This is a genomic window from Thermomonas sp. (assembly GCF_029945965.1).
GTDB lineage: Bacteria > Pseudomonadota > Gammaproteobacteria > Xanthomonadales > Xanthomonadaceae > Thermomonas.
In genome coordinates, this window is record NZ_JAQSDO010000019.1 from 57,672 (window position 1) to 113,790 (window position 56,119).

Below are 56,119 nucleotides of genomic sequence, written 5' to 3' on the forward strand. Positions count from 1 at the left end.
ACTGAAGAGGATGTCGCCCGCCCAGATGAAGATCGCATGCAGCGCGCCGAACACCGCCAGCGCCAGCGTGCGGCGCACATACGGGCCAACGAACGCGCGCCCGGCCTGCTCGGCACGTCCCAGCATGACCGCGAAACCCATCCCGAAGAGTAACGAGAACATCGTCCAGAACTTGCCGCGTACGAACACGTACACGAACCAGCCGGCCCAATGGTCGATACCAGCGCCGCCCGTCGGCAAGCCAAGGTCAATCTCCCCCAATGGTCGATTGAAGAACTCCACGTTCATCATGAAGATGCCGAGCAGCGCGAACCCGCGGATGACATCCAGCGCCTGGATGCGATCGCTGGCCGCGATCGGCTTGAATTCGGTGCTCATGCTTTGGGATTGATTCATGCGCAGCATTGAATCAATGCGCGTAGCCACCATCGCCGTGCACATGGCCATGCTCGAGTTCCTCCGCACTGGCTTCGCGCACTTCGACGATCTCGATGTCGAAGTCCAGGTCCTTGCCGGCCATCGGGTGATTGAGGTCGACATCGACCACGCTCATCCCGATTTTCTCGATGGTCACCGCGCGCGGACCAAAGTTGGTCTGCAGCACCACCTGCATGCCGGTTTCGAGCTTCTGGTCTCCGAAATGCTTCTTCGGGATGCGCTGGGTCAGGCCCTCGCGCTTCTCGCCATAGGCTTCGAGCGCCGGCACGTTGGCCTTGAAGCTGTCGCCGGCCTCACGGCCGTCCATCGCCTTTTCCAGCCCGGGGATGACCTGGCCGCGGCCGAACAGGATCGCCAGCGGCTTGCCACCCTCCTTTGAACTCTCCACCGATTCGGCGCCGGATTCGGCAACGGCATAGTGGAAACGGACGACGCGGTCTTTCTCAATCTTCATGGGAATCCTTTGACTATCTGAGACGCTTGATGTGGGTTGGCGCTTGCCGATGCGATGCGATGCGGCAACACTGCGCGATATATGGAACCAGCCACCTGCATGCAGCGGCCGAGCCCGCATTATCGGTGCTATGCCGCGCTGGCGCTATCTACTGCGCTGCTGTTGGCCGGTTGCGGCGGTGGCAGCAACGTCCGCGAGATCCCACCGTTGATGGCCGGAAACCGCGCATGGCCGCAGGTTGTGCCGGCCGATCCAGTGCGCGCCAACGCCGTGCTGATGCGCGCGATCAGCCTGGTCGGCACGCCGTATCACTGGGGCGGAAACACCCCGGAAAGCGGCTTCGACTGCAGTGGGCTGGTCAACTACGTCTACCGCGACATGCTCGACCTGCGCCTGCCGCGCACCTCACGCGAACTGGCGGCGATCCAGGGTCCGCGGATTCCAACTGCGCAGCTGGCTAGCGGCGATCTGGTGTTCTTCGGCGATGGCGGCCAGGTCAGTCACGTCGGCATCTATGTCGGCGAAGGTCGCTTCGTGCATGCGCCCAATTCCGGCGGCACGGTGCGCCTGGATCGGCTCGATGGCAGCTGGTGGCGGAACCATTACAGCGGCGCCCGACGGTTGTTGAATTGATTCAAATACTTGTGTGAGCCTGAACAATCACAAATATGAATTGGGGATCGCTCAAGTTATATGACCGCTCCGCGTATTCATTCACGTGGGGATAACGAAATTTGAACCCTTCACATCCTTTGCACAGGCATAGTCGCCACTGATCCGTTTTTGTGATGACCGCGTGACGACAGCAAACCTGCCCCACGATCATTCCACCGTCCGCCCCGCGCGTCGGGGTTATCGCCTTTTCCTCTCCGTAGTTCTCGCGGCCGGATCGCTTCCGGCCATGGCGATGAACCCGGCAGTGCAACCTGTTTCCACCGAAGCTCCTGCCATCCAGGCGGCGGCCATCCAGGCTGCAGCCAAGGCGCCAGCCAAGGCACCTGCTGCGCCAGTGTCGACCGATACGCTCAAAGTGGCCGCTCCAGTCAGCCTGGCCAGCCCAGACAACGCGCCGCTGGTCGCCCAGCTGGCCGCCCTGCAGCAAGCACAGGACGCGCCTACCACCTCCGCGCGGATCAAGACCGTGCTGCAGCGCGCCTTCGCCCTGCTTGGCACCCCGTATCGCTGGGGTGGCACCAGCCCGGACAACGGTTTCGACTGCAGCGGCTTGGTGGGTTACGTGTTCCGCACGATCGGCATCGACCTGCCGCGCGTGTCGCGCGCGATGGCCAATGAAGGTACGCCGATCACCGACCGCAATGCATTGACCGAGGGCGACCTGGTGTTCTTCGGCCGCCGTGGCCGCGTGGACCATGTCGGCATCTACATCGGCGATGGCAAGTTCCTGCACGCGCCACGTACCGGCCGCGACGTCACCGTCTCCACGCTCAGCGACGGTTACTGGAGCCAGAAGTACATGGAAGCACGCCGGATCGCGACCGGCAGCTGAAACCGGATACTGATGCGCATGACGCCGCCAACAGGCGGCGTTTTCGTTTATGAGGTTTGCGGAATCAAGACGCGTGCGCGTCGGTCGCGCGATATCGCGCCACGGTTTTCTCGATGTCTTTGCTCAATGCCATCACCTTGGTCGCGTATTCGGACAAGCGGGTGTCCTCTTCGCTGATCGGTACCCAGCTCGGCACCTGCACCGGCTTGCCGGCATCGTCCAGAGCTACGTACACGATCACGCAATGCGTGCACAGGCGGCCTGCGTCGTCCGACATCGGATTGCGCGCACGTACGTCCACCGCGAAATGCATCGAGCTGGTGCCGGTATAGACCAGGGTCGTCTGGATGGTCACCAGGTCACTGATCCTGATCGGCGCGACGAAGCGGATCCCGCCCACCGCCACGGTCACGCTGTAGCGCCCACTCCAGCCGACGGCAGCGGCATAACCGGCCTGGTCGATCCACTTCATCACGATCCCGCCGTGCACCTTGCCGCCGTAGTTGACGTCGGACGGTTCGGCCAGGAAACGCATCGTCAGTTCACGTTGATGCCCGCTCATGCAGTGACTCCCATGTGGATGGTGGATGGTGGAATGCGGCTTGCCAGTTGCGCGACATGCAGCGCGACCTGATCAAGCGGCGTCGCCCGCTTCCATGCCGACATTGGTGGATGCCGCATCGTAAATCTGCTGATCCAGCATCCCGGTTTCCCTGGCCACCAGCACCGGCACCAGGATCTGCCCGGTCACGTTGGTCATGGTCCGCATCATGTCCAGCACGCGATCGATCGCATACAGATACCCGATCACGTGCAGCGGCAGGCCGGCGGCGCTGAGCACCACGGTCGCCATGATCACCGCGGTACCCGGCACCCCTGCGGTGCCGAAGCTGCCCAGCACCGAGGCCAACGCGATGATCACGTACTGGGTCACCGACAATTCGATGCCGGTGTACTGCGCGATGAACACGGCAGCCAGCGCCGGGTAAATCGCGCCGCAGCCATCCATCTTGATCGACGCACCCAGTGGCACCGCGAACCCGGCGTAATCCTTGTTCACCCCCAGGTTGTGGATGGCGCAACGCAACCCGACGGGCATCGCTGCGAAACTCGAGGACGCCACAAACCCGACCTGCATGCCCGGGAACGCGCCGCGGAAAAATTTCAGCGGATTCAAGCCATGCGCGAGCAGCAAGCCGCTATAGACCACCAGGATGTGGAAGGCGCACGCCGCATACATCGCCAGCACGAACTGAAACAGCGGCTTGAGCTGTTCGAAACCATAGCCGCCGACCAGCGCTGCGATCAGGCCGAAGGTGCCGATCGGGGTGAATTCCAACACGAAGCGCGTCACCTGGATCATCGCCTCGCTGGCCTCGCCGGCCAGCTTGCGCAGGCCTGCGGTCTTCTCGCCGAGCTTGACCAGCGCGAACCCGACCAGACCGGCAAAAAACAGCACCTGCAGCACGGTGCCGTTGTTCGGTACCAGCACCTTCATGCCATCGGCATTCTTGCCAGTCGCCGCGCCAGACAGCGCCGCGAACGGATTGGGCGGCACGATGTGGAACAGCATGTCCAGCACGCCCGGCACGTCCTTGGGCTGGTAATCGGAGGCGACCTGCAGCGTGCCCACGCCGAGGCCTGGCTTGAACACATAACCAGCCACTAGCCCCACGCCCACCGCCAGCACTGCAGTCAGTGCGAACCAGGCGAAGGTGCGACCCGCCAACGCGGCGATGGATTTCTGCCCGGCCAGCGCGGCCACCGCATTGATCACCGCGAAGAACACCAACGGCACCGCGATCATCATTATCAGGTTGACGTAGACATCGCCCAGCGGCCCGAACCATTTTTCGGCATCCGGCCCGAATGCCCAACCGGCCAATGCGCCCAGCACGAAGCCGGCGACCACGCGCTTCCAGAACTTGATGCCGAACCACCACTTGAACATGCGCGCGAGCCTTCGGGACAAGGCGCGACGATAACCCGCGCAATACGCATTCGTCAGTGCCGTCGGCGCAACACTGTCGCGCCATTGCCGCATCCAGCAGCGATAATCCGGCAAGCCTTCGGGAATACCGCATGCACCCTTCCAATTCCGCCCTTGCCTTTGCGATCTGGTTCGCCGTTTCCCTTGCCGTTGCCGGATGCGCAAGCACGCCAAGCCACACGCCGCCGATGCCGACACCACAGCAACGCGACGGTATCGAGGTTGAGGTTCCGGACATCGCGCGGCCCGACGGCGAGTCCGCGCAGTGGTGGTTCCGCAATGGCGCTGCGCAGGCCGCGGCGCGTGGCGCGATGACGGGCCGGGCCAAGAACGTCATCCTGTTCGTAGGCGATGGCATGAGCCTGATCACGGTCGCCGCCGCGCGCATCCTGGAAGGCCAGCGCAAGGGCGGCCCCGGCGAGGAAAACCGACTGTCGTGGGAGGACTTCCCGGACACCGCGTTGAGCCGGACCTACAACACCAACTCACAGACGCCGGATTCCGCCGGAACCGCAAGCGCGATGGCCACCGGTGTCAAGACCCGGCTCGGCGTACTCGGCATCGGTCAACAGGCAGTGCGCGGGGACTGCGTGCAGGCGAAGGCCGCGCGCTTGTTGACCCTGTGGGAACTGGCCGCCGCCAGCGGACTTGCCACTGGCGTGGTGACCACCACCCCGGTCACCGACGCCACGCCGGCATCGACCTACAGCCATAGTGCCGAACGCAATTGGGAAAACGACAGCGACATGCCTGATGCCACGAAGGCTGCCGGCTGCGCCGACTCCGCACGCCAGCTGATCGAAACCCAGCCAGCACACGGTTTGGATGTGGTGATGGGTGGCGGCCGCAAGAACTTCATGCCGACCAGTGCGCCTGACCCCGAGTATCCCGACCAAGCAGGCGAACGCCGTGACGGCCGCAATCTGATCGTAGAGTGGCAACAGCGCCATCCGGGTGGCAGCTATGTATGGAATGCCGCGCAGCTCGCCGCAGCGCCTGTCGAAACGCCACTGCTCGCATTATTCGAACCCGATGTCATGCATTACGCGCACGACCGCACAGACGATGGCGCGGGCGAACCTTCGCTGGCGGAGATGACCCGTGCCGCCATCGCCCGCCTCTCACTCAACACGAACGGCTTCGTGCTGATGGTCGAAGGCGGACGCATCGACCATGCCCACCATGCCGGCAATGCCTTCCGCGCGCTGGACGAGACGATCGCGCTCAGCGATGCGGTGCGGGTGGCCACCGAGATGACCTCTGCAGAAGACACCCTGATCCTGGTCACCGCCGATCACTCGCATACGCTGACGTTCGCCGGCTATCCACGGCGCGGCAACCCGATCCTGGGCAAGGTGCATGGCGGTTCGCGCGAAAGCACCGCCACCATCGACCCGACCGCACTCGCGCACGATGCCACTGGCCTGCCCTACACCACGCTTGGCTATTACAGCGGCCCCGGTTATGCCGGCGCCACCGACCAGCAGCCGGAAGGCCCGAAGTTCCTGCGCAAGCGTCCCGCCACAATCCAGGCGTCCACTGGTGGGCGCCACGACCTCACCAACGTCGACACGGAAAACCCGGACTACCTGCAGGAAGCCCTGATACCCATGCGCAGTGAAATCCATGGCGGCGACGATGTCGGCATCTGGGCGCGCGGTCCGGGCAGCAGCGCGGTGCGCGGCAGCGTGGAGCAGAACACGATCTTCCACTTCCTGCTGCAGGCCACGCCACGGCTTCGCGATGCGCTATGTACGAAGGGCGATTGCGATGCGAACGGCGTGCCGGTGTTGTTGCCGAAGCCAGCCTCGTTCTGAAAAGGGGTCAGAGAACATTTCCACATAAATTGCACTGACTGCGGAAAGTCTCAGAGGAAATGTTCTCTGACCCCTTTTCTTAATAAGCCAAACCGCTAGAACGGCTTCGCCAGCGCCAGGTAGACGACCACGAATAGCAGCAGCACCGGCAACTCGTTGAACCAGCGCAGCGCCTTGCCGCTGGGCAACGGACGACCAGCATCGACACCCTTCAACCAGCGCCCTGCCACGATGAAGTGGGCAAGCATCAAGGCGATGAGCAGCAACTTGACATGCAGCCAACCACCGCTGATCCGGAAATGCATCCAGAGGGCCAACCCGAACACGAGTGCGATGCCGAACATCACATGGCCGAAGCGGTACAGGCGCCGGCCCATCAGCACCAAGCGCGCGCGCACTGCAGGCTCGTTACCGGCTTCGGCGATATTGACCAGGATCCGCGGCAGGTAGAACACCGTGGCCATCCACGCGATCACGAACACCAAGTGAGCTGTCTTGGTCAGCATGTAGGCCATCGATGCAAATCCTCTGGTGGAAGCCACTGATTCAAGCCACTAGGATGCCACGATGACCAAGACCTATGACCGCGACTACTTTGACCGCTGGTACCGCCGTGGCGGCATTGGCGATACTGCGCGCCTCACGCGCAAGGTCGCGCTGGCAGTGGCGACCGCCGAATACCACCTGGAACGCCCGCTGCGCAGCGTGCTCGACATCGGCTGTGGCGAAGGTGCGTGGCGCGCGCCGCTGCGCAAGCTGCGGCCAAAAGTCGAATACATCGGCTTCGACGCCAGCGAGTACGCAGTATCGCGCTATGGCCGCAGTCGCGGCCTGCACTTGGCGCGTTTTGGCGATTTCGAATTCCTGCGCCCGTGCGGCCCGGTTGACCTGCTGGTCTGCAGCGACGTGCTGCATTACCTGCCGACCCGCGAGCTGGAACGCGGCCTGCCGGCGCTGGCGGACCTGTGTGGCGGCGTTGCTTTCATCGAAACCTTCACCCGCGAAGACCAGGCCGTGGGCGATGAGGACGAGTTCAAGTCGCGCCCGGTGCGCTTCTATCGCGAGCGCCTGCGCGCCACCGGCCTGCGCCCGCTGGGCTCGCAATGCTGGCTGTCACCCGGACTGGTGGAGCGCGCCACGGCGCTTGAGTTGCCGGAGTAACGAAAATCGTGACATCCGTCACGAGCGGCCATGATTCATACGTTATGCTGCACCGCCGCAAAACATAAGTTGCCCGACACGATGCTGCTCTACCAATGGCACGAATTCTGGCGCGCGGGGATGGCGCCGTACACCTACTTCGCCGATGCCGGCGCCAAGATGTACGCCGCCAACGACAGCTGGCTGTCGTCACTCCCCGGCGCGCCGCGTACGGCTGCCGCGTGCGAGCTGATGTACCGGCTGGGCAAGGAATACGAGAAGCCGGAATTCGGCATTCACCAGATCGAGGTGGAAGGCCTGTCGATTCCGGTGGTTGAGCGGGTCGCCATGGAGAAGCCGTTCTGCCGGCTGCTGCGCTTCAAGCGCTACCACGACCAGGCCGACGGACTGGCGCGAATGAAGGACGACCCGACCGTACTGGTGGTCGCGCCGCTGTCGGGCCACCATGCCACGCTGCTCCGCAACACCGTGAGCACATTGCTTGCCGACCACAAGGTGTTCGTCACCGACTGGACTGATGCACGCATGGTGCCGGCCGAGGACGGTGAGTTCCGCTTGGACGACTATGTCGCCTACATCGAAGAATTCATCCGCCACATCGGCACCGACAACCTGCACGTGATCAGCGTGTGCCAGCCGACCGTGCCGGTGCTCGCCGCGATTTCGCTGATGGCCGGGCGCGGCGAGCCGTTGCCGAAATCGATGGTGATGATGGGCGGGCCGATCGATCCCCGCGAATCACCCACTTCGGTCAACAACCTCGCCACCCGCCAGCCTCTGTCCTGGTTCGAGAACAACGTGATCCACACGGTTCCGACCAACTATCCGGGCCACGGACGCCAGGTGTATCCCGGCTTCCTGCAGCATCTTGGTTTCGTGGCGATGAACCCCGAACGCCACGGCACCTCGCACTGGGATTTCTACCAGGACCTGCTGAAGGGCGACCTTAGCTCCGCTGAATCGCATCGCAAGTTCTACGACGAATACAACGCCGTGCTGGACATGCCTGCGCAGTACTACCTCGACACCATTCGCGTGGTGTTCCAGGAATTCCTGTTGCCGCGCGGTTTGTGGGATGTTGCAGGCGAGCGCGTGGATCCATCGAAGATCCGCGACTGCGCGCTGTTCACGATCGAAGGCGAGCTGGACGACATCTCCGGCGAAGGCCAGACCCGAGCCGCGCACAAACTGTGCACCGGCATCCCGAAGGCCGACCAGCAACACCTGACCGTCCAAGGCGCCGGCCATTTCGGCATCTTCAGCGGCCGACGCTGGCGCACCCAGGTTTATCCGCAGGTCAAGGCATTCATTGCCGACCACTCGACCGCCAAGCCTTCGCCTGTTGCTGAACCGCTGGCGGCAACACCCGCACCGACACGCAAGGCGCCTGAGAACAGCGCAGTGCCGAGTAAGACAGCTTCGAAGAAATCGGCTTCGAAGAAATCGGCTTCAAAAAAGCCCACTCTCCAGAAGACAGCGCCGGAAAAATCCACCTTGAAACCTGCAGACACAAGGAAGGCGAGCCCAACGCCGACTGTTGCAAAGAAGGCAGCGGTTGCCAAGACAGTCTCGAAACCGGCAGGAAAGAAAAAACCTGCGTCTAAGTAGTCCATCGTAGCGACAATGCAGACACAAAAAACGCCCGCTAACGCGGGTGTTTTCTTTTCAGGGACGAGCTGCCTACGACCCCGGCCGGCACGAGCAAGCCGGGGATACGCTGCCTCAGCTGTCCCGTGACGCGTGAACCAGCAGGTGCTTGGCCAGGCGCCCGTGGAGCAGGCCGACGCCGCGGGCAAGGTGCAACGTGCCGAACAGGATCGCCACGCCGGCGGCGAACAGCAGTGGCAGCTGCCACCACAGGTTCATGCTGTTTTGGCCCCACCAGTCGCCGACGAACCAGTTGTTGTCGACGTAACCGATCCACACCAGCAGCGGTGCGGCGATGAAGGCCAGCGACACGCTGAGCAGGGTCACAGCGACGGTGAAATACGCGGTGCCCAGCGGCAGCATCAGCAGGAAATACAGTTGCGTGCTCCAGGTTCGCGGATCTGTAAACATGTCCGCGATCCGCTGCAGCCACGGCTTGCCACGGGCCTCGTACAGGGGACGCCGTGGCATCCGCTCGCCAAGCATCACCTCGACGATCCGGCCCTCCACCAGCGACAGCACCCGTACCGATCCGAAATACAGGATCACGAACGGGATGCCGATGATCAGGATCGCCAGGCCAAACGACATCGATATGCCGGTGACGACCCAGGTGAAATAGAAGATGCCGGTGGCCAGCGACAGCAGCATGTAGAACAGCGATGCGTAGGTGCGCGTATCGGCGATCACCCCGAAGAAGCGACCGAGGATCGACGTGCGCGGCGGCGGCGGCGGCGCGCGCAGGGCGGTCTGTACCCTGACCTCGGTATCGCGGTAGATGTCGGCAACCTCATTCGGCGCGCCATAGCTGCCGGCCACGGTGGCAATCACTTCGGCCTCTGACTTGCCTGGATTGGCGGCCAGCTCCGAACGCAGGTAATCCTCGGCGTCGTAGAGCGCGTCCTGTGCCAGCGCGCGGTCGCAACCGTCCAGGGCACGACGCAGGCGCTCCAGGTACGCGGGAATGGTGGTGGGCAGGTCGGACTGGAAGGCATTCATGCGGACGGGTCCTTGAGCACGGAATCTAGGGAATCGCGGGTGGCGCGCCAGGCGGCGCTCCAGTCGACCAGGGCCTCGCGGCCAGCGCTGGTCACGCGGTAGTAGCGGCGCGGCGGTCCGCTAACGGATGGCTCGACGAAACTGTCCAGCAAGCCGGCCGCTTCGAGATTGCGCAACACCGGGTAGAGCGCGCTCTGCTTGCCGGCCAGCACGCCATCACCGGTCTGTTCCAGTCGCTTGGCGATCTGGTAGCCGTACATCGGCTCGGCATCCGCAGCGACCACCGCCAGCAAGGCCAGCGACACGGTGCCGGCGCTGAGTTCCTTGTGGAATTTGCGTAGCAGGACTTCGTCCATTGGGGCCACTCCACTAATCGTGAGTCGATACTACTATTAATTTCGATATAGCAAATATGCCAGTAGTCATGTAGATCGGGCTTTCGACATGGCGTCGACACCGCATCGACATTCGCTGCGCTAGTTTCGGACCACACTAAAGATGCGAAGGAGGTTCGCCATGCCCCGCGGAGATAAATCGGCTTATACCGACAAGCAGAAACGCCAGGCCGAACACATCGAAGAAAGCGAACGCGAGCAAGGGCGCTCCAAGGAAGCAGCTGAGCGGATTGCCTGGGCCACAGTCAACAAGCAGGATGGCGGCGGCAAGAAGTCAGGTAGCGGGCGCAAGAAGGCCGGTTAGTTCGGCGGGCTTCGGTCTTGCGGCCGCACGCTATGCTTCCCGCTTCCCGGATCGGAGTTCAATCCATGCGTGTCGCACTGTTGGCCATCGCCTTGTCACTCGCCGTGGTTGTACCTGCAAGCGCGCAGGATGCTTCGAAGACGAAGCCCCGCAGTGCAAAGGACATCATCGATGCCGCGCCGGCCTCGGCATGGCGCACGCTGGATCCGGCCAACACGCTGTACATGGAACTGGATACTGGCCGAGTCATTATCGAACTGGCGCCGGGCTTCGCGCCCCAGCACGTCGCCAATATCAAGACGATGGCCAAGGGCGGATTCTGGGACGGACTGTCGATCTACCGATCGCAGGACAATTTCGTGGTCCAGTTCGGCGATGCCGATGCGGATGACAAGGCGAAGGCCAAACCGTTCCCTGACGGAACCAGGCAGCACCTGCCCGCTGAGTTCACCCGGTCAGACAAAAGCACGCACTTTGATCGCCTGCCCGATGTCGATGGCTGGGCGCCGCAGGTCGGCTTTATCGACGGCTTCCCCACTGCGCGCGACCCGAAGTCTGGCAAGGCCTGGCTGACCCATTGCTACGGCATGCTGGGCGCCGGCCGCAGCAACGAACCGGACAGCAGCATCGGCGCGGAACTTTATGTGGTGATCGGCCAGGCGCCGCGAGCGCTGGATCGCCAGCTGAGTGCAGTTGGCCGCGTGGTCAAGGGCATGGACCTGCTCAGCACCATTACCCGTGGCCCGGAACCGATGGGCTTCTATGACAAAGCCGAGCAGCGCACCACGATCAAGGCGATCCACGTGGCCAGTGAAGTGCCGGAAAGCGAGCGCACGCCGTTGCAACTGCTGCGCACCGACAGCCAGGCCTTCATCGATGCCACCGAAGCGCGCCGCAACCGCGTGGATGATTTCTACAAGATCCCGGCCGGCCACATCGACCTGTGCAACGTGCCGTTGCCGGTACGTGCGCTGCTGGCCAGGTAAGTAGGCTGCATTCATGAAAAAGGCGGCCATTGGCCGCCTTTTTCGTTTCACTGAGTCGTCAGCTGTTGCTCAGAATTCCTTGCTGAAGCGCACGCCCAAGGTACGGGGCTGGGAAAACACGGTGTAGGACTCCGCACCGCAGGTCAGCGCCGCGCATTCGGAGAAACGTGCAAGCTCGGCACGCTTGTCGAACGCGTTCTTCAGGAACACATCGACCGACCAGCTGTTCTTGCGCCAGCCGACCGAGACGTCCGTGAGCGTATAGGCATCCAGGGTGCCGAACACCGCGCTTTGCGCCGCGCGCAGGTCATTGGTGCGATTGCCTTGGTGCGCCAGCGAGACCTGCCAGAAGGCTTCGCCGCCCTGCCAGTCGAAGGTGTAGCGCGCGTTGATGTTGCCCTTGAACTTGGCAGTGACCGGCAGGCGGGTACCAGCGGCTGCCTGCGGGCCAGTCACCACATTGCCGTTGGGGTCGACTGTGCCGGCCGGGCACACCGTCTCCGACGAGCCATCCGCGCGGATCCATCCGCAATAATTCTTGGTCAGCTTGGCGTCGTACCAGGCGGCCCCGGCGCTGATCTGCAGGTTGTAGGTCGCGGCCCAGGCCAGGTCCATTTCCAGGCCCTGGATCCGGGCCTGCGCGGCATTGCGGATTTCGGTCAAGCCATTCTGTCCGAGGTATCCGAACTGGAAATCGCTCCAGTCCTCGCGGAACAGAGCGCCGTTGAAGATCAACTTGTTGTCTGCCCAGCTCGTCTTCCAGCCAAACTCATAATTGGTCAGGAAGTCCGACGTATAAGGCGGCAGCGTACCGCGGCGGTTGATGCCACCAGGCCGGTAGCCTTGCGACCAGGTGGCATATACCAGTTTCTTGTCATCGATCTTCCAGGTCAGATTGACGCGGCCGATGCTGCCGCTCTCATGCGTACCCTTGTCCAGGTTCGTGCACGGTGCGCCGTGGAACTGTTCGTTGGAGAAGCACTGCGAAACGCCGGTGCTGCTGCTGAATCCAGCGCCGTAACCAAAGAAACCCTTGAGGTTGTTCTTGTTGCGGAAATAACGCATGCCGCCAGTCACGGTGAACTTGTCGGTGAGATCGAAGGCCAGTTCACCGAACACCGCCTCGTCGCTGTCGCGGCGCTGCTGCGCAGTCAACCACAGGGTGTCGCTGTAGCCGGGCACCTCGATGGCGCTGGCCATCCCATCGACCTTGTAGTTCTGGAAGATGTCGTGGCCCTGCTGCTGCCAGAACAGGCCGGCAACCACACGCACGCGGCGGTCCTGGGGCGAGGCGAGGCGCAGTTCATGGCTAGTGCGCGTGTAGCCGTCCGTGGCTTTGATGTATTGCGCCGGATTGATGAGGTTGCCGTTGTCGTCATAGAAGTACGCGCCGTAGCCGGCCACGGTGTCGTACCAGAACCCGTAGTCAGCGTAATCCGCTTCGGAATCCACATCGCGCTTGAGATGTGAGAATACATAAGTCAGATCGAAGTTGCCGATCTTGCCCTCCACCGTCAGCGCAGCCTGGTACCAGCGGTCGTCCGAGGATTCCGGGTAGAAATGCTTGACCGCCAGGTCCGCGGTCGCGCTGTCGTAACCGAAGCTCGTATTGCCGACATTTGGATCGACCCCGGTGCTGCCATGCGCCTTCATCTTCTGCGCGATCAATTGCGGGGTGATCGTCCAGTTTTCGTTGATGTCGAAGCGCACCGCGCCGCGAATACCCGCAGTATCCGCAGTATTGAAATTCTTCTCGACCAGATTGGCGTTATCAATCGTGATGCCGGAGGTCGGGAAGGTTCGGGTGCCGTGGATGTTGTCGACATAGCCGGCGTCATGCTTCTGCCAACCCACCAGGCGAACCGCCGCGCTGCTGCTGAGCGGGATGTTGACGAACCCTTCCAGCACATGACCCAGGCCACCGCCGTCGATCTGGCTGCCCTCGACGGCAAAGCCGGCCGAGTAACCAGACGGATCCGGTTTCTTGGTAATGATGCGCACCGTGCCGGACTGTGAGTTGGCGCCGTACAGCGTGCCCTGCGGTCCTGCCAACGCCTCGACCCGCTCGATGTCGTACATGTGGATGTCGAGCGCGCCGGTAATCGTGGTGATCGGCTGCTCGTCCAGGTACATCGATGCGCTGGGCTGCGAACCGGAGTGATTGGCATCGTTGCCGCTGGCCACGCCACGCATGTACAACTGCACGAAGCCGGGGCCGGAAAATACGCCGCCGCCTGACGTGCCGAAGGACAGGCTGGGGACCAACTTCGCGTAGTCGTTGAAACTCGCCACATCCTGCTGCTCAAGCTGCTGGTTGCCCAGCACCTGCAGGCTGATCGGCACCTTCTGCAGGTTTTCCTCGCGCTTCTGCGCGGTCACCGTCACCGCATCCAGGGTGCGGGCCTCTTTGTCCTTGGTCTGCGTTGCATCTGCGGACTGGGCCCACGCCATGGGCGCGAACGTCATCGAAGAACTGGCGATGGCCACGGCAACGGCCAGCGGCAGGCGCCGCAAACCATGTCGCGGACCGGAACTACGGGTAGTACCTGGGCTTGCGTGCATCTGATTCCCCTCCATTGGTGTCGAATGTGAAACGCGAAAAACATGCATGACCAGCCACATCATCAAACCAGGTCGTCAGGGACCCCGGGATAGCTCTCCAGCACCGGCCCCAACGCGAGCTTCAGCGGATATAGCCAGGATTCGTAATGACGCCACTGGTCCATGCCGTCCCGGTTGATCGGCCGGCGTACCTGTTCGGAGCTGGCCGTGCGCACCGGGCGCTCGTTCTCGAAAAAGCGCAGGCAACGCTCGTCGAATTCCAGTCCGCAATAGGCCAGCAGCGCACGCACCTGGGTTTCGGTATCGTCGACCAGTTCCTCGTAGACCACCCGGTGTATCCGTCCCGGCAGCGCTTCGTCGAAGTGCGCCATCAGGCCCATGTAGTCCCGGTAGTAATGACCCATGTCAGCCAGGTCGTAACTGAAGGCCTGGCCGCGGGCGAAATGCTGCTTGAAATTGGAGAAGCAACAGGCCAGTGGATGCCTGCGCACATCGACAATTTTTGCATTCGGCAGCATCAGCTGGATCAGTCCGACATGCGCGAAGTTGTTCGGCATCTTGTCGATGAAAAACGGCCGGCCAAGCTTGCGCTGCACGCGCGTGGTCTGCAGGTAGCAATCACCCATCGCCTGCAATTCGGCAGGCGACAAGCCGCCCACGAGCGTGTGATAGGACGTGTTTTCCGGATCCGGCAGGTGGGCACGCAATTCGCGCACGATCGCGATGACGTCCGGCAGTTCCATGGTGGCCTCCACCTGCGGATGGCTGGACAGGATCTGCTCGACCAGGGTTGAACCCGCACGCGGCATGCCGAGGATGAACACCGGCGACGTATCTTGCGTGCCGGAGCCCGTGCGTTCGGTAAAGAATTCTCGCGTGTAGACGGCCTGCGCATGCCGGCGACGTTGATGATTCAGGTCGGCGCTGTACGGCAATTGGGTGCGCCGGATCGCATTGGCCTGTGCATAGCAATCGAACGATGCCGCATATTCACCCGCATCCTCCAGCGCCTTGCCCAGTGCGAACTGGAAATGCAGGCGCTGGTCGTCGTCCAGGTCCGGACGCTTTAGCTGCGTGCGCATCGCCGCGATGTCGGCCGCATCGAAACGCATGGTCTTGAGATTAGCGAGGCTCCACCACGCGCCGCCGAAGCCGGGATTGAGCTCCAGCGCACGCCGGTAGGCAATGATCGCGCGGTCGGCCTGACCTTCGGTCTTGAGCGCATGGCCCAGGCTCATCCAGACCCGTGGATCCTTGGGACGCGAGGCCAGGATCGATTCGTACAGGGCGATTGCATCACCGTATTGCCCCAACTTGCCCAGCACGACTGCCTTGAGGTTGAGCAACTGGTCATCATCGGACTCGCCATCGAGCAGGCTCTCGATCTCGACCATGGCATCTTCGTGCCGGCTGCAACGATCAAGCAGCAATGCATAGTGATGGCGCGCCATGCTGAAACCAGGTGCCAGTTGCAGGCAACGCTCAAGCAACACCAGGGATTGTTCGTTGCGTCCCACCCGCGCGCCAAGCTCTGCCAGCATGCGCATCGCCAGGACATCATTTGGCAGTTCACGCAATCGTTCACGCAGCAGGGTTTCTGCATCAGGCAAGCGACCCGCCGCCAGCGCTTCGCCAGCCGCCATCAATTGCGGATCACGGCTGCCTGCCTGCACATGCTTCAGGTAGGCATCGGCCGAACGTGCATCACCCGCAGCGTGCCTGAGATCGGCGATGTGCAGCCAGACCCGCGGCAGTGCCGGCTGCAGGGCAGCAGCCTTTTCGAATGCTGCAAGCGCCTGCGCGTTGCGTTGCGATGCAGCCAATGCGATGCCCAGCGCCATCTGCACCACCGGCGCAGCGGACTGCTCCGTGGCCAGCGATTCCAGTTCGGCAATGGCCTGCGGGAAGTCTTTCAATGCGTTGTGCGCCATGCCCAACACCAGCCGCGCCGCAGGCTGACCCGGAACTGCGTCCAGGACCTGGCGTGCCTGTTCGATTGCCAGCGCAGGATCCTGCGCGAGCAGGCCCATGGCGTGGGCGATCGCAGTGTCGACGCTGGCCTGTGGCGTGGTTGCGCTCATCGTTTTCCCGTGAACGGAGCTTGGCCGCGCCTCCCCGGCCCGGTGCTGCAATCTAACCGCCACGCCTTGGAGCGTCCAGCACCCGGCGTTCGCTTGCCACGGTCAATCCCGTGATTGGATCGCCTGTCCGGCACGGGATGTCGAAACAAGCCACCACCCGTGACCTTTCGCACCTTGCCAGCGGCGGCCTGCTCTCGCACTCTAGAGGTTCTGTGCCGCCATCCTGCTGGAACTTGCCCATGCATCTGTCGCGTGTTGTCGCCGTCCTGATTGCCGCTTCTGCCCTGTATAGCCCGCTGTCGCATGCGGCCACGCCGCAGGCAATGGCCGCGCCCTCCTGTCCCACGATCGCGTTGGCCGGGGCCGATGCCGCAGCGGTCAAGGCCTCCAGTAGCGCCGATGCCTGGGGCGGCGCCCGCACCGGCAAAGAGGCCACCCTGTCCGACCGGGTCGTCGACTATTCCATCGACGCCAACCTGGATCCGGTCAAGCACACCCTCACCGGCAAGCAGACCCTGCGCTGGCGCAACCGCAGCGCGCAGCCGGTGTGCAGCATTTACCTGCACATGTACCTCAACGGGTTTGAAGGCCCGGGCAGCACCTTCATGACTGAGCAGCGTGCCAGCGCGGGTGGTTTCCGCAGCAACGTGGCGACCAAGGATGGCGAATACGGTTACATCCGCCTGGACAAGGTGCAGCAAGCGGGCGCCACCGCCAAGTGGAGTTTCGTGCAGCCCGATGGTGGCCCATCGACCGACCGCAGCGTGGTTCGCATCGACCTGCCGCAGCCAGTCGCGCCCGGTGCCACCACGGCGCTGGACATCGATTTCTTCGACCAGTTGCCACGCGTAGTCGCGCGTACCGGCTACTACGGCAGCTTCCACCTGATCGGCCAGTGGTTCCCGAAGATCGCCGTACTCGAGCTTCCCGGCGAACGTGGCGCCACCGCGCCACGCTGGAACGCGCACGAATTCCACCTGCACAGCGAGTTCTACGCCGACTACGGCAACTACGACGTGCGCCTGACCGTGCCCAAGGGCTACACCGTCGGCGCCACCGGCGAGCTGACCGGCAAGCCGGTCGAGCACGACGGCAAGATGACCTCGCGCTATGTGCAGGGCGACGTGCACGACTTCGCCTGGACCGCCGACAACCGCTACGCGAAGCCGATGACGAAAGTGTGGAAAGGTCCGAACGGCCCGGTGCTGGTCAGCGTGCTGTACACGACGGAATACGAGTCCAACGCCGAGCCTGTCCTGCAGGCGACCATCGATTCGCTCAAGTATTTCTCCGACAGCCTTGGCGGCTACCCATACAAGACGGCCACCGCAGTGATTCCGCCCTATGGCGCCACGGAAGCCGGCGGCATGGAATACCCGACATTCTTCACCGCCGACAACACCAAGCAGGTCGAGACCGGCACTGCCGGGCGTTATATGCTGGATTTCGTGACCGTGCACGAATTCGGCCACGGCTATTTCTACGGGATCCTGGGCTCCAACGAGTTCGAAGAGCCCATGCTCGACGAGGGCATCAACGAATACTGGGACCAGCGCATGATGCGGTCCCGCAAGCAAGGCATCAATCCGACGCCGTCGTGGGTGAAACGCCTGGGGATCAATGTCGCGCTGGATGATGTCTTCGACATGGAACGTCTCGGCGCCAGCCTCACCGATCCAGCCGATCCGCTGGGCGACAATTCGTGGGCGCGCCTGTCCAGCAGCAGCTACGGCACCGTTTACACCCGTACCGCCACCGTCATGCACCAGATCGAGAACATGGTCGGCACGCCGGCGATGGAACGTGCAATGAAGCTGTACTACGAGCGCTGGAAGTTCCGCCATCCCTCGGTTGCCGACCTGCGCGATGAACTGGCCGAAGGCACCGGCAAGCCAGACATCGTCAACGCCAACTTCGACAGTTTCATCTATGGGACCGGCCGCTTCGACGACCGCGTGTCCAGCATCGTTAGCCACGAGATCCTGCCCCTGGCCGGCTACCACCTGGACCAGGGCAAGCAGATGTTGCTTGGCAGCAAGCAGGTTGACAAGCAGATCAGCGATAGCCGCAAGGCCTGGAAGACCAAGCATCCGAAGGCGAAGGATTGGGAGAACGTCTTTCCGTACCAGACCGTCGTGGTGGTTCGTCGCGACAGTGCAGTCATGCCGCAAACCCTGCGGGTGAACTTCGCTGATGGCACGCACCGTGACATGCCGGTCACCAGCACCGGCAGCTGGCAGCGCTTCACTTTTATCGGACCGGCCAAGGCGGTTTCCGCTCAGCTCGATCCGGACAACGTCCTGCACATGGACCAGTCCAAGCTCAACGACAGCCGCACGGTCGAGGCTGACACCCGCGCCTCGCGGCGCTGGTTCGGCGATTTCGCCAGCTTGCTGCAATCCTTCTTTGCCCTGTTGGCTTCCGTCTGAGGCGCGCCCTGATGAATTCTGCAAATACTCCACTGCGCACTCGCACCGCTCTCTCCCATGGTTTGCGCGGCGCTCTGCAATGGCGGCTTTGGCTGCTGTGGATCGTTGTCACCGGCATATGCGCCCTGGTCGGCGCGCTGCCATTCTGGAACTGGCTTGGCGGCGTACTGGATAATTCCCTGCTGGCCGGCGTCGTCGGCAGTGGCAAGGCACCCGCACTGATGCTCGAAGCCCTGATGTCACGCGACGCACCGCTTGGCCTGCTGGCCGGCGGCATCCAGTTTGCGACGATCCTGATGCTGCTGCTGACGCCGCTGCTGACCGGTTCCACCGTGGCGGCTGCGCGCAGCCAAGTGACACTCGGCTTCGGCGACCTGCTGCGTGGCGGCATCGGCGAATACGGGCCGATGCTGCGCATGCTGATCTGGTCGGTTATCCCGCTCGGGATCGCGGTCGCGGCGATGATGGGAATCATGGCTGCCAATGCATCCGCCCATGAGCACGCAGTGCTGGCATCAGAACTGGATACCGGCCGTAATATCGCCTTGATCGTCGGCGGCATCCTGTGGGTGCTGGCGCATGCCAGCCTGGAGGCCGGCCGCGGCTGGCTGGCCGCCGATGCGCGGCTACGATCGGCCCTCAAAGCTTGGTGGCGTGGCCTGAAGCTGCTGCTGCGTCGGCCGTTCGCGGTGTTGTCGGTGTACCTGATCACAACGCTCGGCGGCCTGCTGCTAGCCGTGCTGATGATCGGCGTGCGCCAGCACATCGATGCAACTACCGGGATGGGTTTCGTATTGGCAATACTGGCCGGTTTCGGCATCACAACAGCGCTCGCCTTGAGCCGGATCGCCCGCCTGTTCGGCATGCAGTCGCTGGCCCAGGACATGCACGCGCGTCGCTGATCCGGGCAAAAATTCCGCGGGAAGACTAGAATCCCCCTTCGTTCACGCCGAGCGAAAGGGGAAACGACGTGGCTTTCTTTGATTTTCTGAAGCGCAAGAAAGCACCTGTGCTTGCGACGCCCAAACCGGTAGCGTCAAGACCGGCAACAGCAAGCGCCCGAGCGCCTGTTGCAACGCCAGTTACAGCACCGACTGCAGCACCCATAGCCACGCCGGTTGTACACGAGCCGACTCCCGGCCTGGCTGCCGAAGAGGTAGTCACGTCGGCACTCGCCCCGCACGCACTAGCCACGCCGGACACGTTGGTCGAGGCGACTGCGGCCGAGGTGGTGGCGGAGGAACCCGATCATGACGGCCCCGAGCGCCGTGATCGTATTCGCCGCAAACCCCGCCTGGGGACGCGGGTACTGGTGATCGACGATTCCCCGACGATTGTCGCCCTGCTCAAGCGCATGCTGCAGCAGAACCAACTCGAAGTGATTGAAGCCTTCGACGCGGAATCCGGCATCGAGATCGCCCGCCGCGAAGTGCCCGACATGATCTTCCTCGACATCGTGTTGCCGGGCATGGACGGCTTCAGGGCGCTGCGTACCCTGCGCCGCGACCCGATCACCAAACATCTGCCGATCATCATGATCAGCGGCAACGCACAGGCGACCGAGCAGTTCTACGTGCAGCGCATCGGCGCCGACGATTTCATGAAGAAGCCCTTCTCGCGCGCCGAGGTCTTCAACCGGGTCGAAGCCCTGCTGGACGAAGATGGCATCCCGCGCCACACCGTCAAGCCGGGTACACGCGCCGAGGCCGCAGCAGCAAGCACGTAAGCGAAGGCTACGAAAAAGCGGGGTCAGAGTGGGGTTTCGCGGCGCGAAATCCCACTCTGCCCCCGCTTTTTTGTTGCGAATCAGGACTTGGCTGGCGCCTTCACCGGCACCAGTCGCAAGTCCTGGAAGTCGAAGCTGAAATCGGTCAGCGGCGACACCGGCTCGATCCGCATTTCGCTGATCGCACCGTCGGCATCCAGCGTGAAGTTCACGAACGCATCCGCGTTCAGGCCACGGTCGCGCCAGCGCACGATGAAAGTGTCGTGCTGCCAGTGGCTGATGTCGCCCAGCAGTTCGGCGGTCTTGCTGAACTGCATCTCCAACCCCTTTGCGCCCTGTCGGATCACCACATCGCCATACCAAGGATCGCGATAGGTTCCGGCATAACTCGCCAATGCCAGCGATGGCTTGCTGTCGGCGTCGCGCTTGGCTAGGTGCTTTTGCCAGGAATCGTCCGCATCTGCCTGCGACTTGGCGTATGACTTGCCGTATGCCGCCAGCCAGTCAGTGCCGCTGCGTCCCAGCATCATGTCCAGCGCGCGGTAGGTCACCGCATTGAATGCGACGCCGAGCTCGGCACTGGTCAGCACAATCACGCCGATTCTCTTGTCCGGCAACAAGGTCAGTCGCGAAACCTGGCCCGGCCAGCCACCGGTATGCCAAACCATGCGGTTACCGGCGTAGTCGGACAGATCCCAACCTTGGCCGTAACCGAAGAAATTCGGTACCGCCGGCGCAAGCTCCGGCACCGACGGCTTGCCAACCGGGATAGGCGTGAGCATCGTCCACATCTCGCGCTGGCGCGCGGCGGTGAACAGCCGCTTCGCTGAATCACCTTCGCCAGAAATGACTCCTCCGGCCAGTTGCAGGTTCATCCACTTGGTCAGGTCGTGCACGCTGGAATAGATTCCGCCAGCGCCGGACACATTGCGCCAACTGGTCACCCCAACCGGCCGCAGGTCCTTGAAATCGTAGCGTGCATGGCCGGTGGCCACGTTGTCGCCGGGCTTGAGGTCGTCGCTGTTGAAGCGGGTCTCGTCCATGCCCAACGGCTGCCAGATGCGCGTTTGCAGAAACTGTTTGTACGGCATGCCCGAGGCCTGCTCGATCACCAGCTGGGCCACGCCGAACAGGATGTTGTCGTAGGCGTATTGCTCGCGAAAACCGCCGGTCAGCGGCACGTCCTTCAGGTGTTCGGCGACTTCCCGGGTCGAATAGGTGGTGGTCGGCCAATACAGCAAGTCGCCCGCGCCGAGGCTCAAGCCACTGCGGTGCGCCAGCAGATCGCGGATGCGCATCTCGTGGGTGATGTACGGATCGGACATGCGGAACCACGGCAGGTGGTCGATGACGCGATCGGTCAGCTTCAACTTGCCGTCGTCCTGCAGCATGTTCAGCGATGCCGAGGTGAACGCCTTGGTGTTGGAGGCAATCGCGAACATGGTGTGCGCATCGACCTGCGTCGGCTTGCCCATCTCGCGCGGGCCGTAACCACGCTCCATCACGATCTTGCCGTCCTGCACGATGGCCACCGCGATGCCGGGCACGTCGAACTGCTTGCGCACCGCATCGACGTAGGCGTCGAATTCGCGCAGCTGCGCGGCATCGGGCGTTGGGCGCGGCAGCGGCGCCATGGTGTCGTCGATGCGAACCGGCGGCGCCGTGACGGCTTGTTGTGCCTGCAGCGGCATCGCAGCCGCAAGAGTGAGTCCAACTGCCAATGCAAGTGTGGTGATGCGCATGCTCGCCTCCTTGATGAAGCGCTGAGTATGCCGCAGCCCGGCGTGGCGGCGATGCGGCATAGGTCATGGACCGCAGCCTCCGTGGCCGCGAACCCGCGATAATGCGCGCATGGCAAACACCAATACCAGCAAGGCGCTCTGGCAGATCCATCTGTGCGTCGTGCTGTGGGGATTCACCGCGATCATCGGCAAGCTTATTTCGCTGCCGGCACTGCCGCTGGTGTGGTGGCGCATGCTGATCGTGGTGGTGGTGCTGGCCTTCTTGCCGCGCGTCTGGCGCGGGATTGCCGCGATGCCGGTCCGGGTGCGTTGGGCGTATGCCGGCATCGGCGCGCTGGTGGCACTGCATTGGCTGACGTTTTATGGCGCGATCAAGTTGTCCAATGCGTCGGTTGCGGCGACCTGCATTGCCTTTGCCACACCGATGACGGCGCTGGTCGAACCGCTGCTGACCCGCCAGCGCTTCCAGCCGCGCGACTTCGCCCTCGGCCTGTTCTCGCTGCCCGGCATCTGGCTTATCGTCGGCGGCGTGCCAGACGGCATGCATGCGGGGATTGTCGCCGGGGTTGCATCGGCATTTTTCGTGGCGCTGTTCGGCACGCTCAACAAGCGCATGGTCGAGGCCGGCGACCCGCTGACGGTCACCGCGTTGGAACTCGGCGCTGGCACGCTGACTTTGACCCTGCTGGCACCGGTGATGCCGCTGCTGGTGCCCGCATTCGCAGGGCCACTACTCGTCCTGCCCTCGGCGACCGACAGCGCCTGGCTGTTGCTGCTTGCGCTGGTCTGCACCTTGTTCCCGTTTGCCCTGTGCCTGGTCGCGCTGCGCCATTTGAGCGCATTCACCGCACAGCTATCAGTGAACCTGGAGCCGATCTACGCCATCGTGCTGGCTGCGCTCCTGTTCGGCGAACAGCATGACCTCAGCACGCGCTTCTATGCCGGCGTGGCAATCATCCTGGGCGTGGTGTTCGCACAGGGCCTGCTGGCGCGTGGGCGCACCCAGGAGCACGTGATCGAACATCCGGAAGTGCTGGGCGTCAGCGAAGCCAAGCAATTCACCGATTGAGCCGGGCAGCTCACTGCGCGCAAATCCATGCGTCGGGTCGCGCCGCTGCGGTGGACATGGCAGGCTAGCGTCTCCCCAGCCTGTTGCCCGCGCATGTACCTCGGCTACTACGGCCTGCACGAAGCCCCGTTCTCGATCACGCCGGACCCGCGTTTCGTGCATCTCAGCGAACGCCACCGCGACGCGTTGGCACACCTGCTGTTCGGCGTCGACAAGGGCGGCAGTGGCGGCTTCGTGCAGCTCACCGGTGAAGTCGGCACCGGCAAGACCACGCTGAGCCGGCTGTTGCTGGAACAACTACCGGAAGACACCCGCATCGCGCTGGTGCTCAATCCACGCCAGGACGCGGTGGAGCTGCTGGAGACGATCTGCGAAGAACTGCACCTCGACATCGAAGGCAAGCGCGGCAGCAGCAAGTCGCTGATCGATGCGCTCAATGTGTATCTGCTCGATGCCTACGCGCAGGGACTACGGGTGGTGGTGTTGATCGACGAGGCGCAGAACCTGCCGGCTGACGCGCTGGAGCAAGTACGCCTGTTGACCAATCTTGAAACCCATACCCAGAAGCTGCTGCAGATCCTGTTGCTGGGGCAACCCGAATTGCGCGACATGCTGGCGCGCCCGGAGCTGCGTCAACTGTCCCAGCGCATCACCGCGCGCTACCACCTGACCCCGCTGGATGCGCGCGGGACCGAGGCCTATCTGCGCCATCGCTGGCGGGTTGCCGGCGGTACCCGCTTTCCGTTCACTGCCAAAGGTGTGCAACGCCTGCATGCGCGCGCCGGCGGCGTACCGCGCCTGCTTAATGTGATCGCCGAACGTGCCCTACTCGCCGGCTATGCGCGCGATGCCACCGTGATTGATGCACGCCTGGTCGATGCCGCCGCCAATGAAGTGCTGCCACCCACGGCGAAGCGCATCTGGTGGCCTTGGCTGGCAGCGGCGGGCGTAGTGGCTGTCGCCGTGATTGCCGCGACCCAGTTTCGTGGCACGTCGGCATCGGCACAAACACCGAACACGACTCAAGCCGTGTCTGCATCCAACACTCCTGCGACCAGCGCGACACCGGATCACATCATCACGACCACCATCCCGCTCGATGCAACTGGCCTGACCCAGTTGATCGGCGCCACCGGCGATACCCCACTGCCGGGTTGGCAGGCGCTGCTCGAACTGTGGCAATTACCCGCGGACAGCATCACCGTTGATCCGGCCGGCCCCTGTAGGCCAGCGACAAACCCCGAGATCCATTGCGTGCAGGGCGACGCAAACCTGGACACCTTGCTGGCCGTGGATCGCCCTGTACTGCTGCGCTTGCGCGATGCCGGTTCCGATGCCTGGGCGCTGCTGCTGGGCGCGGACGTCCGGCGCGTACGCATCCGCATCGGCGAGCACACCCATGACATCGACCGTGTGCTCTTGCTGGCCCGCTGGAATGGCCGTTACGCCAGCCTCTGGCAAGGCCCTGCGATGCTGGGGTCGGCGCCCCGGCCAGGCACGAGCGGGCCAGCGGTCGACTGGCTTCGACTGCAGCTGACGCCTTTGCACGACGTTGTCCCAGGCCTTGCCTACGACGGCACCGTACGTGCCGGGGTCACCATCCTGCAACAGGCGCGCGGAATACCGGTCGATGGCATCGCCGGGCCACTGACGTTGATGGCGTTGGCCAGCGAACTGCCCGGCCCCCGCCTGCTGCGCGTACTGGACTGACCCGATGTCACTGATCCTTGAAGCCCTGCGCAAATCCGAAGCCGAACGCCGACGCGGGCTGGCCCCGGACGTAGCGATCGAACTGCCGCCAATGCCAGCATCGCGTCCGCGCCCGCTGGCCGCATGGCTGCTGCCGGCGCTGGTGGTGACCGCATTGCTGGTACTGGCCGGCTGGTGGGCCAGGCGCGAGCCATCGAAGGCTGCATCGCCACAAGCTGCCATCGAAATCACGGATACAACGCCAGCCTCGAACAATCCGGCCCCGGCACTGACGCCTCGCATCGAACCGAAGCCAGTCGCACCTGCGCTGGCAAGCGTACCGGCACCCGAGATCCAGGCGCCGGTAGTGCAAGCGCCCGCACCAACTGCAATGCCGCCATCCAAGCCAACCCCGGCATCGGCAGCGACATCAGCGGCAAGTGCCGCAGCTGTACGACCAGCGCTGATCCAACCGATGCCGACCAAACCTGCCCCGGCACGACCGGCACCGGCAAGCGACATCAGCAACGACACCTCGATGCTGCCGCCGATCAAACTGAGCATGCATATGTGGGACGACGTGCCGTCCAAGCGCTTCGTCATCCTCAATGGCCAGCGCATGGCCGAAGGCGACCGCTACGGCGGGATCACCGTGATTGCGATCGAGCGCAATGGGGTGGTGGTCGAGGGCAACGGAACCAAGGCGCGGGTACCGCTGCCCTGATGGACTGGCACCTGGTTGCCGGTGCCACTCACTTCAGCTTGTTCGCTCCGGATCATTCCCCTAGTCTCATTCCCCCATGTAACAGCAGTTGAGCTTGTTGCCATCAAGGTCGCGGAAATACGCCGCATAGAAGCCGGGTGAGCGCTGGCCGGGCGCGCCCTCGTCACTGCCGCCCAAGGCCATCGCCTTGTTGTAGACCGTGTCCACCTGCTCGCGGTTGCTGGCGCCCAGCGCAACCATGGTGCCGTTGCCGACAGTAGCCGCCTGCTTGTCGAATGGATAAGTGATGCCGAGGCCGGCACCGTCCTGCGAATTGCCCCAGGCGATGAAGTAGCCGGGCTCTTCCATGAAGCGCTTGGCATTAAGCACGCCCAGCACTTCGTCGTAGAAGGCGGCGGCCTTGTCCATGTCGCGGGTTCCCAGGGTGGCGTAGGCAAGCATGGTGGACTCCAGATCAAGGGGAAGGGGAAGGGGAAGGGGAAGCGAGCATACGCCCGCAACGGCGTCGACCCGTGCGTGCAACGCCATGCAACCCGTCCCGCCGATGAATGGTCAGGCATCTGATCGGCTCACGACGCATCCACGTCGGCACCCGCAACGTAACCATTGCATGCCCCCAGACGAATCAATTGACATGGACATCTTCAAATCAGCCGTTGATACCGCCAACACCGCGTTTTCACGCCGCTCGTTCCTCTCCACTTGTTCTCTGGCGGCCGCCGGCCTGGCGCTGGGCTGCAGCCGCAGCAGCGAAGCCGCAGGCATACCCATCAAGACCACCCCGGGCAAGGTCACCGTCGTCGAGTTTTCCAATGCCGGCAAGCGCCTGCGCACGCTGAGCGTTGATCGCCTGATCAAGACTGATGCCGCCTGGAAGCAGCAGTTGCCGCCCCTTTCCTACCAGGTCGCCCGGCATGCCGCGACCGAACGCCCATTCACCGGTCCGCTGCTGAATGAACATGCCAAGGGCGTATTCCGTTGCCTGTGCTGCAATACCGCCCTCTTCGATTCAGCAACCAAGTTCGAATCCGGCACCGGCTGGCCCAGTTACTGGCAACCGATCGCCAAGGAAAACGTGATCGAGGACAGCGACCGCACGCTTGGCATGGTCCGCACCGAGATCCGTTGCACCCGCTGTGAGGCGCACCTGGGCCATGTGTTCAACGACGGCCCACGCCCGACCGGCCTGCGCTACTGCATGAATTCGGCCTCACTGCGCTTCACCGCTGCCTGAGCAGACGCCGAGATACACAAGCGTGTCACCAAGCACTCCATCAGATATCCCATAAAAACAGCTCATCGAGGAATCCACATGAACATCGTCCGTCGTTCCACGCTCGCCGTTGCATTGGTCGCCCTTGTGGGCGCCTGCAGCCTGGCCGGCGCACGCAGCAATCCGGTCGCCCTGCCCAACGCGAAGCTGGATGCGCCGCTGGCAGCAGGCAAGGACCAGGTCGCCGTATTCGCTGGCGGCTGCTTCTGGGGCCTTGAGGCTGTGTTCGAGCACGTCAAGGGCGTGAAGGATGTCGTCTCCGGCTACTCCGGTGGAAGCGCGATGACGGCGCATTACCAGGTTGTCGGAACGGGCCAGACCGGCCATGCCGAATCGGTGCGGGTTGTCTACGACCCGAAGCTGATCAGCTACGGGCAATTGCTGAAGGTGTATTTCTCGGTCGCGCACGATCCGACCCAGCTTAACCGGCAAGCGCCGGATGTCGGCACCCAATATCGCTCGGAAGTGTTCGCCGCCAGTGCCGAGCAGCAAAAGCTCGCCAATGCCTACATCGCCCAGCTGACCGCGTCGAAAGCGTTCGACGCGCCCATCGTGACCAAGGTCGAGCCACTCAAGGCGTTCTATCCGGCCGAGGCTTACCACCAGGATTACCTGAGCCTGCATCCGAACGAGCCTTACATCGTCTACAACGATGCGCCGAAACTCGTGCACCTGAAGCAGCTGTACCCGCAGATGTACAAAGGTAGCTGAGTTTTCGAGCGGATCGGCGTGGGTGGTTTGGCGCCATGATTTTTTCACGAGAGACTGCAATGGCGTGGCATCGGGTACATTCGCTGCCACGCCATCGTCATATCGAAGCCGACATGCAACATATCGAGTTCCCGCTTGAACATGAGTTCGTCGAACTCAACCAGCTGCTGAAACTGGTAGGCCTGTGCGACAGCGGCGGTGCCGGCAAGATGCTGGTGGCCAGCGGCGATGTCAGCGTCGATGGCATGCAGGAATTGCGCAAGACCGCCAAGATCCGCGCCGGTCAGCGCGTGCGCATCGGTGATATCGAGATCGAAGTCGTCGCTCCAGTTTAAGCAAGCCTGCCGGGCCGTCCTGATGGCCGGCCTGCGCACAGCGGTTCCAGCGTTTACCATCGATGCATGCCGTTTACGGAGACTGCCCGATGCTGATGTTGGTACTGATTGCAATTAGCGCATTGCTGGCCTGGGGCGTGTTTGCCTACAACCGACTGATCCGCCTGCGCAACCAATCGCGCACCGCCTGGGCCGACATCGACGTGCAACTGCAGCGTCGGCACGATTTGGTGCCGCAACTGGTGAAGGTCGTGCAGGCCTATGCCGGGCATGAAGCAGCCACCCTGCAAGCGGTCACTGAACTGCGCAGCCAGGCGATGGGGCTCAAGCAACCCGGTCAGATCGGCGAAGTGGAAGCCTCGCTGGAACATGCGCTTGGTCGCCTGATCGCGCTGAAAGAATCGTATCCGGACCTGAAAGCCAACCAGAATTTCGCCCAGTTGCAAGGCGAACTGGTCAAGGTCGAGGAACAACTGCAGTACGCGCGGCGTTTCTACAACGGCGCGGTGCGTGACTACAACGACGGCATGCAGCGCTTTCCCGACCTGCTGGTCGCGAAGATGGGCGGCTTCGCTGATGTCGCGTTCTTCCAGGCCGAGGCCGACAGCCGTGCCGCGGTCAAACTGGACCTGCAGCCATGAACAGATTATTTGCGTACGCCTTCGCGTTCTTCTTCACTGCAGCACTGCTGCTGCCTGCCATGCCTGCCCTCGCGCAGGAACGCATCCTGAGTTACGACAGCCAGTTGCAGGTTAATAGCGACGGCAGCCTGAGCGTGCACGAACAGATCAAGGTGCACGCCGAGGGCACCAATATCCGTCGCGGCATCTACCGTGATTTTCCGACCCGTTACAAGGATCGCTACGGCAATAACGTAGTGGTCGACTTGCAGGTGCTCGACGTCCTGCGTGACGGCAAGACCGAACCGTGGTTCACCGAACAGCAGTCCAATGGCGTGCGCATCAATACCGGCAACGACGACTTGCTGCCGGTGCCGGCCGAATACATCTACACCCTGCACTACCGCACCACGCGTCAGCTCGGGTTCTTCGCCGACCATGACGAGCTCTACTGGAACGCGATCGGACTGGGCTGGGACTTCGCAATCGAAGCCGGCAGTGTCGACCTGCGCCTGCCGCAACCGGTGCAGGTCGATCAATTGAAGGCCGAAGGCTATACCGGCCCGGAAGGCAACAAGGGCCAGGACTACACCGCCAGCGTGCCGGCGCCCGGACAGGCGCACTGGCAACTGACCCGGCCGCTGGCGCCACATGAAGGGCTGACCATCGTCCTGAGTTTCCCGAAGGGGCTGGTGCCCGAACCCAGCCGCACGCAACGCGGCATGTGGTTGCTCAAGGACAACCGCGGCCTGCTGGTCGCGCTGGCTGGTCTCTTGCTGATGCTGGCGTTCTGCCTGCGCCGCTGGAACGCGATCGGTCGCGACCCGAACCCCGGCATCGTGATTGCACGCTACGACCCGCCGCAGGGCTATTCGCCAGCGGCACTGCGCTTCATCAAACGCATGGGGCATGACAACCGCTGTTTCTCCGCCGACGTGCTGGCGCTGGCGGTTGCCGGGTTCCTGCGCATCGAGCGCGAAAAGGCTTTCCTCAAGGACGAATGGACGCTGGTCCGCGAGCCCGGGCCCGACGTTGAAAGCCTGCTGCAACCAGAGCGCGTGCTGCTCGAAAAGATCTTCGCGAAGGGCAGCCCGTTGGTGCTGACGAACACCAATGCCAGCACCATGCAGGCGGCGCAATCCGGGCACAGCAAGGCACTGGCAGCGCTGTACGACGGCAAGATGTTCAAGCTCAACGGCGGCAGCGTGGGTTTGGCGTCACTCATCTTTGTGTTGACGGCCATCGCGTCGTTTGTGGTGGCCGCCGGCAGCGGCTTGCCTGCAATCATTGCAGTACTGGTGGTGATGGTGCTGGGGTTGATCATGTTCGGAAAGCTTGTACGCGCACCCACGCCCGAAGGGCGCAAGATGCTCGATGAGATCGAGGGCCTCAAGCGCTACCTGGTCGTGGCCGAGCGCGATGAACTGGCCAGCATGCCCGGCCCCGAAGACGCAGGCGCAGATGTCGCGGGCGCCAGCGCGCGCCCGCCGATGCTGGATGCCAAGCGCTATGAATTACTGTTGCCCTATGCGGTCGCGCTGGAAGTCGAAGATGCCTGGACCGCCAAGTTCACCCTTGCCGTGGGCGCTGCTGCTGCGGCCGCAGCAACCGCAGGCATCGCCTGGTATCGAGGCGGCGGCATCGACAGCCTGGGCAGCCTGAGCAAGGCGGTCGGCAACAGCCTGAGTTCGCAGATCGCGTCCTCGTCCTCACCGCCCGGCAGTTCCTCGGGCTCCGGCGGCGGCGGTTCCTCGGGCGGTGGTGGCGGTGGCGGTGGCGGTGGTGGTCGCTGAGCCAGGAAATGATTTTCCTTCGATGCGTGTGAGATTCCCGGCCCTGCCGCGAATCATGTGGTTGAGGGGCGACAAGAACACGCCCGCAACCATGGCCACACGCACCAAATGGACTATTCCACCAACATCGCCGCGACCGCTGGCATGAACGCAAGCGAGTCCCATCGCACGTTCAGCGAGCTGCTGCAGCGCCATGCAGGAATCGTGTTCAAGGTCGCCAATACCTATGCACGCGGCAATGACGACCGCGCCGACCTGGCGCAGGAAATCGCCGCGCAGCTGTGGCGCGCATGGCCCAAGTACGATTCCACACGCAACGTCACGACCTGGATGTACCGCATCGCGCTGAACGTGGCGATTTCCCACGTGCGCAGTAACAGCGTGCGCCTGCGGCACGACGCGATCCCGCTGGACGACGACCTGCACGACATCGCTGATGGCAACGCCGCCGACCCCGAAACCGAACAGCACCTACGCCTGCTGCAGCAATTCATCGCTCGGCAAGAACCGCTGGATCGCGCGCTGCTGCTGCTTTACCTGGAAGAACGTAACCAAAGCGAGATCGCCGACATCCTCGGCATCAGCGAAAGCAATGTCTCCACCAAGATCGGACGCCTGAAACAACGCATCCGCAACGAACTCTGAGAACGCTCCGGACAAACAAGGCATGGACATCACAATGGAACTCGACGACTTCAAATCCGCCTGGCAAACCCTCGACCAGCGACTGCAGCTCAACAACTCGCTGAAGTTGCACGAGCTGCGCGAACGCACACTGGCCAAGACCCGCAGCAGCCTGCGCCCGCTGTTCTGGGGCCAGGTCATGCAGATCCTGCTCATCGGCATTCCCAGCATCGCGCTTGCCGCCTTGCTGTGGATGAGCAAGCCGGAGTTTGCATCGGTGATCGTGGCCGGTGTGGTGCTGCATGCCTATGGCGTACTGACGATCATCGGCGCCGGCGTGGTGTTGGGCCAGCTCGCCAAGATCGACCATGCTGCGCCGGTCGTCGAAATCCAGAAGCAACTGGCGCGAACCCGCACGCTCTACGTGCGCAGCGGCATGGTCGCCGGATTGCCCTGGTGGTTCCTGTGGATGGTGATCCTGATGGTGCTGGTCGGGCTGGGCGATGTCGATCTGCTGGCGAAGGCACCATCGCTGGTCTGGGGCGCTCTTGGCATCGGTGCGGCGGGGCTGGTTGGCACCTGGTGGTTCCACCGCTGGGCGCGCCGCCCGGAACGTGCAGAGTTCGGCCGCAAGATGGACGACAGCCTGACCGGCGGCAGTCTGCGCAAGGCAATGGCGCAACTGCAGGAAGTACAGCGCTTCGAGCTGGATTGAGCGGCCATCGCCGCAGAGATGACGTCAGCGCTTGGCGTCATCCGCATCGGCAGGTACCGGGGCTTCCTGCACGACCTGCGAATCAGGCAATTTAGGCGACATGGTTGGCTCGGATGCGACAGGCGGGGCGGGAGCATTGGTCGAAGACACTGGCTCGCCGCTCGCCAGCCCTTCGCCCTCGTTCTCCGGGATATGCGGCATCGCCAGGATCGCGCCATCCAGTTCGGCCATCGGGCTGTCGTTGGGGCAACGCGCATCAGGGAAGCCGAAACGCTCGCGCAATGCCAGGCCACAGGTATTCATGTCGACTACGTCCTGGTTTTCGCCAGGTACGTCCTGGGTGCACTGGCGGCTGTAGGCATGGCGGAACGCATCGCGGCGGCGCACGAAATCACTACCGCAGCGACGCGCAAGGCGGATCCGGTTGAGATCGTCCTCCACCGCATTCGCGCCGGACAGGCCGTAGCGGTCAAGTTCGTCGTCGCTCAATACATGCAGGGTGCGGTTCGGCACGGTGGTCATCAGGTCGTAGACCTCGGCCGACGCACCATTGCGCTCCAGGTAATTGCGCAGTTCCTCGCTGACCCGGCGCAGCTCCTCGCCCAGTTCCTTGCGCGATGTCGCCGAAGAGCCCACTCGTACCATCCGGTGGATGCCCACGGGCCCTGCGATCACGCGCATGTCGCCGGCGGCCAGCAGCAGCACGCAGGCGCTGTGGCAGACCGAATCGCTGCGCACCCAGATGGTCCAGTCGTTCTCGCCGATCGCATCGCCGGCGCGGATCGCCGCTTCCACGCTGCCGCCGGCTGACCTGATATCGAGGATGCGCTTGCCAATGCCGAGATCGCCGGCAATGCGTCCCACGCGCTCGGCCAGTGCGGCAAAACTCATTGTGATCTTGCCGTCGTAGCGCAGTCGCAGCAGGCCGGTCGACCGGCAATCCTGCAAGGACTGGCGCAGGTCGATGTAGGCCAGCGACAGCAACGGCTGGCCATCGCCAGCGCGATAGTCGGAGCCGCAATCGATCCATGCATCGCCCGCTTCCAGGCGCGTCGGCGACCAGTCGATGCCGGGTTGTGGCTTGCGCTGTACCGCGGCCGCCGGCTCGCTGTTGCCGGCGTTGGCGCTGGTCTGGGGCGCGGCAGGCTGTTGCGTGCAGGCACTCGCCACCAGGCACAGGGCAAGTGGAATCCAACGAAATGACATCAACTGGACCGCTGTGGGGATCGTCCAAGTCTAGTGCGCGGGCGGGCGTGGGCATACAACCTGCGATAAACAGCGATCTACGCGACGCATAGCCCGACAGGTGCGGAACGTTGGATGTTTCCTGCAAGAGTGTCGAAGTGACCCCTGCCCGGTCGTCGCATAGGATGTGGATGCCAATGCATTCACGCCAACCCATTCCCCTTCAACAGGAGTTCGACATGGCTTATATCGACGGTTTCGTGATCGCGGTACCCAATGCCAACAAGGACGCTTTCATCGAGCATGCGCGCACCATGGATTCGCTGTTCATGGAATTTGGTGCCAATCGCATCGTGGAATGTTGGGGCGATGACGTGGCGCATGGCAAACAGACCGACTTCTTCCGCGCGGTTGCGGCCACGGAGGACGAGAGCGTGGTGTTCTCGTGGATCGAGTGGCCAGACAAGCCCACGCGCGATGCCGGCATGGACGCTGCCATGAAGGACCCGCGCTTCAGCCCGGAGAACTGTCCGATGCCGTTCGACGGCGCGCGCATGATCTATGGCGGATTCACCCCGGTGTTCGAAATCAACCGCTGATTCCTTGCGCGCGCTTCAACGCGCCATGCAAGCCTTCCAGCGCGCCTCGACCCGACCTGCAAACCATGCAGTCGTCAGCTTGCGGGTGATCTTCGGGCTCACGAGTTCGATCTGCGGCAGCGACGCACGCGGGACGGGTTTGCCGTTGCCCTTGGCATCGGCAATCGCGAACACCTGCCGGTAAAGCGTCGTATTGGCGAAACCGGCTTCGTCGCCGCGCTGCAGGTCGGCGCGAATCGCTGCCGCATCCATGCCTAGCCGCCCGCTGATGCTGCGCAGCGCACGTTCGGTCCCGCCGGGTGCGTCTATAGGTGCGCCGGGCTTGAGCAGGTCGCCATCGCCGATCAACCGCATGCCCGTTGCAATCCCGGCAGCGCGTTGGAATGCGGCATTGCGGCTGGCATACCTGCCAGCGTTGAAGTCGGCAAAGCGATAGCGCATCGCCGGGTAATCGACCGGATACCCAAGCAGATGTTTGATGCCGAAGTACAAGCCGCCGCGACGGCTGAACACTTCACGCCGGATCGAGCCGTCGATCGGATACGGATAGCCACGCGCATGGCGTGCAGCGAAGTCGATGCGCACCTGCATCGGCCCGCCAGTATGGATCGGGTTGAAGCGCCCGAACAGGCGCTGGCCCATTGGGACGCGATCGGCCAGCTCCTCGAATAGCGCCGACAGCTGCTGCTCGGTACGCAAGGCGGCGATGCGTTCGGCGAACGTGCGGCTATCCGGCGAACGCAGCTTGAGCGCCGCTTCGACCACCATCTGCGGCACATGCAACGCTGCAGCCCGACGATCAATTTCCCGGCGCGCGATGCCGGCAAGCCCGGGCACCGCTGGATCAACGTGATAGGTCGATTCCTGTTCGACTACAGCCAGTGCAGCACACAGGTTTTCGCTGCTGGGTTCAAGATCCTGCGCGGCGAACGCCGCCTGGATATCGCGCGTCCAACCGCCGCGGTCGGCCAGCGACACCGGCAGCTTGCGCAACAATTCCGCGCGCACCTCTTCCGGCGTTCGCTTTGGCGCGCAACTGGTCAGCACCAGACCGCCCAGTGCCAGCATTGCGATGCAGGCAAGCAGGCAGCGCTTGCGCGTCACCGGCGTGGCCATGATTTGTTGCGTCATGCGCAATACCAGCTCAAACAGGCCATGCAATCAATGCGCGCCGGGATCGCCGTTCGGCAGCAACACGATCTTGCCGTCACGCTCGCCGGATGCCGCAGCCGCAATCGCGTCCTTGATCTGGTCAAGCGTGTAGGTCGCCTGGATGCGTGCGTGCAGCGCACCGGTGGCGATCAGGCGAACAAGTTCGCCGAACAATGCGGCGCGCGCCTCCGGGGTCGAGGTCTTGTACCAGTGGGCCAACCAGAATCCATGCAAGCGGATTCCGCGGAAGATCAGCGACCCCGGCGAGATCGCACACGGCTCACCACTCATCGCACCGTAATTGATGATCAGTCCGCCTGATGCCACGGCCTGTGCCAGCCGCTCGGTGGCCAGTCCGCCGACTGCATCGATGCCCAGCGCGATCTTCGCGCCGCCGGTGGCGTCCTTCACACGCTTCGCCAAGTCATCGCCATCGACCAGCACCACATCACCACCAAGTTCGCGCACAGCCTCGCAGGCCGTTTCGCGACGCACCACGTTGACCGTACGCAGTCCGCGCGCCTTGGCCAGTTGAACCAGATAACCGCCCACTGCCGAGTTGGCCGCGTTCTGCAGCACCCAGTCGCCCTGCTTGAGCTCGGCGAACTCGCTGAGCAGCAGTGACGCGGTCGGCGGATTGACGGTCAACATCGCCAGCTGGCGCGGATCGGCACCGGCCGGGAGTGGCCGCAGTTGCGCGGCATCGGCAATGAGATGTGTCGTCCAGGTACCGCTGCCGATCGGCAACAGCACCAGCTGGCCGGGCGCCAGCCGCGATACATCCGCAGCCACTTCGAGCACGCGGCCCACACCCTCGTTGCCACCCACCGCGGGCAATGGCGGCAGCATCCCGTAATCGCCGGTCAGGGTCAGCACGTCGGACGGATTGATCGATGCGGCGACCACTTCGATCAAGGCCTGGCCGGCCTCCAGCACGGGCAGTTCGAAGGCCTCGGCCGCGATCACGTCCTGCGGTACCGGGCCGCGCTGGTGGTAGCGGGCATGCTTGGGCGTGGGCTGGGTCATCGTGGTCTTCGCAGGTTGGCGGGTCAGTTTACGCGCAGCGATCCCAACCAATTCGCGCAAGGTTCGCGCATGGCGCGCACATCCATCACGCACAGCTGCGATCATGGGCGATGACTTCCGCCATCCCGTTCGCCTCGCTTGCCCTCGACCCCACCCTGCTGCCAGGGCTGGATGCGCTGGGCTACACCCAGATGACGCCGATCCAGGCGCAGGCATTGCCGGCGATCCTGGAAGGTCGCGACGTGATCGCGCAGGCGCCGACCGGCAGCGGCAAGACCGCGGCGTTCGGGCTGGGCCTGCTGGGAAAGATCGACGCGACCACCGGCGGCACCCAGGCGCTGGTGCTGTGCCCGACCCGCGAACTGGCCGACCAGGTCGGCAAACACCTGCGCAAACTCGCCACCGGCATCCCCAATCTCAAGCTGTCGGTGCTGTGCGGCGGCATTCCACTCGGGCCGCAGCTGGCCTCACTGACCCATGCGCCACATGTGGTGGTCGGCACGCCCGGCCGCGTGCTGGAACTGGTACAGAAAGACGCATTGCAACTGCGCGGGATCCACACGCTGGTGCTGGACGAAGCCGACCGCATGCTCGACATGGGTTTCGAGGAATCCATCCGTGCGCTGGTCAAGCGCACGCCGAAGGACCGGCAATCGTTGCTGTTCTCGGCCACCTTCCCGGATGCGATCCGCACGCTAGGCAACGCGATGCTGCGTGATGCGCTGGAAGTCAGCATCGACGGCGGCGCCAAGCCGGCAAGCATCGAGGAACGCTTCTTCGAGACAGATCCCGCTCGCCGCGCGCCCTTGCTGGCATCGCTGCTGCTGCAGTTCAAACCCGAATCCACGGTGGTGTTCTGCAACATGCGCCGCGACACCGAGGAAGTGGTCGGGTCGCTGGCGCACTACGGCTTCACCGCGCTCGCGCTGCATGGCGAGATGGAACAGCGCGACCGCGACGAGGTACTGGTGCGCTTCGCCAACCGCAGCTGCAACGTGCTGGTCGCCAGCGATGTGGCCGCACGTGGACTGGATATCGACGACATCGGCGCCGTCGTGAACTACGAACTGCCGACCGATGCCGACACCTATCTGCATCGCATCGGCCGCACCGGACGCGCCGGACGTGACGGCCTCGCACTGAGTCTGGTCGCGCCATCAGAGCGAAACCGCGCAAGCCTGATCGAGGCGCGCTTGCTCGAAAGCGGCCAAGGCAAGCCGATCCGCTTTGAACGCATCGTACCGCTGGAGGGCAAGCCCACCAACGCGCCACAGGCAAAGATGACTACCCTGCGCATCGATGCCGGCCGTACCGACAAGCTGCGCCCCGGCGACATCGTCGGCGCGCTCACGGGCGATGCTGGCTTGCCCAAGGACACGATCGGCAAGATAGACGTCTACGCGACGCGCAGCTATGTCGCGATTGCACGCACCCACGCCAAACACGCGCTGGAGCGCCTTCGCGCCGGCAAGATCAAGGGCCGCAAGTTCCGGGTCAACCTCTTGTAGCGAGCGCGGTTGCGGACTCGCCCCGCATCGACATGCACGCGAGGACGCCCGCCAGTGCAATGCCGGCACCTGCCCAGAACGTCGCAGCCGGCGAGACCTGATCCCACAACAAGCCCGCACCGCCGCTGGCGACCAACAGGGCCAACCCAGAAGCGAGATTGAACATGCCGAATGCGGTGCCGCGATATTCAGCAGGTACGCGGTCGGTGATCATCGATGCCAACACACCCTGTGTCAGTCCCATGTGCAACCCCCATAGCACGATCCCGACGAATACCAGTCGCCAGTCATGGGCGGACGCCAATGCGACATCGGCAAACACCAACATCAACATGCCGAGTGCCAGCACGCGCACCCGCGCGATCCGATCACTCAAGATGCCGGCCGGATAGGCGCTGAGCGTGTAGACAATGCTCATTACCACCAGTACCAGTGGTACCCAGGTGAGTTCCAGCCCGCGCTCGGAAGCACGCAGGACCAGGAAGGCCTCGCTGAAACGGGCCAGCGCGATCAGTGCGCCAAGTGCGACCAGTCGCCAGAACGATCTGCCAAGGCGTGACAGTCCTTCACGTGTAATCGGCAGGCGTGCGGTGCGCCTGACAACGTCCGCCGGTTCCTTCACCAGCGTCGCCAGCAGCATGACCGCCACCAGGCCGGGCAATACCGCGACCCACAGCACCATGCGGATGTTGTCGTGCCAGAGCCACAACAATGCGACCGCCAATAACGGGCCCAGCACCGCACCCACTGTATCCATCGACTGGCGCAATCCGAACGCGGCACCGCGAATTTCGACCGGCGTCACATCGGCAATCAACGCATCGCGCGGTGCACCACGGATGCCCTTGCCGAAACGGTCCAGCAGGCGTGCGGTGGTGATCGCGGCAATCGATGTCGCCAGCGGGAACAGCGGCTTGACTGCGGTCGCCAACCCATAGCCCAGCAACACCAGCGGCTTGCGCTTGCCCAGCGCATCGCTCAGGTATCCCGAGAACATCTTGGTCACCAGCACCAGCGCTTCCGCGCTACCTTCGATCAAACCAATCGTCAGCGCACTGGCGCCAAGCCCGGTAGCCAACAAAATCGGCAACAGGCTGTGCACCATTTCGGAGCCCATGTCGGTGAACAGGCTGACCATGCCAAGCGCCCAGACGGTGCGCGGAATGGCGGGACGATTCGGCGATGCCATCGGCGTGTCCATTGAACGATCTGCCGATCATACGGGCGCGATGGCAGGATGCCGTCATCGCGAAATGACATCACCTTAGCAAGCCACCAACGACAATCCTGACATGGGCAATGGTCCCACCACGATCCATACCATCGGCCACTCGACGCGGCCACTGGATGAATTCATCGGCCTGCTGCAGGCAGCGTCCATCCAGTGCGTGGTCGATGTGCGCCGCCTGCCGGGATCGCGCGCCTATCCGCAGTACAACGCCGACGCCCTGCAACGCTCGTTGGCCGATGCCGGCATCGAGTACTGGCACCTGCTCGCACTTGCCGGACGGCGTCGCGCGTCAGAAATCCCGAAGCTGGACGATGACGACGCACCGTTCTGGACCAATCCCAGCTTCCGCCGTTATGCCGCTTACGCACACACGAAAGAATTCCATGCAGGCCTGCAGGCACTTGAGCAACGCGCGAAGCAGCAGGCCTGCGCAGTGATGTGCGCCGAGGCCGTCTGGTGGCGCTGCCATCGCCGGATCATCAGCGATTACCTGCTCGCCGACGGCATCCGCGTGTTGCACATCATGAGCGCCAGCAAGGTCGAGGTCGCAACCCTCACCAAGGGCGCATGTGTCATCGACGCACAACCCATCTATCCCCCGAACCCAAACCCAGACGAAGAAGGAACACTGTCATGAGCCACGCATTCAAGGTCGGCGAACACGTCCGCTGGAATTCGGAGGCCGGCCATGTCAGCGGCCACATCACCAAGGTCCACACGTCCGATACCCAGTACAAGGGCTATACCCGGCACTGCTCGCAGGATGATCCACAATACGAGATCAAGAGCGACAAGACCGACCACGTCGCGATGCACAAGGGTTCGGCGCTGCACAAGGTCGCGGACTGACCTTCGCCTTGATGCAAATGCCATGCGGCCTGGCCGGGCATGACTGAAACTTGTGTCGCCTGTCTGCTTGCCCCAGATCAAGGCTGTTGATCTTTGGCGATTTAAAATCGCAGTCATGACCTCACACTTGCCCAATGCGTTCGATGCTGCGCTCACGGACCTGTTGGGCGATGGCTGGCGCACCGACAGCGACACCTGCCGCGACTATGGAAGCGACAGTTCAAAGTGCTGCGCACCCGCCGATGGTGTGGCGTTTCCGATCAATCGCGACCAGGTCCAGATGCTGGTCAATCTTTGCCGCGAACATCGCGTTGCGATCGTCGCGCGTGGCACCGGCACCAGCAGCACCGGCGCAGTGATCCCGTACTCGGGCGGCATCGTGATGTCGTTCGAACGCATGCAGTGCATCGTGGCGATCCATGCCGAAGATCGTTATGCAGTGGTCGAACCCGGCGTGATCAATGCCGACCTGCAGGCCGCGCTCGCGCCGCATGGCCTGTTCTGGCCACCGGATCCGGCCAGCGCCGGGCAATGCACCATCGGTGGCAACCTGGCCTGCAATGCCGGCGGTCCGCACGCAGTGAAATATGGCACCAGCCGCGACAACATCCTCGGCCTGGTCGCAGTCACCGGCCGCGGCGAGTTGATCACGGTCGGCAGCGCCACCACCAAGGATGCCACCGGCTACGACCTCACCCATCTGCTGGTCGGCAGCGAAGGCACGCTGGCGCTGATTGTCGAGGCAACCCTGAAACTTGCGCCGCTGCCACCACATCGTGCCAGCCTGCGCGTGCTGTATGCCGATGTCGGCAGTGCGGCATCGGCAGTGGCGCGAATCATGGCGCAGCCGATCGCGCCGTCGATGCTGGAATTCATGGATGCCGCCTGTATTCGGCTTGCCCGTGATGTTGGCGGCGCCGACCTGCCGGACGCAGGCGCGCTGCTGATGATCGAAGCCGACGGCGATGTCGACAGCCTGCCGCATGCACTCGCCGCACTGCAGCGTGCAGCCACTGGCGATGGCTTGCTCGTGCTCGACAGCGCGTCCGACCCCGAGGCCAGCACTGCACTCTGGGAAGCACGCAAGGCGCTGTCACCTGCATTGCGCAGCATTGCACCCGGCAAGATCAACGAAGACGTTGTGGTGCCGGTTTCACGGCTTCCGGAACTGGTGCGTGGGATTGAAGGTTTGTCACGCGAATTCGCGTTGCCGATCGTCGCCTTCGGCCATGCCGGCAATGGCAACGTGCACGCCAACATCCTGTTCGATCCGGATGACGCCAGTGAGAACGAACGTGCGCATGCCGCCTTGCCACGACTGTTCGCACTGACCCTCTCGCTGGGCGGCACCCTATCCGGCGAACACGGCATCGGCACCGCCAAGCGTGCCTACATGGCCGATGCCTTCGATGGCCCCACATTGGCGACGATGCGCGCGGTCAAGCAGGCATTCGATCCCGATGGCCTACTCAACCCGGGCAAGGTATTGCCGGACTGAATTGCGTTCGACCCGCGAGATAAACTGGTACGCATCGTTACACTCGCGGCATGTCCAACTGGTACGTCTATCTGCTCGAATGTCGTGGTGGCAGCCTGTATACGGGCATCACCACCGACGTCGAACGCCGTTACGCACAGCACGTCGCCGGCAAGGGTGCGCGCTACACCCGCTCATACCCGCCGCTGCGGATACTGGCCCGCTTCGAGCATCCCGACCGCGCGACGGCGAGCCGCGCCGAACATGCAATCAAGCAGCTATCGCCGGCACAGAAACGTGCGCTATGCACCGGCAGCCACACGGCAGACTGACTGCAATTCAATGACGGCTCATTCGTCGGGGTCGTGCTGGCGCGCTTCCCAAGCCGCCAGCGCCGTCTGGTAATGCTCCAGCTCATCCTCGTAGATATCCAACACGCAGCGCGCACAGCCGCTGTCGCAGCAATCCATCGGCAGCGGTTTCTCGGGCGGGATTGGACGTGAGTCGGCAGGCGTGCTCATGGGATAACCAACGCGATCAGAGCCCCAACACCTCGCGACCCTGCTTGAACACGATATCGACCGGAATGTTCTTCTTCGCGATGCGGTCCAGGTCGCCCTGCAGTTGCGGACCAACCTTGCCGTACTTGTCCAGCATGACCTGTGCGCCGGCGTGGTCGCCATCGCCCTGCAGGGTGAGGATGTTCGCCGACAGCGCATCCACGCCGGTCTTCATCTTGTCGAAGTCCACGCGATATGTACCGCTGGCTTCATCACGGGAAAACGCGCCATGCTCCTGCAGGAAATTGAACGCGACCATGTTGGCGCGGCCGTGCGCATCGCTGGCGCCGAAGCGCACCGAACGGAAGATGCCGGCCAGGAACGTCACGTAATTGTCGTCCAGCTTGGTGGCGTCCAGCTCGCCCATCTGGCCGAGTTTGCCGATCATGTACAGGCCCAGGATGTCGGCCTTGCCTTCTTCGTATCCACCGGCCAGGTCGGTCAGTGCCTCGCGCACCGTGCCCTTGCGGTCCAGCGTGTTCTTGATGCCCAGGCCATGCGCAACTTCATGGAACATCACGTTCTGGAAGAACGCGTCAAAGCTGATATGCGCACGCTGGTCGCTGGCAATCAGTTCATCGGCGATGGGTTCCAGGATCGTGTCGAACTTCGCCTGCATCACATTCTTCAGCTGCAGCCGGCGCGAACCCTTGGCCAGTTGCACCTCTTCGTCATTGGGCAGGTTGATGGCGATGGTCTTTGCGCCGGAATTGGCATCACCGCCATAATAGATCGCGTCATAGGCATTGAGGTCGGCGTCGGTGCCGGGCATCTCGGCTTTGTACTTCGCATCCACTGGCAGGCCGCGCTGCAGCGCTGGCAATTGCTTGGCGAATTTGGCCAATCGCTCGCTCCACTCGACATCCTTGACCAGCACGAAGGTTTCGAACGCGGAACGCGTGCCGTACAGCGCATCCTGGTAGTTCTCGATCGGTCCGATCACCACATCGATCGGGCTGGACTTCATGTCCATCCATGCCATGTCGCTGGGTTGGTAGTCGTCGCTGAGCAGCGCGTTCGCGCGCAGGTTCAGGTAATCGCGGAAGCCCTTGTCGCTGGCGACCTTGGACGCCTGCCGCAGCAGGCCGGCGACCTGTTCAAGTTCGGCCTTGTAGGCCACGTGATACGGCACGACCTTGAGCTTGCCGGCGTCGTCGCGTTCGATCAGCGAGTACTGGCCGTCCTTGCCCGGCAGGTTGGCGGCGTCGAACTCGGCCTTGGTCATGTCGGCCGGATAGAAACGTGCACCCGGTGGACGCGGGCCAACGCCTGCGATGAAGGGCTTGTCGCCATCCAGCCGGTCCCACGGGCCGTAATTGATCTCGGCGAAGCGGCGCGTGGCGGGATCACTGATCTTCGCCAGCAGTGCGTCCTTGTCGCCATAGACCTGCTTCCAGAACAGGCCGTCCATGATCTGTCCGGCCTGCAGCAGCAACACGATGGCCTGGCGGTCACCTTCCGGAAGCTTGGAAAGGTCGACCTTGAGTTCTACCTGCGCATAGGACGCCACCTTGGCGGCGATATCGCTGTTTGATTCCAGCGCAGGCGCCGTGTCAGCGCTCGCGTCCGGCGCGGCGGCGGTCTTCGGCTGGCAAGCCACCAGGCCGCCGGTCAGGGCAATCGCGGTGGCGATGGCAAGGGAGATTGCGAGGGGCAATGGACGCAGGGACATGGCGCAACTCCGGCATGGGGAAAAGCAAGGATCTTAGAACACGCACCGGAAAAATCCGTCAATGGTCATGGTCGACGTGCTGCGCATGGAGGCTCCGCCGTTACCAGACCAGATCGTCCGGCACTTTGAATCTGGCATAGAACGCATCGTCATCGTTCGAATCGACTTGCGATGTCGTTTCGCCAGCATTACGGGATCGATGATCCAGCGCGATGCCGGCTGGGTCACGTTCAAGCACTTTGTCCGCGGCAGCGCGCGGCAAAAGCACGTATCCATCGCCATGGCGCGCAACCACCAACGCGCCTTTCGTCAGCAGTGTGCGCTGCGCGGCATCAACATGGATGCGCTTGATGCGGCCGGCGTCGTCGAATGCATAGGGAATCTCGCCAGTATCCGGCAGCTTGTGCATGTCGATGATCTGTCGCACCTGCGCCTGCAGCTCGCGCTGCCTGGCCTGCGCATTGCGCTCGGCTGCGATTTGCCGATCACGCTCGACACGTTCGGCATGCAACTGCGCGGTATCCACCTTGTCGGCATCGGTCGCCTGCACGCCTTTGGCATGGCGCTGCTTGGTCTGTTCGCGCACGACCTGGGCGAGCTTGCCTTTTTTGGCAAGCCCCGCCTTCAGCAATTGGTCTTGCAGGGGATTACGCATGAAACTCAACGACCTGTTTTGATGTTTGCCGGCTTGCCGCCACCCGGAACGATGGTCAGGGTGACCTGCGACGGATAGTCGGCATCATGGTGAATTGTGTTGTGGGCCACCACACCCTTGGCTTCGTCGTAATTGTTGCCGCCGGTGTTGAGGTTGCGGTCGAAGCGCGGGAAGTTGCTGCTGGAAACCGCAATGCGCAGCTTATGCCCGGCCTTGAATACGTTGCTGGTATCGATCGGCTGGAACGTGACCTTGTAAACCTGGCCAGGCGCCATCCATGCCAGCGGCTTGTCGAAACCGTCGCGGTAGCGCATGCGCTGGATATTCTCGGTGATGTTGTAGGCCTTGCCGTCCGGGTGCACGTCGATCACCTTGAAGGTGAAATCGGTGTCCTTGGCATCGGACGAGACGTACAGGGTCACTCCAATCGGGCCGCTGACTTCAACGTCCTGGGTGAATGGCGTGCTGTCGTAGACCAGGATGTCGTTGCGGGTTTCATGCGCGCTCTGGTCGTAGGCGCCGAACTTAACCGCATTGCCCTGGCAGCAACCACCGCCGCCGAAGGTCGGCACAGGATTGGCCGGGTCGTAAAGAAAGTTGTCGGGCTGATCTTTGCTATCGGCGGTATCGACCAACTTGCCATCGCCATACAGCGTGTTCGCTTTGCCTTCGCTGCTCAGGTACAGCGTGCGCTGAGTCGCGCCTTTCGGCGGCCAGGTTTCAGACTGCTTCCAATGGTTCTCACCCATGGCGTAGTACATGACCTTGGGCTGCTTCTCCAGCACGTGGTTGTCTTCACCCTTGAGGAAGTGGTCGAACCAGCCGTAGACCAGATTGTTGTAGTCAAAGCGTGCGTCACCCACGCTTAGGTCGCCGATCATGGTGTTCTCGCCATCACGCGTGTATCTGCAATGCAGCGAGGGCGAGATCACCAGGTATTGCTGGTCGGCAATCGCCTTCGCTGCGGTCGCACGCACATGGTTGTAGGCAGCCAGATTGGGCGACACCGAGACGTCGTACCAACTGACGAACCACAATCCAGGTTTGTTGATCTGCATCGTCTCGTGCCACAGCCCGCCCCGGTACCACGCCGGATCGTTGGGCGTGCGCGCAATCATGTTGCCGCCGCTCGGCGTCGGCATCGCATTGGCTCCAATGCCAGTGGGCGCGCCTACCGAACGCAGGATGTCATTGACCGGCAGGTGCCAGAACGCCTTGTCCCAATCCACCGGCGGCATTTGCGGGGCAAGGTCAAACAGTTTCGATGCCTGGATCAGGTCTGCCTGCGAAGTGGCGGGTGCGAACATCGGCCGCACCTGGTTCTGCTCCCCATACAGCCAAGCCAGGAACAGCATCTGCATCGCGCCGCCGCGATACCAGTTGCCTTGTTCGTAATACGGACCAACCTTGCCCACGCCGGCGCCATACCCTTGCACGTTGAACGTCGTCAACTGCGGGTCGCCCTCAGCGACCACTGCCATCTGCCACTCGGCGGTAGAGGAACAGCCGGTGGTGCCGACCTTGCCGTTGGCCCATGACTGCGACGCCATCCAGCGGACCGCATCGCTGCCGTCGGTGATCGGCGCGCCGAGGATTTCGTAATGGCCTTCCGAGAAGAAATGGCCACGCTCGTTCATTTCAACCAGCGCGTAACCGCGCTTGACCGCATCGAGCTCTTTGCTCATGTCGCGCGGCGCACCCAACTTCACATCCCAGAAGTTGAAGTTGTAAGGCGTGCGCGAAAAGATCACCGGCACCTTGCCCTTGGCGTCCTTGGGTCGATAGATGTCCGCCGCCATGCGCGTGCCGTCGCGCATCGGCACCATGACCTTGCGATCAACGACTGCGACCTGCTGCAATTCCTGTTCGATGCGGTTGCGCTCGGCGATGAGCCTGGCATCGTCGGTCTGCTGCGCATGCGCTGGTGCAACCAGCAGCACGGCAATCAGTGCGGGTAGCGTCATCTGAAGCCGATGACCTGGCTGCTGGTTGGATTCCATGGACGGCTCCGCTGGATGTGATGATGGAGTATCGCGCATCTGCAGCGATCACCGGAACGGTAGGATGCGCAATTGCCAATGGGTTGCTCCCGCGAGGTTGGTCCGATGCTGCAAGACACCACTCCCATCGTCTCGATCCGCAGCTTGGGCAAGACCTACAAGTCCGGCTTCCAGGCGCTGAAAGATATCAATCTGGATATCCGTCGCGGCGAGATTTTCGCATTACTCGGACCGAATGGTGCGGGCAAGACCACCCTGATCAGTATTGTCTGCGGCATCGTCAATCCGACCGTTGGCACGGTGCTCGCGGATGGCCACGACATCGTCCGCGAGTCGCGCGCCGCCCGCATGAAGATTGGATTGGTTCCACAGGAACTATCGACCGACGCATTCGAGACCGTCTGGGCTACGGTGCGTTTCAGCCGCGGCCTGTTCGGGCGGCCGCCGGATCCGGCGCATCTGGAAAAGGTCCTGCGTGCGCTGTCGCTGTGGGATAAGCGCGACAGCAAGATCATGGCCCTGTCTGGCGGCATGAAGCGGCGCGTGCTGATCGCCAAGGCGCTGTCGCACGAACCAAGGATTTTGTTCCTGGACGAACCCACCGCCGGCGTCGACGTCGAACTGCGTCGCGACATGTGGCAGATGGTGCGCGAGCTTCGCGAGAGCGGCGTCACCATCATCTTGACCACACATTACATCGAGGAAGCCGAAGAGATGGCCGACCGCATCGGCGTGATCCGCAAAGGTGAGCTGGTGGTGGTCGAGGACAAAGACGTGCTGATGCGCAAGCTCGGCAAAAAGCAGCTGACCCTGCAATTGCAGGCGCCGCTGGAACGTATTCCCGAGTCGCTTGCCGGCGAACCACTGGAACTCGCAGACGAAGGCAATGCGCTGGTCTACACCTTCGATACGCAAGCCGAGCGCACTGGCATCGCCACGTTGTTGCGACGGCTGGGCGATGAGGGCATCGGTTTCAAGGATCTGCATTCCAGCGAAAGCTCGCTGGAAGATATTTTCATCGGCCTGCTGCACGACAAGCCTGCCGATGCGACGCCGGAGATGAGCGCATGAACATTCACGGCATCAAGGCGATCTACCGTTTCGAGATGTCCCGCACCTTCCGCACACTTACCCAATCGATTGCCTCGCCGGTGCTGTCGACGTCGCTCTACTTCGTGGTGTTCGGCGCGGCTATCGGTTCACGCATGGGCGATGTCGATGGGGTCAGCTACGGCGCCTTCATCATCCCCGGCCTGCTAATGCTGTCGCTGCTCAACGAAAGCATCTCCAACGCCTCGTTCGGCATCTACATGCCGAAGTGGGCCGGTACCATCTACGAGCTGCTGTCGGCGCCGGTGTCGTCGCTGGAAATCGTGATTGGCTATGTGGGAGCTGCCGCGACCAAGTCAGTGATGCTGGGAATATTGATCCTGATTACCGCCCGACTGTTCGTGCCCTATGAAATCGCGCATCCATTCTGGATGCTGTGTTTCCTGCTGCTGACTGCAGTGAGCTTCAGTCTGTTCGGTTTCATCATCGGACTGTGGGCGGACGATTTCCAGAAACTGCAGGTGGTGCCGTTGATGATCGTCACCCCGCTGACCTTCCTGGGCGGCGCATTCTATTCCATCAGCATGCTGCCGCCGGTGTGGCAGAAGATCACCCTGTTCAACCCGGTGGTGTATCTGATCAGCGGGTTCCGCTGGAGCTTCTACGGGATCTCCGACGTCAACGTCGTAGTCAGCGCTGCAGCCACTGTGGGCTTCCTGCTGCTGTGCCTTGGTGCGGTATGGTGGATCTTCAGGACGGGATACAAGCTCAAGGCGTGAGCGCTTCACGAAGTGCCTGCGCGAAGCCGGCACCCTGGCGCGGATCCATGCCCAGGTAGAAATCGGGTTCGATCAATTCGGCTTCCATCAGCAACCAGCGACCATCGGCATCCGGCACCATGTCGATGCGCGCATACAGCAATGGCGCCTCGATTGCCGCCAGCACCTGTTCGGCCAATGCAAGCGCACCCTCGGGCGGCACGTTCAACAAGCGATACAACCCGCCGAACTCTTCCTGCACCCGGAACTCGCCCACGACCGGCCGCTTGTTCACCACATGGCTCAGGCGTCCGCCGAAGAACAGCAGCGAGGTCTCACCCCGGGTTTCAATGCTGGGCAGGTACGGCTGCAACAGCATGGTGGTGCCGTCGCGCAGTGCGTCGATGGCGTCGGGGCGGCGCAACCGTCGCGTCTTCCATGCACCGCCAGACACCGACGGCTTGAGGATCAACTCATCCGCACCGGTGACATCGAACATGGCATCGAGCTGTTCGCGGGTGACCCGGTCGCTCCAGGTGGTGGGAGGAATCGCGATGCCGCGTTCGGCCAACCAGCCCAGGTAACGCTTGTCCGAATTCCATGCCAGCACCTGCGCAGGATTTGCCAAACGCAGGCCGGCTTGTTCCCAAGTGCGACAGGCACGCAACCAGCGCGCGTGATCAAAGTGATAACCCCAGGTGAGCAGCGGCAACACCCGCGCGTAATCCTGCAGACCACTGGCATCATCGACGTGCTCGGTCCATGGCGTCGGCACTGTGGTGATGCCAACGCCGTCGAGGGCATGCTGCAGGCGCGCCAGCACCTTGGGCCACAGCTCGCCATGCGAGGCATCCGTTGGATCGGGCGTGAGGACGGCGACATGGGTCATTGCACTGCCTGGCGTGGACGAACTTATGTCAATTATTACGCGTCGCCGGATTGCACGATCTGCCGCAACGCGCGCTCGAACACTTCGACCGGTTGCCCGCCGGAAATCAGGTGGCGCCGGTTGATGATCACCGCCGGCACGGCACTGATGCCGTTGCGCTGGTAGCGATCCTCGTCCGCACGCACGTCGGCAGCGAATTCATCCGAGGCCAGGATCGTCTGCGCACGTTCGGCAGGCAGGCCAACCGATTCCGCGATGTCGAGCAAGGTGGCGTGGTTGGACACATTCCTGCCATCGGTGAAGTACGCGCGCAGTAGTGCATGCTTCAGCGCCGCCTGCTTGCCCTCACCTTCCAGCCCGGCCCAATGCAACAAGCGGTGCGCATCGAAGGTGTTGTAAGTACGCGTGCGTGCACCCATGCCGAAGGTGAAACCAAGCTCCGCACCGCGCGCGCGAATGCGCTCCTGGTTTTCGGCCAGCTGCGCTTCTGACAGTCCGTATTTCTTCTGCAGGTGCTCGGTGATGTCTTCGCCTTCGGCAAGCATCTGCGGGTTCAATTCGAATGGCTGGAAATGAATCTCGGCTTGCACCTCGCCGGCGACGTGCTGCAATGCCTGCTCCAGCGCCGCCAGGCCAATTGCGCACCACGGACAAACGATGTCGGACACAAAGTCGATGCGCAGTGGCACGGGTTCGTGGGCTGGGCTATTCATGGCTGGCTCCTTGCGGGGGAATTCGCGGGTACCTTCACTCCGCAAGCGTAGCTGCAATAGCGTGCAAGCACTGAAACGGAAGTCCCTGAGCGACTTCCATCCCACTGCCGCTCTTCGTCGCCGATTCCCCGGATTGACGCTGCTCTGCCCCGCTTTCGTCACTCACCGACACGCTTGCCTCTGGACCATTGCTACGTGGGCATCCGGGTTTCGGGCTTCGAGGTCTGCGGCTTGCTCGATTCAACCACCGCTGGACCGGCGATCCTGAGCGGCGGAGAGTTCGGCGCCGAGGCATCGATCGTGGCCCTGTTGGCTGCACTGGCAATGGCCGGGTATTTCACCCGAAAAGCCATTGACCAAGGCAAGCGCCGGGCGCCTGTCTGGCGCCGGGGAGAAGTCACAACCAGCGGAGGACCGGGTTGCTGAAATGCACCCTGTCAAAGAAGGGAGTGGAGGTGGTTGATCGAACTTGATTACCTCCGCGCCCCTTTGCGCGGAAATGCTTTTCGGCCAATCACCCAATAGAATTTTTCTACAGGCCTAGATCCGGATTGGGGGGGTATCCACTTCCAGGATTCAGTGGGCCTTCCTCGCCATCACCGTCCGGTTCGGACTTCGATGAACGCTGGGCATCGCCTGGATCATCAATCGGAATATCCACTTGCTCGCGGTCGAAATCGTTTGATCCGGTGTCATCGATGATGCGCCGCGGCTGCCGTGCCTGGCTGGACGGCGGATGGTCTTGCGGATGCTTGGTCATGACTTTGGTCTCCCTTGATGCATCGGTGGATGGCGCCTTGTTGCGCCATTGATGACTCATGCTGGAATCGTTGCATGTGCTTGCGAAACTGCACGTGATGGCGGGTCGGAGCAAACGGAGGGGGATTACGGCAACGGGGCTTTGAACGACTTCAGTTCAAGCGAAACACATTCACCAACCACTCTCATCACCGGGACAAAAATCCCGACGGAATTTCTGCTTTTCCATTCCCCTCGCCCCGAAGCTGAATATGGGCATTTGCCGTCGCGATGGCTTCACGCCCGGCTGGTTTCCGGTTTGCTAACTTAGATTCGTTGACTTCATTCCAGAACGTTGTCGCTGGAATGCCTGTTTTATGCAAACAGGTTGAATACACAGGTCTTGGCGCCGTTCAATCGGTTTCAGCACCGTGGTGTCATTCAACGCGAAGCGACTTCGCGCAACCCACAGGAAAATCACATGAATATGTCCCTTCGCAACCACACCGTGCTTGCCGCCATGATTAGCGCGGTGCTTGCAACCAGCATGATCGCGCCCGCGTCAGCAAGCCAGCCGACCGGAGCGGAGCAGGATCATCGTCACGAAAACCAGTCGGATGCCAAAAAGAACGGCCACAAAGACAAGGAAAAAAACAAGGCAGACAAAGGCAAGAAGGAAAAAGCGGACAAGCAAGCGGATCGATTCCAGCATGCACAGTCTCGTGTAGCCGAACAGCGCGATGTCCTCGCAAAACAACAGGAGCATCGTGCGAATCAGCAGCGCGACAAGAACGCCGAACAGCGCCAGAAACAACTGCAGGATGCACGCAAGGATCACCGACAGGACGATCATCAGCGGATCTCCGATCGCGACCAGCGCAATCGCATTGAACAGCAGCGCACTCGGATGCAGGCCAATGTCCAGTACCAGAAACGTGCGCGCGAACTCGATCAGCAGCATTTGCGGCAGTTGCAGCAGGGTAAGCGTAATGCCCAGTACCGCTATCAGCAGACGTACTACCAGCGTCTCAACGCGCAGCAGACCAGGCTGAACAACCAGCGCTACGACTACAACAACAATCCGTACTTCTCTTCGCCAAATACCTACCGGTACTCCTTTGGTGGCCGCAATTACACGACCAACCAATACGGAGCGGATTTACTCAGGCAGGCAGTGAACTATGGCTACCAGGAGGGCCTGCGCGCAGGCCATGCCGATCGCTCTGACCGCTCGAACAGCAATTACCGGAGTTCCTACGCCTATCAGGATGCCAACTACGGCTACGACAACTACTACGTCGATCGCGAGGAGTACAACCATTACTTCCGCGAGGGCTTCCAGCGAGGCTACAACGATGGCTACGGATCACGTAGCCAGTACGGCAATTACAGCAATAACTACCTTGGCGACTACAACAACAATGGGACCGCATCGATCCTGCAGGCGGTTTTGGGGACGATCCTCAACCTGCAGCAAATGAATCCCTGATCTGATTCGCTTCGGATCATCAACAAAAACGCCCGGCTTGCCGGGCGTTTTTGTTGCTGCGATTCGGTCGCCGGAGGACGACTCGATTGGCTACTTCCGCGCAGCGATGATCAGACTCAGGTAATCGGGTGTGCCCTCGATGCGCTCAAGGTGCGGGTATTGCAGGCCGTCAAAGTAGTCGACGGAGACGGTTTCGTAGCCACCCTGGTATTTCAGCGACAGCTTGATCGGTGATTTGCTGTCCCTGGCGGCGGCGATCGCGTCCGTCAGCACCTCCCGCGAGTAGTCCCGACCGTTGACGGCCAGCAGCGTGGCACCGGTGCTGATACCGGCCTTGAACGCCGGGCCGTTCCACAGCACGTCGTTGATCTGTGCCTGCTTGTTGATGCTCAGGCCGATCGACCAGATGAAGTTGTACATGTGGCGCGCCGATTCCGGGCGGCTGTTGTACTGACTTTCAAACGCGCTTTGCTGGTCGCTGAAGACCAGTTTCCAGCCGCTGGCCGCCAACCCATCCAGCAATGACGGCTTGAGCGTATCGACGCGCTGGTGCAGGAAGCCCGCCCAGTCGTACGCAACCACGCCATTCAATGCCGTGACCACGTCATCGAAGGCATAGGTATTAGTGACGAAGCTGCCCTCATCGACGCCGAAAAACGCCTGCGCGAAGTCGTCAAGTGACTTCGCGCCATGAGTCAGGCTGCGGATTTTCGCGTCCGCCGCCAGCCACATCATCTCGCCACCGCTGTAGTACTCCTCGCTCATCTGCCAACTGCGATAGGGCAGGCTCTCGCGATGTGCGGCGGTCGCATCGTTGGTGGTGTCTTCGAGCGTGCGCCATTCAAACCCGGGACGATTGCGCTCGTATTTGGCCGCATCCATCGCCAATGCGTCACGGAACTGTTGCGACGACCACATGCCAGAACGCGCGGTGAGCACAAGCCCCCAGTACTGTGTCTGGCCCTCGTACACCCATAGCAGCGAATCGCCCATCGGTACGTTGAAGTTCGGCGTCCACAGATCGGCAGGACGGCGGAACTTGCCATTCCACGAATGCGTGTACTCATGCGCCAGCAGATCGCGCCCGGGCGCATTGCTGTCCCAGGCGCTGAAATAGTCGGCGTCCACGCCATTTTCGCTGGACTGGTGGTGCTCGGTCCCGTTGCCACCCAATACCTCTGACAGCGAAAACAGGAAGTCGTAATGATCGTAGTGGTGCGAGCCGAACAGCTTCATTGCCTGTGTCACCAGCTCACGATGCCCCTTCAATTGCTCGGGCGTGATCTTGAGGTATTTGGGATCATCGGCCACGATGTCAAGGTGCACCGGTGCCGCGCCGCCAGGGTTGAGGTCGACGCGCTTGAAGTGGCGTCCAGCATAAACCGGCGAGTCGACCAGATTATTGAATGTCACCGGTTTGAAGGTGGTGGTATCTCCTGATTGCGACGCGGTTTCGAGTGCCGTACCGAACTGCCAGCCATGTGCCAGGGTCATGCTCGGCACGAAGGTGATGGCACGCGAGTAATGTCCAGCCGGATATAACGACGCCTTGCTCCAGTCCATGTCCATCATGCGATCGGTGATCTCGAAACCGTCCATGCGCGGCGACAGATACTGGAACCGCACATCCAGCGTGGATGCGCCTTCAGGCACGTCGACATGGAAGGCATACACGTTGTACTCGTCGCGCTTCCACTTCAGCGGCTTGCCGTTGGCACTGATCTGCAGGCCGGCCAGCATGGCGATGGGACCGCTGGGCGAATGGTTGCCGGGAATCCACTGCGGGTACAGCAGCGTCAGCGCACCGGCATGGACCGGGATCGACTCCTGCACGCGGAAGATACCCTGCCTGGTGTCGCTGGCATCCACATGCAACTGGATACTGCCGGGATAGGCGGTGTCCTGTGGCTGGGGCACCGAGCTGTCACGCGTGTCCTGTGCGCTCGCGGTGCCTGCTGCGAAGGTGAACGCCACGGCCAGGGCCAAGCGTGTGACCTTAACGCGCGTAGTGGGATGCAAGCCAATGAAGTGTGCGATGGACATGATGATCTCCCTCAAGAAAACAATGTTCCGATATACACAGCATGATCGCATTGCGATCACTGCGGTTGTGCAAAGGTGAAAGTTCACAGTGAGCACGAACTGAGCACGGCGCTTGGCGCCACCGTGTCCGGCCACGCGCCCCTGCGAACAATGTCCCTGACACCATTGATCGACAGCTCAAGGAAGCCGTTCGCACATGAAACCGCCCGGAGCTGCGTCTGACTGCGAAGTCAACTCGCGACAATGCCTTCAACGCGATGCAGCCTCGCTCAATCGAGCCTGCGTCTGCCCCGGATTCGATCACGAACAATTGCGTGATCAGATGAAGATGCGTTGGAAGCAAATGGGAATTGGAGACACCGTAGAAAGGATGCAGTCGAACTGGTTGGCTGCGGTGCCGTTGTATGTGGATGCTGCCGATATTGCGTCGATGGCTCGGGTGGCCAAATCGCTTGAGGTAGTCGTACGCAATCCGGCGTACCTGAAGGCAATCGCGCCTTGGTGTCCGGAGCGCCCGGCCAACGAGCCGAACTCGCCGGGCGGCGTGCTCGGGTTCAACTTTCACATCGCCGGTAACGCGCCACCGCAACTGATCGAGGTCAACACGAACCCGGGCGGTTTGCTCTTGGGCTTGCCGATTGCCCAGGCTGTTCAAGCCTGCGCACCTGACCGGATGCAATCACCTACTGATCTTGAGACGGTCGAACAACGCGTCGTGCAGGTCATGGCGCACGAATGGCTGTGCCAGAAAGGTCAGCAGCCCCTGCACAACATGGCTATCGTCGACGACTCGCCTGAGACGCAGTTTCTCTACCCGGAATTCCTTCTTTACCGAGATTTGTTCTCGCGGTACGGATACGCGGCACGGATCGCAGCACCCGAGCAACTCCTGCATCACGGCGGCAAGCTTTGCCTGGATGGGCCAGATGGGCTTGAAGTGGACATGGCCTACAACCGCCTGACGGACTTTTCCCTGCATGAACCCTCCCACGCCTCGCTGCGCGAGGCCTTTGCTGCCGGCCATGTCGCGGTAAGCCCGCATCCGCATGCGCTGTACGCGGACAAGCGCAACCTGACACTACTGAGTGATCACGCGTTCCTGCACAACGCCGGATTGCCCCAGGATACAGTCGATATCTTGCTGGCCAGCGTGCCAACCACCGTTCAATTGAATGCAGAGAATCGCGATCGGCTTTGGTCCGAACGTCGGCAGTGGTTCTTCAAACCTGCGACCGGTTTCGGCAGCCGCGCCAGTTACCGCGGTGACAAGCTGACCCGCCGGGTCTGGGACGACATGCCGTCGATGCCCTACGTTGCCCAGGCGTTGGTTGTGCCCGGTCAGCGACACCTGCAAACGGATGCGCCACCGCTGAAGTTCGATATCCGATGTTTCGCCTATGCCGGCGAGCCGGTGCTGTTCCTGGCGCGGCTCTATCAAGGTCAAACCACCAACTTCCGCACGCCCAACGGCGGTTTTTCCCCGGTGCTCACGCTCCGAGATAGTGCGTAGCTTTGCGATGCATAGCAGCGGTGTCGGTGGCTGCCATTGCTTCCTGTCGAAACCAACCAACCCGCACCAAACATAGGAGCTGCCGAATGAAGAACGCCGATCAGCATGGCGACTACAAACCAGATTCCATCACGCTGGGTAGTGCGGTCGCAATGGGAACCGGCGTGATGATCGGCGCAGGCATATTTGCGCTCACGGGTCAGATCGCCGAATTGGCCGGCCCGCTGTTCCCCATCGCCTTCATCATGGGCGCTGTGGTCACCAGTTTCAGCGCATACAGCTACATCCGGATGTCCAACGCGTGGCCATCCTCGGGCGGCATCGCGATGATCTTGCAGAAGTGTTATGGCTCGGGCGCGATTGCGGCCGGCGCCGCCTTGTTGATGGCGCTCAGCATGGTGATCGCCGAGAGTCTGGTGGCGCGAACCTTTGCGACGTATGCATTGCGTCCCTTCAATGTCAGCGATGGTCCCTGGGTGCCGGTGTTGGCGGTCTCGGTGCTTCTGTTTGCCTTTGTCGTCAACCTGGCGGGCAATCGTTCCGTTGGCTGGTTGTCGATCGTCATGGCAGCCATCAAGATCGGTGGAATCGCACTGTTCGGCATCGCAGCGTTGTGGTCCAGCGGCTTTCATTTCGCCGCCGCCTCGAAAACCGGCACCACGTTCGGCTTGACCGGATTCATTGCGTCGGTTGCCCTGGCGATCCTCGCGTTCAAGGGTTTCACGACCATTACTAATAGCGGTGCTGAAATCACCGAGCCGCATCGCAATGTGGGGCGCGCTATCGCGATGTCAATCGGACTCTGCGTCGTGGTTTACCTGCTGGTGGCGTTCGGCGTGGGGTCGAGCCTGAGCATCGATCAAATCATCGCCGCGCGAGACTATTCGCTCGCGCAAGCCGCCAAACCCGCACTAGGTGACATGGGCTTCTACTTGACCGTACTGCTGGCTGCCGTAGCCACAGCTTCGGCGATCCTGGCCAGCGTCTTCGCGGTGTCGCGCATGTTGGCGATGCTAACCAAGATGAAGCTGATACCGCACAAACATTTCGGCATGTCAGGATCCATCCAGCGCCATACTTTGGTTTACACCGTGGTGGTCGCTTCGGTGCTGGCAATCTTGTTCGACCTGAGCCGGATTGCCTCGCTGGGTGCGTTTTTCTATCTGGTGATGGACATGACGATCCACTGGGGCGTTTTCCGCTTCCGGCGGAAGGAAGTAGGGG

52 protein-coding genes and 3 pseudogenes (2 of these 55 only partly in view) are annotated in these 56,119 nt (G+C 62.4%); 32 read left to right on the forward strand and 23 right to left on the reverse strand.

The window, feature by feature from the left end:
* Together PSV05_RS12275 and PSV05_RS12280 are read right to left on the reverse strand one after the other, a co-directional pair.
* On the reverse strand, positions 1-396 hold the start of the coding sequence (locus PSV05_RS12275; protein ID WP_300065639.1) for a DUF418 domain-containing protein. 1,077 nt of this gene lie to the left of the window's left edge; the window shows 396 of its 1,473 coding nt (coding positions 1-396); its start codon is at positions 394-396; its stop codon lies beyond the left edge, outside the window.
* A gap of 13 nt (positions 397-409) precedes the next feature.
* Positions 410-892 carry a peptidylprolyl isomerase gene (locus PSV05_RS12280; RefSeq protein WP_300065641.1) on the reverse strand — a complete coding sequence of 161 codons (483 nt, stop codon included), beginning with the start codon at positions 890-892 and terminating at the stop codon, positions 410-412.
* 99 nt (positions 893-991) lie between these two features.
* On the opposite strand from PSV05_RS12280, the gene PSV05_RS12285 reads away from it, so the two are divergent.
* Positions 992-1,525 carry a C40 family peptidase gene (locus PSV05_RS12285; protein ID WP_345782258.1) on the forward strand — a complete coding sequence of 178 codons (534 nt, stop codon included), beginning with the start codon at positions 992-994 and terminating at the stop codon, positions 1,523-1,525.
* Between the two features lie 268 nt (positions 1,526-1,793).
* On the forward strand, positions 1,794-2,399 hold the full coding sequence (locus tag PSV05_RS12290) for a C40 family peptidase (protein ID WP_300065643.1): 606 nt from the start codon (positions 1,794-1,796) through the stop codon (positions 2,397-2,399).
* Between the two features lie 64 nt (positions 2,400-2,463).
* Here PSV05_RS12290 and PSV05_RS12295 read toward each other — a convergent pair whose 3' ends face one another.
* Positions 2,464-2,961 (reverse strand): acyl-CoA thioesterase, encoded by a 498-nt coding sequence (locus tag PSV05_RS12295; RefSeq protein ID WP_300065645.1) that lies wholly within the window; start codon positions 2,959-2,961, stop codon positions 2,464-2,466.
* Positions 2,962-3,033: 72 nt separating this feature from the next.
* A complete protein-coding gene (locus PSV05_RS12300) occupies positions 3,034-4,350 on the reverse strand; it encodes a dicarboxylate/amino acid:cation symporter (protein WP_300065647.1) in 1,317 nt (438 codons plus the stop codon).
* Between the two features lie 131 nt (positions 4,351-4,481).
* On the opposite strand from PSV05_RS12300, the gene PSV05_RS12305 reads away from it, so the two are divergent.
* Positions 4,482-6,206 (forward strand): alkaline phosphatase, encoded by a 1,725-nt coding sequence (locus PSV05_RS12305; RefSeq protein ID WP_300065649.1) that lies wholly within the window; start codon positions 4,482-4,484, stop codon positions 6,204-6,206.
* A 95-nt stretch (positions 6,207-6,301) separates the two neighbouring features.
* Here PSV05_RS12305 and PSV05_RS12310 read toward each other — a convergent pair whose 3' ends face one another.
* The gene (locus PSV05_RS12310; RefSeq protein ID WP_300065651.1) at positions 6,302-6,721 is read right to left on the reverse strand and encodes a CopD family protein; all 420 of its coding nucleotides are present in this window, start codon (positions 6,719-6,721) and stop codon (positions 6,302-6,304) included.
* Between the two features lie 52 nt (positions 6,722-6,773).
* Between PSV05_RS12310 and PSV05_RS12315 the strand changes: the two genes are divergently transcribed.
* Positions 6,774-7,367 (forward strand): class I SAM-dependent methyltransferase, encoded by a 594-nt coding sequence (locus tag PSV05_RS12315; RefSeq protein WP_300065653.1) that lies wholly within the window; start codon positions 6,774-6,776, stop codon positions 7,365-7,367.
* Between the two features lie 81 nt (positions 7,368-7,448).
* Positions 7,449-8,687 (forward strand): annotated as a pseudogene (gene phaZ / locus PSV05_RS12320) (polyhydroxyalkanoate depolymerase); the annotation flags it as partial.
* A 402-nt stretch (positions 8,688-9,089) separates the two neighbouring features.
* On the opposite strand, the gene PSV05_RS12325 reads toward phaZ, so the two are convergent.
* The gene (locus PSV05_RS12325; protein ID WP_300065654.1) at positions 9,090-10,013 is read right to left on the reverse strand and encodes a sensor domain-containing protein; all 924 of its coding nucleotides are present in this window, start codon (positions 10,011-10,013) and stop codon (positions 9,090-9,092) included.
* Entirely contained in the window at positions 10,010-10,369 is a 360-nt protein-coding gene (locus tag PSV05_RS12330) for a PadR family transcriptional regulator (protein WP_300065656.1), read from the reverse strand. Before PSV05_RS12330 ends, PSV05_RS12325 begins: the two co-directional genes overlap by 4 nt.
* A gap of 160 nt (positions 10,370-10,529) precedes the next feature.
* On the opposite strand from PSV05_RS12330, the pseudogene PSV05_RS12335 reads away from it, so the two are divergent.
* Together PSV05_RS12335 and PSV05_RS12340 are read left to right on the forward strand one after the other, a co-directional pair.
* Positions 10,530-10,700 (forward strand): annotated as a pseudogene (locus tag PSV05_RS12335) (HupB); the annotation flags it as partial.
* Positions 10,701-10,777: 77 nt separating this feature from the next.
* Complete coding sequence (locus tag PSV05_RS12340) at positions 10,778-11,698, forward strand: peptidylprolyl isomerase (protein WP_300065658.1); 921 nt, start codon at positions 10,778-10,780, stop codon at positions 11,696-11,698.
* 69 nt (positions 11,699-11,767) lie between these two features.
* Here the strand turns inward: PSV05_RS12340 and PSV05_RS12345 are convergent, their stop codons facing one another.
* Together PSV05_RS12345 and PSV05_RS12350 are read right to left on the reverse strand one after the other, a co-directional pair.
* Positions 11,768-14,260, reverse strand: coding sequence for a TonB-dependent receptor (locus tag PSV05_RS12345; RefSeq protein WP_300065660.1), 2,493 nt, complete (start codon positions 14,258-14,260; stop codon positions 11,768-11,770).
* Between the two features lie 62 nt (positions 14,261-14,322).
* Complete coding sequence (locus PSV05_RS12350; RefSeq protein WP_300065662.1) at positions 14,323-16,341, reverse strand: sulfotransferase; 2,019 nt, start codon at positions 16,339-16,341, stop codon at positions 14,323-14,325.
* A 239-nt stretch (positions 16,342-16,580) separates the two neighbouring features.
* On the opposite strand from PSV05_RS12350, the gene PSV05_RS12355 reads away from it, so the two are divergent.
* From PSV05_RS12355 to PSV05_RS12365, 3 genes and pseudogenes are all read left to right on the forward strand, one after another.
* Positions 16,581-18,770, forward strand: coding sequence for a M1 family metallopeptidase (locus PSV05_RS12355; RefSeq protein ID WP_300065664.1), 2,190 nt, complete (start codon positions 16,581-16,583; stop codon positions 18,768-18,770).
* Between the two features lie 11 nt (positions 18,771-18,781).
* Positions 18,782-19,672, forward strand: a complete 891-nt coding sequence (locus PSV05_RS12360; RefSeq protein WP_300065666.1) for a hypothetical protein — start codon at positions 18,782-18,784, stop codon at positions 19,670-19,672.
* A gap of 374 nt (positions 19,673-20,046) precedes the next feature.
* A pseudogene (locus PSV05_RS12365) lies at positions 20,047-20,421 on the forward strand (response regulator); the annotation flags it as partial.
* A 155-nt stretch (positions 20,422-20,576) separates the two neighbouring features.
* On the opposite strand, the gene PSV05_RS12370 reads toward PSV05_RS12365, so the two are convergent.
* Positions 20,577-22,130 (reverse strand): serine hydrolase, encoded by a 1,554-nt coding sequence (locus tag PSV05_RS12370; protein WP_300065735.1) that lies wholly within the window; start codon positions 22,128-22,130, stop codon positions 20,577-20,579.
* A gap of 217 nt (positions 22,131-22,347) precedes the next feature.
* Between PSV05_RS12370 and PSV05_RS12375 the strand changes: the two genes are divergently transcribed.
* The 3 genes from PSV05_RS12375 (at position 22,348) to PSV05_RS12385 (ending at position 25,720) form a co-directional block, all read left to right on the forward strand.
* A complete protein-coding gene (locus PSV05_RS12375) occupies positions 22,348-23,307 on the forward strand; it encodes an EamA family transporter (RefSeq protein WP_300065668.1) in 960 nt (319 codons plus the stop codon).
* 93 nt (positions 23,308-23,400) lie between these two features.
* A complete protein-coding gene (locus PSV05_RS12380; protein ID WP_300065670.1) occupies positions 23,401-25,017 on the forward strand; it encodes an ExeA family protein in 1,617 nt (538 codons plus the stop codon).
* 4 nt (positions 25,018-25,021) lie between these two features.
* Positions 25,022-25,720 (forward strand): general secretion pathway protein GspB, encoded by a 699-nt coding sequence (locus PSV05_RS12385; RefSeq protein WP_300065672.1) that lies wholly within the window; start codon positions 25,022-25,024, stop codon positions 25,718-25,720.
* Positions 25,721-25,786: 66 nt separating this feature from the next.
* On the opposite strand, the gene PSV05_RS12390 is transcribed toward PSV05_RS12385, so the two are convergent.
* Entirely contained in the window at positions 25,787-26,161 is a 375-nt protein-coding gene (locus tag PSV05_RS12390) for a VOC family protein (protein WP_300065674.1), read from the reverse strand.
* 193 nt (positions 26,162-26,354) lie between these two features.
* Between PSV05_RS12390 and msrB the strand changes: the two genes are divergently transcribed.
* The 7 genes from msrB (at position 26,355) to PSV05_RS12425 (ending at position 31,791) form a co-directional block, all read left to right on the forward strand.
* The gene (gene msrB, locus PSV05_RS12395; protein WP_300065676.1) at positions 26,355-26,954 is read left to right on the forward strand and encodes a peptide-methionine (R)-S-oxide reductase MsrB; all 600 of its coding nucleotides are present in this window, start codon (positions 26,355-26,357) and stop codon (positions 26,952-26,954) included.
* 84 nt (positions 26,955-27,038) lie between these two features.
* Positions 27,039-27,704 carry a peptide-methionine (S)-S-oxide reductase MsrA gene (gene msrA, locus PSV05_RS12400; protein ID WP_300065737.1) on the forward strand — a complete coding sequence of 222 codons (666 nt, stop codon included), beginning with the start codon at positions 27,039-27,041 and terminating at the stop codon, positions 27,702-27,704.
* Positions 27,705-27,817: 113 nt separating this feature from the next.
* Positions 27,818-28,039, forward strand: a complete 222-nt coding sequence (locus PSV05_RS12405) for an RNA-binding S4 domain-containing protein (RefSeq protein ID WP_300065739.1) — start codon at positions 27,818-27,820, stop codon at positions 28,037-28,039.
* Positions 28,040-28,128: 89 nt separating this feature from the next.
* Positions 28,129-28,680, forward strand: a complete 552-nt coding sequence (locus PSV05_RS12410) for a LemA family protein (protein ID WP_300065677.1) — start codon at positions 28,129-28,131, stop codon at positions 28,678-28,680.
* A complete protein-coding gene (locus PSV05_RS12415; RefSeq protein ID WP_300065678.1) occupies positions 28,677-30,452 on the forward strand; it encodes a DUF2207 domain-containing protein in 1,776 nt (591 codons plus the stop codon). The genes PSV05_RS12410 and PSV05_RS12415 overlap by 4 nt, the downstream gene beginning before the upstream one ends.
* A 144-nt stretch (positions 30,453-30,596) precedes the next feature.
* Positions 30,597-31,097, forward strand: coding sequence for a sigma-70 family RNA polymerase sigma factor (locus PSV05_RS12420; RefSeq protein ID WP_300065741.1), 501 nt, complete (start codon positions 30,597-30,599; stop codon positions 31,095-31,097).
* A gap of 22 nt (positions 31,098-31,119) precedes the next feature.
* Positions 31,120-31,791, forward strand: coding sequence for a serine/threonine protein kinase (locus tag PSV05_RS12425; protein WP_300065679.1), 672 nt, complete (start codon positions 31,120-31,122; stop codon positions 31,789-31,791).
* 24 nt (positions 31,792-31,815) lie between these two features.
* On the opposite strand, the gene PSV05_RS12430 is transcribed toward PSV05_RS12425, so the two are convergent.
* Entirely contained in the window at positions 31,816-32,997 is a 1,182-nt protein-coding gene (locus PSV05_RS12430) for a hypothetical protein (protein ID WP_300065680.1), read from the reverse strand.
* A 218-nt stretch (positions 32,998-33,215) separates the two neighbouring features.
* On the opposite strand from PSV05_RS12430, the gene PSV05_RS12435 reads away from it, so the two are divergent.
* The gene (locus tag PSV05_RS12435) at positions 33,216-33,575 is read left to right on the forward strand and encodes a DUF1428 domain-containing protein (RefSeq protein ID WP_300065681.1); all 360 of its coding nucleotides are present in this window, start codon (positions 33,216-33,218) and stop codon (positions 33,573-33,575) included.
* A 15-nt stretch (positions 33,576-33,590) separates the two neighbouring features.
* On the opposite strand, the gene PSV05_RS12440 is transcribed toward PSV05_RS12435, so the two are convergent.
* Together PSV05_RS12440 and PSV05_RS12445 are read right to left on the reverse strand one after the other, a co-directional pair.
* Positions 33,591-34,691 (reverse strand): DUF1615 domain-containing protein, encoded by a 1,101-nt coding sequence (locus PSV05_RS12440; RefSeq protein WP_300065743.1) that lies wholly within the window; start codon positions 34,689-34,691, stop codon positions 33,591-33,593.
* Between the two features lie 45 nt (positions 34,692-34,736).
* Positions 34,737-35,858, reverse strand: coding sequence for a zinc-dependent alcohol dehydrogenase family protein (locus tag PSV05_RS12445; RefSeq protein ID WP_300065682.1), 1,122 nt, complete (start codon positions 35,856-35,858; stop codon positions 34,737-34,739).
* Between the two features lie 5 nt (positions 35,859-35,863).
* On the opposite strand from PSV05_RS12445, the gene dbpA reads away from it, so the two are divergent.
* Positions 35,864-37,261 carry an ATP-dependent RNA helicase DbpA gene (gene dbpA, locus PSV05_RS12450; protein ID WP_300065683.1) on the forward strand — a complete coding sequence of 466 codons (1,398 nt, stop codon included), beginning with the start codon at positions 35,864-35,866 and terminating at the stop codon, positions 37,259-37,261.
* Here dbpA and PSV05_RS12455 read toward each other — a convergent pair.
* Positions 37,248-38,450, reverse strand: a complete 1,203-nt coding sequence (locus PSV05_RS12455; protein ID WP_300065684.1) for an MFS transporter — start codon at positions 38,448-38,450, stop codon at positions 37,248-37,250. The two genes, dbpA and PSV05_RS12455, sit on opposite strands and share 14 nt — an antisense overlap.
* Before the next feature lie 103 nt (positions 38,451-38,553).
* Here PSV05_RS12455 and PSV05_RS12460 point away from each other — a divergent pair, with 103 nt between their 5' ends.
* The 4 genes from PSV05_RS12460 (at position 38,554) to PSV05_RS12475 (ending at position 41,150) form a co-directional block, all read left to right on the forward strand.
* Positions 38,554-39,129, forward strand: a complete 576-nt coding sequence (locus tag PSV05_RS12460; RefSeq protein WP_300065685.1) for a DUF488 domain-containing protein — start codon at positions 38,554-38,556, stop codon at positions 39,127-39,129.
* A complete protein-coding gene (locus PSV05_RS12465) occupies positions 39,126-39,341 on the forward strand; it encodes a DUF2945 domain-containing protein (protein WP_300065686.1) in 216 nt (71 codons plus the stop codon). The genes PSV05_RS12460 and PSV05_RS12465 overlap by 4 nt, the downstream gene beginning before the upstream one ends.
* 115 nt (positions 39,342-39,456) lie before the next feature.
* Positions 39,457-40,839 (forward strand): FAD-linked oxidase C-terminal domain-containing protein, encoded by a 1,383-nt coding sequence (locus PSV05_RS12470; protein ID WP_300065687.1) that lies wholly within the window; start codon positions 39,457-39,459, stop codon positions 40,837-40,839.
* A gap of 50 nt (positions 40,840-40,889) precedes the next feature.
* Positions 40,890-41,150 (forward strand): GIY-YIG nuclease family protein, encoded by a 261-nt coding sequence (locus tag PSV05_RS12475; protein WP_300065688.1) that lies wholly within the window; start codon positions 40,890-40,892, stop codon positions 41,148-41,150.
* An 18-nt stretch (positions 41,151-41,168) separates the two neighbouring features.
* Here the strand turns inward: PSV05_RS12475 and PSV05_RS12480 are convergent, their stop codons facing one another.
* From PSV05_RS12480 to PSV05_RS12495, 4 genes are all read right to left on the reverse strand, one after another.
* Entirely contained in the window at positions 41,169-41,339 is a 171-nt protein-coding gene (locus tag PSV05_RS12480; protein WP_300065689.1) for an oxidoreductase-like domain-containing protein, read from the reverse strand.
* 16 nt (positions 41,340-41,355) lie between these two features.
* The gene (locus tag PSV05_RS12485; RefSeq protein ID WP_300065690.1) at positions 41,356-43,050 is read right to left on the reverse strand and encodes a Zn-dependent hydrolase; all 1,695 of its coding nucleotides are present in this window, start codon (positions 43,048-43,050) and stop codon (positions 41,356-41,358) included.
* Positions 43,051-43,150: 100 nt separating this feature from the next.
* Positions 43,151-43,705, reverse strand: coding sequence for a DUF2058 domain-containing protein (locus PSV05_RS12490; protein ID WP_300065691.1), 555 nt, complete (start codon positions 43,703-43,705; stop codon positions 43,151-43,153).
* A gap of 5 nt (positions 43,706-43,710) precedes the next feature.
* Complete coding sequence (locus tag PSV05_RS12495; protein WP_300065692.1) at positions 43,711-45,705, reverse strand: CocE/NonD family hydrolase; 1,995 nt, start codon at positions 45,703-45,705, stop codon at positions 43,711-43,713.
* A gap of 105 nt (positions 45,706-45,810) precedes the next feature.
* Here PSV05_RS12495 and PSV05_RS12500 point away from each other — a divergent pair, with 105 nt between their 5' ends.
* The gene (locus PSV05_RS12500; protein WP_300065693.1) at positions 45,811-46,776 is read left to right on the forward strand and encodes an ABC transporter ATP-binding protein; all 966 of its coding nucleotides are present in this window, start codon (positions 45,811-45,813) and stop codon (positions 46,774-46,776) included.
* Positions 46,773-47,534, forward strand: coding sequence for an ABC transporter permease (locus PSV05_RS12505; protein WP_300065694.1), 762 nt, complete (start codon positions 46,773-46,775; stop codon positions 47,532-47,534). The genes PSV05_RS12500 and PSV05_RS12505 overlap by 4 nt, the downstream gene beginning before the upstream one ends.
* Here the strand turns inward: PSV05_RS12505 and PSV05_RS12510 are convergent.
* The gene (locus tag PSV05_RS12510) at positions 47,524-48,402 is read right to left on the reverse strand and encodes a hypothetical protein (protein ID WP_300065695.1); all 879 of its coding nucleotides are present in this window, start codon (positions 48,400-48,402) and stop codon (positions 47,524-47,526) included. The two genes, PSV05_RS12505 and PSV05_RS12510, sit on opposite strands and share 11 nt — an antisense overlap.
* Before the next feature lie 35 nt (positions 48,403-48,437).
* Positions 48,438-49,115 carry a DsbA family oxidoreductase gene (locus PSV05_RS12515; protein WP_300065696.1) on the reverse strand — a complete coding sequence of 226 codons (678 nt, stop codon included), beginning with the start codon at positions 49,113-49,115 and terminating at the stop codon, positions 48,438-48,440.
* A 195-nt stretch (positions 49,116-49,310) separates the two neighbouring features.
* Here PSV05_RS12515 and PSV05_RS12520 point away from each other — a divergent pair, with 195 nt between their 5' ends.
* The gene (locus PSV05_RS12520; RefSeq protein WP_300065697.1) at positions 49,311-49,541 is read left to right on the forward strand and encodes a hypothetical protein; all 231 of its coding nucleotides are present in this window, start codon (positions 49,311-49,313) and stop codon (positions 49,539-49,541) included.
* A gap of 106 nt (positions 49,542-49,647) precedes the next feature.
* Here PSV05_RS12520 and PSV05_RS12525 read toward each other — a convergent pair whose 3' ends face one another.
* Positions 49,648-49,935, reverse strand: coding sequence for a hypothetical protein (locus PSV05_RS12525; RefSeq protein WP_300065698.1), 288 nt, complete (start codon positions 49,933-49,935; stop codon positions 49,648-49,650).
* 399 nt (positions 49,936-50,334) lie between these two features.
* Here PSV05_RS12525 and PSV05_RS12530 point away from each other — a divergent pair, with 399 nt between their 5' ends.
* The gene (locus PSV05_RS12530; RefSeq protein WP_300065699.1) at positions 50,335-51,342 is read left to right on the forward strand and encodes a hypothetical protein; all 1,008 of its coding nucleotides are present in this window, start codon (positions 50,335-50,337) and stop codon (positions 51,340-51,342) included.
* Between the two features lie 90 nt (positions 51,343-51,432).
* Here the strand turns inward: PSV05_RS12530 and PSV05_RS12535 are convergent, their stop codons facing one another.
* A complete protein-coding gene (locus PSV05_RS12535) occupies positions 51,433-53,385 on the reverse strand; it encodes a peptidase M61 (RefSeq protein WP_300065700.1) in 1,953 nt (650 codons plus the stop codon).
* A 385-nt stretch (positions 53,386-53,770) separates the two neighbouring features.
* Between PSV05_RS12535 and PSV05_RS12540 the strand changes: the two genes are divergently transcribed.
* A complete protein-coding gene (locus PSV05_RS12540) occupies positions 53,771-54,895 on the forward strand; it encodes a hypothetical protein (protein ID WP_300065701.1) in 1,125 nt (374 codons plus the stop codon).
* An 86-nt stretch (positions 54,896-54,981) separates the two neighbouring features.
* A protein-coding gene (locus PSV05_RS12545; protein WP_300065702.1) for an APC family permease crosses the window boundary here: on the forward strand, positions 54,982-56,119 show its 5' portion. Its footprint extends 179 nt past the window's final position; only the first 1,138 of its 1,317 coding nucleotides appear in the window; the start codon lies at positions 54,982-54,984; its stop codon lies beyond the right edge, outside the window.

What these genes read in the sequence shown, in the direction of transcription:
- PSV05_RS12280 (WP_300065641.1), bottom strand. Translation starts at nt 892, where the DNA reads ATGAAGATTGAGAAAGACCGCGTCGTCCGTTTCCACTATGCCGTTGCC.
- PSV05_RS12340 (WP_300065658.1), top strand. Translation starts at nt 10,778, where the DNA reads ATGCGTGTCGCACTGTTGGCCATCGCCTTGTCACTCGCCGTGGTTGTA.
- PSV05_RS12465 (WP_300065686.1), top strand. Translation starts at nt 39,126, where the DNA reads ATGAGCCACGCATTCAAGGTCGGCGAACACGTCCGCTGGAATTCGGAG.
- PSV05_RS12370 (WP_300065735.1), bottom strand. Translation starts at nt 22,130, where the DNA reads ATGGCGCCGCTGCCGCGCCCAACGCCCGATGCCGCGCAGCTGCGCGAA.
- PSV05_RS12305 (WP_300065649.1), top strand. Translation starts at nt 4,482, where the DNA reads ATGCACCCTTCCAATTCCGCCCTTGCCTTTGCGATCTGGTTCGCCGTT.
- PSV05_RS12385 (WP_300065672.1), top strand. Translation starts at nt 25,022, where the DNA reads ATGTCACTGATCCTTGAAGCCCTGCGCAAATCCGAAGCCGAACGCCGA.
- msrB (WP_300065676.1), top strand. Translation starts at nt 26,355, where the DNA reads ATGGACATCTTCAAATCAGCCGTTGATACCGCCAACACCGCGTTTTCA.
- PSV05_RS12470 (WP_300065687.1), top strand. Translation starts at nt 39,457, where the DNA reads ATGACCTCACACTTGCCCAATGCGTTCGATGCTGCGCTCACGGACCTG.
- PSV05_RS12420 (WP_300065741.1), top strand. Translation starts at nt 30,597, where the DNA reads ATGAACGCAAGCGAGTCCCATCGCACGTTCAGCGAGCTGCTGCAGCGC.
- PSV05_RS12380 (WP_300065670.1), top strand. Translation starts at nt 23,401, where the DNA reads ATGTACCTCGGCTACTACGGCCTGCACGAAGCCCCGTTCTCGATCACG.
- PSV05_RS12390 (WP_300065674.1), bottom strand. Translation starts at nt 26,161, where the DNA reads ATGCTTGCCTACGCCACCCTGGGAACCCGCGACATGGACAAGGCCGCC.
- PSV05_RS12405 (WP_300065739.1), top strand. Translation starts at nt 27,818, where the DNA reads ATGCAACATATCGAGTTCCCGCTTGAACATGAGTTCGTCGAACTCAAC.
- PSV05_RS12505 (WP_300065694.1), top strand. Translation starts at nt 46,773, where the DNA reads ATGAACATTCACGGCATCAAGGCGATCTACCGTTTCGAGATGTCCCGC.
- PSV05_RS12350 (WP_300065662.1), bottom strand. Translation starts at nt 16,341, where the DNA reads ATGAGCGCAACCACGCCACAGGCCAGCGTCGACACTGCGATCGCCCAC.
- PSV05_RS12285 (WP_345782258.1), top strand. Translation starts at nt 992, where the DNA reads ATGCAGCGGCCGAGCCCGCATTATCGGTGCTATGCCGCGCTGGCGCTA.
- PSV05_RS12485 (WP_300065690.1), bottom strand. Translation starts at nt 43,050, where the DNA reads ATGTCCCTGCGTCCATTGCCCCTCGCAATCTCCCTTGCCATCGCCACC.
- PSV05_RS12445 (WP_300065682.1), bottom strand. Translation starts at nt 35,858, where the DNA reads ATGATCGCAGCTGTGCGTGATGGATGTGCGCGCCATGCGCGAACCTTG.
- PSV05_RS12525 (WP_300065698.1), bottom strand. Translation starts at nt 49,935, where the DNA reads ATGAGTCATCAATGGCGCAACAAGGCGCCATCCACCGATGCATCAAGG.
- PSV05_RS12310 (WP_300065651.1), bottom strand. Translation starts at nt 6,721, where the DNA reads ATGGCCTACATGCTGACCAAGACAGCTCACTTGGTGTTCGTGATCGCG.
- PSV05_RS12460 (WP_300065685.1), top strand. Translation starts at nt 38,554, where the DNA reads ATGGGCAATGGTCCCACCACGATCCATACCATCGGCCACTCGACGCGG.
- PSV05_RS12355 (WP_300065664.1), top strand. Translation starts at nt 16,581, where the DNA reads ATGCATCTGTCGCGTGTTGTCGCCGTCCTGATTGCCGCTTCTGCCCTG.
- PSV05_RS12500 (WP_300065693.1), top strand. Translation starts at nt 45,811, where the DNA reads ATGCTGCAAGACACCACTCCCATCGTCTCGATCCGCAGCTTGGGCAAG.
- PSV05_RS12495 (WP_300065692.1), bottom strand. Translation starts at nt 45,705, where the DNA reads ATGGAATCCAACCAGCAGCCAGGTCATCGGCTTCAGATGACGCTACCC.
- PSV05_RS12535 (WP_300065700.1), bottom strand. Translation starts at nt 53,385, where the DNA reads ATGTCCATCGCACACTTCATTGGCTTGCATCCCACTACGCGCGTTAAG.
- PSV05_RS12290 (WP_300065643.1), top strand. Translation starts at nt 1,794, where the DNA reads ATGGCGATGAACCCGGCAGTGCAACCTGTTTCCACCGAAGCTCCTGCC.
- PSV05_RS12295 (WP_300065645.1), bottom strand. Translation starts at nt 2,961, where the DNA reads ATGAGCGGGCATCAACGTGAACTGACGATGCGTTTCCTGGCCGAACCG.
- dbpA (WP_300065683.1), top strand. Translation starts at nt 35,864, where the DNA reads ATGACTTCCGCCATCCCGTTCGCCTCGCTTGCCCTCGACCCCACCCTG.
- PSV05_RS12330 (WP_300065656.1), bottom strand. Translation starts at nt 10,369, where the DNA reads ATGGACGAAGTCCTGCTACGCAAATTCCACAAGGAACTCAGCGCCGGC.
- PSV05_RS12530 (WP_300065699.1), top strand. Translation starts at nt 50,335, where the DNA reads ATGAATATGTCCCTTCGCAACCACACCGTGCTTGCCGCCATGATTAGC.
- PSV05_RS12300 (WP_300065647.1), bottom strand. Translation starts at nt 4,350, where the DNA reads ATGTTCAAGTGGTGGTTCGGCATCAAGTTCTGGAAGCGCGTGGTCGCC.
- PSV05_RS12455 (WP_300065684.1), bottom strand. Translation starts at nt 38,450, where the DNA reads ATGGCATCGCCGAATCGTCCCGCCATTCCGCGCACCGTCTGGGCGCTT.
- PSV05_RS12515 (WP_300065696.1), bottom strand. Translation starts at nt 49,115, where the DNA reads ATGAATAGCCCAGCCCACGAACCCGTGCCACTGCGCATCGACTTTGTG.
- PSV05_RS12435 (WP_300065681.1), top strand. Translation starts at nt 33,216, where the DNA reads ATGGCTTATATCGACGGTTTCGTGATCGCGGTACCCAATGCCAACAAG.
- PSV05_RS12360 (WP_300065666.1), top strand. Translation starts at nt 18,782, where the DNA reads ATGAATTCTGCAAATACTCCACTGCGCACTCGCACCGCTCTCTCCCAT.
- PSV05_RS12345 (WP_300065660.1), bottom strand. Translation starts at nt 14,260, where the DNA reads ATGCACGCAAGCCCAGGTACTACCCGTAGTTCCGGTCCGCGACATGGT.
- PSV05_RS12440 (WP_300065743.1), bottom strand. Translation starts at nt 34,691, where the DNA reads ATGGCCACGCCGGTGACGCGCAAGCGCTGCCTGCTTGCCTGCATCGCA.
- PSV05_RS12375 (WP_300065668.1), top strand. Translation starts at nt 22,348, where the DNA reads ATGGCAAACACCAATACCAGCAAGGCGCTCTGGCAGATCCATCTGTGC.
- PSV05_RS12415 (WP_300065678.1), top strand. Translation starts at nt 28,677, where the DNA reads ATGAACAGATTATTTGCGTACGCCTTCGCGTTCTTCTTCACTGCAGCA.
- PSV05_RS12510 (WP_300065695.1), bottom strand. Translation starts at nt 48,402, where the DNA reads ATGACCCATGTCGCCGTCCTCACGCCCGATCCAACGGATGCCTCGCAT.
- PSV05_RS12425 (WP_300065679.1), top strand. Translation starts at nt 31,120, where the DNA reads ATGGACATCACAATGGAACTCGACGACTTCAAATCCGCCTGGCAAACC.
- PSV05_RS12430 (WP_300065680.1), bottom strand. Translation starts at nt 32,997, where the DNA reads ATGTCATTTCGTTGGATTCCACTTGCCCTGTGCCTGGTGGCGAGTGCC.
- PSV05_RS12490 (WP_300065691.1), bottom strand. Translation starts at nt 43,705, where the DNA reads ATGCGTAATCCCCTGCAAGACCAATTGCTGAAGGCGGGGCTTGCCAAA.
- PSV05_RS12480 (WP_300065689.1), bottom strand. Translation starts at nt 41,339, where the DNA reads ATGAGCACGCCTGCCGACTCACGTCCAATCCCGCCCGAGAAACCGCTG.
- PSV05_RS12325 (WP_300065654.1), bottom strand. Translation starts at nt 10,013, where the DNA reads ATGAATGCCTTCCAGTCCGACCTGCCCACCACCATTCCCGCGTACCTG.
- PSV05_RS12475 (WP_300065688.1), top strand. Translation starts at nt 40,890, where the DNA reads ATGTCCAACTGGTACGTCTATCTGCTCGAATGTCGTGGTGGCAGCCTG.
- PSV05_RS12410 (WP_300065677.1), top strand. Translation starts at nt 28,129, where the DNA reads ATGCTGATGTTGGTACTGATTGCAATTAGCGCATTGCTGGCCTGGGGC.
- PSV05_RS12315 (WP_300065653.1), top strand. Translation starts at nt 6,774, where the DNA reads ATGACCAAGACCTATGACCGCGACTACTTTGACCGCTGGTACCGCCGT.